This is a genomic window from Tissierella sp. P1 (genome assembly GCF_002266425.1).
Lineage (GTDB): Bacteria > Bacillota > Clostridia > Tissierellales > Tissierellaceae > Tissierella > Tissierella carlieri.
Genome location: NZ_NPMN01000022.1, coordinates 1 through 57,671, shown reverse-complemented (window position 1 = coordinate 57,671; position 57,671 = coordinate 1). Strand labels below are relative to the sequence as shown.

The following is a 57,671-nucleotide window of genomic DNA, read 5'->3' as shown; positions in this document are numbered from 1 at the left end:
GATCCTTGCAAATGTGGTGCATCTAATATTCCAATTCTCACCGCTTCTGTTAAAGTTTCTGGATCTGTTAATGGATTTTCTAAGTTTAAATTTAATGATTTAATGCTCTCTATTATTATCTTTGCATCTTCTATTAAAGCATTTTTTCTTTCAACTACATTTTTATCCTTTGTCATATCCACTGAACCTAAGAATTCATTTTTGAGTATTCCTCTTACTATCATAGCCGACTCTATTATATCCTCCGATCTAGCTGCATGATGAGCTTCGCAAAATCCAACAACATGATAAATATGAGGTTTAATTGACATGGCTAGATACGCTGATGCTGCTAATTGTCCTTTAGCTTGATATAGGTTTGCTGGGAAACTGGCAAGGCCTGCCCTTGCTTGACGATATACTTTGAAATTTTCATCTATAAGGCTTTCTACTAGTTCTATCTTTGCCAGCATCTTTCCCAAATCCATTTCAGGTGAAATCGATGCTGGTACATTAAACATATATTGAGCAATGTAATCTTTTACACCCATTTTTTTTGCATTATATGCAGCTATATATGCTACTGCAACACCTATAGCATCGTGAGCATCTCTTAATCCCCAATGATGTGGATCATTTACTTCCACAGGTATATTTCTTTCTCCATGCCATTTCATCACTAGCTGATTTTCTCTTATGGCATCTAATAGAGTTCTAGGTCCTCTCTTATCTAATTCACTATACCAAAATAGTGGAACTGCACACCAAGCATTATCTATGCTTTCCTTTAGCACTTCTGCAAATTGAACTATATTTTTGGTTCCGCTATAGGAACGTAATAGTGGGAAGTTACCTCTCTCTGCTGCTTTGTAAAGCTTCCTAAAATCTTCTTTAGACCTAAGTGGCACTCCTCCTGCACCATTTAATCTTTCATCCATATTTTCTTGATCAAAGAAAAATTCTTGGGCATTTTGATCTGGTGCAACTGATATTATATCTATTACTCTTGCTTCTGCCACCTTTTCTATAGCTTCTACAGTTTCCTCTATGGTAGGCAATCCTAAGTGATGTCTTAATATTGGATATGGATATTTAGACTTTATTCTGGATATCAGTTCTCTTGGATAGGACTCTTCTCCAGAATAATTTTTTCCTTTTAAATATGCTATAACTTCGTCGATATCTTCTGTACCATCAAATATTTTATCAAATATTCCCCATTCTTTTGCTACTAAGGCTGTTGGCTCTGTCCCTCCAAATAGCCAAATTATATTCTTAACACTATTCTTATTTATTTTATCCTTCAATTCCTCTAAAATTTTATGAAGTGGTTCAGGTGTTAATCTATAGGATAAAGCCACTATATTAGGCTTTTTTTCATTAATTAGCATTATTATTTCATCTACCGACTTCCCTATTCCAATAAAGTCAGTGCCATAGTTCTCTTTTTCAGCTAAATTTAGATAGTTCATTATTCCTGCTACATGAACACAATTACCTAAAGTACCTGCAATAATCTTTTTCACTAAGCAACACCTTCCTCATCTTTTTTATCTATTTTGCCTATTTGTGCAATTTTATGCATTTCATGTACTGATAAACCTTTAAGACCTAATCTTTCTATTGTTCTACCCTCCGCATAAAAATCTTTTCCAGTAATTAATTCTGAAATATTTATAATTGAGTTAATAGCTGGTGTTTTAATCCCTAGTTCTCTAGCTATGGAAGACATTGGTATTAAACTATATGGCACATCCTCATATATATATCTAATGGACAGACCCTTTGGTGCTTGAAGGCCTTTATATGCCGGATTATTCTGTACTGTTTCATATAGATTTTTTCCTCTTGCGCCATAGGATTCGTATAGCCAATCTTTAGCCGATAAGGTATTTATCTGAAGAGCTTTTCCTATTTCCATTCTCTCCTGATCCATCTTTTCTATAAAATCTCCTATAGATGGAGTTATTCCTTCTGTATAATATTCAAAAGGCGCCCCTCTTTCAATATGACCGCTATTCAATAGTGTTGGTGCTGGATGGAAAATTGCTCCGTAATTATTTATACTTGTTTCTAAAACATCTTTGGCTTGAATAAATTGTGGATAAGCAAATTTTAGTAGATTAATAACATGATTTGTCTTAGATGAAGGTATGGCAGCTATGGTCACTTCATTTTTTACTTGGAAAATATGTGCACTATTACTTGAGGTAGTTCTACAAGCATATATAAAAGTCTGAGCTTCTGCAACAATTACGTCTTTATCACATTTATGTTTTCTTATTGTCTCATATACTTCTAAAGCTCCTCCTGTACGCCCAGGGTTAAGTACTATTATTTGACCATCTTTCAAATATGGTGCCATCTCTACTGCCATCTGATAATGTCCTATGGCAGGAACTGTTACCATAATTATATCTGCTCCTTCTATGGCATCCTTCATTATATTTGTTACTCTATTTAATACCCCTGTTCCTTTTTTTTCACCTGTTAAAGATATCATTGGATTTTTTATTAGAGGTATTATGTTTTCTAAGGTTCTATTATATAGGTTCACCTTATATCCCATAATGGCTAAATAACCAGCCATAGCCATACCGCCATTTCCAGCACCAATAATACTAAAGTTCAATCCCATCATTATATCTCTCCTCTCATTTTTTATGTCAACCGATTTGGAGGGACAAAAAAAACTATGGGCAACCATAGTCTGAAATCAGTACAATTTCATGCCCCCTTTAATACGCTTACGAGGTTAGCTGTCGGGTTCGGGCTAAAGGGTTATGCCCGTCCTCTAAAGGATTCACCCCAAAATATTGGTTCCCCCGCTTCAAAAGCGAATTCAGCGATTATTCTTTTCGAAACTAGAAATATTATACCATATTATGATTATTTTTACAAAAATTATTTTATGACATTTTTTTTATGATTTTATTTTCTTTTTAATAAATATTATCACCTAATTAAATTTTAGGAATATATTGTAGTATGGACAGACATAAAAATATCACATCTAAATAATATTAAGGAGGAAACAAAGTATGTACAATGCAATAGGAAATACAAATATTAGTAATATACGAGTCTTTGATAGTAGCCATGGTCAATCAAAATGTAATAGCAAACCTTCAGTTCCTGAATGTAATACTAACTCAAAACATCAAAATTTTTGTGTTGATGTTAAAAGTAATGTTTTAGATAGCTGTGCTAATACTCCAGTTACCCCGACTGGAATAACAACCGGCGTTACTGCTAAAATTCCAGTAGTGTTAGCTGAATTAACTATACAATTCAATGTTAACGCATTGATTAAGCTGCCAGAACTAGCCCTTGAAATTAAGAATATAAAGAAAAAAGTAAAGATCACTCAATGTACTTTGCTGCAACCTACCAATGTTTTATTTATTAAAGGATTTGTTCGTAAAAACATTGACTATTCTACAGGAAAATGCGCAAATATGGAAGGAGTATGCGGAGAACTACACCATTGCACAATAGATGTTCCTTTTGAATGCTCTACACCTGTTACTTTCTCTACACCACCGGCAGAACTTGCGGTAAACTCTAGTGCAGAATTTGAATTCTTTAAAGTAAGTGATTTACCACATAAACACTTTGCTGAAAAAGATAAATTATTATCAGGAGACTTCTCCGAATTTAATCAAATTATAGTTGAGAATTTCAATGAACTTCCATTCTGTGAATTAATTAGTGCAAGAATTTTTGAATTTGACGAATTCATTGGTCGTCATCGTCCTTATGATTCCGAGTTTCCATTTGAGGAAAAATTCTTCCACAAAATAGAAGAAAAAATGGTTATAGAACTTACAGTTAAAATTTTACAAAATAGACAAGTGGAGATCCCTCCAACAACAGGAGGTACTTCTAGACCTCCTCATTGTTTCTCAACAGCAGAAGAAAAATAAATTTCATGTTATAATATAATATAGACCAGCTTTAAAGGCTGGTCTATATTATATTATAGCTTTCATTTGTTCTTTTGCTAATTCTGCCCCTTTTTCTAATGCTTCTTTGTTAATTGGCATTAAATGAGCTCTATTCTCTCCAAATACTGCTGTAAATGCTTTGTTAAGTACTGAATCCACTTCTACTGCTTTTGTAGCTTCAAGAAATGCTCCTAGCATTACCATATTAGCTACCCTTGAGTTTCCAAGTTCATTAGCTATTTCATTAGCTGGAATATAATACACTTCTATATCTTCTCTTGGACATTTTCTATCTATTAAAGATGTATTTATAAATAGCTTTCCTCCTGGTACTACTAGATTTTCAAATTTATCTAAAGACGGTCTATTCATTACAATAGCTGAAGTTGAATCTATAACAACTGGAGAACCTACTGCATCTGATGATATAATAACATTACAGTTTGCAGTTCCTCCTCTCATCTCTGGACCATAGGATGGTAACCAAGATACTTTTTTATCTTCTATCATACCTGAATATGTCAAAAGTTGACCTAATGCCATTACACCTTGTCCGCCAAAGCCAGCTATTACTATTCTTTCTTCCATTTTATTCAACCTCCTCTGGTCTTCTAAAATTTCCAAGAGGATAATAAGGTATCATATTTTCCTCTAACCATTTCATTGCTTCAGGAGCAGTTAATCCCCAGTTAGTAGGACATGTAGATAATACTTCTACTATTCCAAATCCTTTTCCATCAAGTTGTAACTGGAAGCATTCCTTTATTGCTTTTTTCGCTTTTCTTATATTTGCAGGCGTATTTACTGCCACCCTTTCTACAAATTTTGCACCGTGAATTGTAGCTAGCATCTCAGATATCTTTATAGGTCTACCACTATGTTCTTCAGTTCTTCCTAATGGAGCTGTTGTAGCCTTTTGTCCTATAAGAGTTGTAGGTGCCATTTGGCCACCTGTCATACCATATATAGCATTGTTAACAAATATTGTAGAGATTTTCTCTCCTCTATGGGCAGCATGAACTATTTCTGCTGTACCGATGGAAGCTAAGTCTCCATCTCCTTGATAAGTAAATACAAATTTCTCTGGATGAACTCTTTTTATCCCTGTAGCTACTGCTGGTGCTCTACCATGAGCTGCTTGTTGCATATCACAATTAAAATAATTATATGCAAATACTGAACAACCTACTGGTGCAACTCCTATAGCATTATCCAATACTCCTAATTCTACCAATGCTTCTCCTACTAATCTATGGATGATTCCATGGGTACATCCCGGACAATAGTGGGTTTGTACATCTGTTAAACCTTTAGTCTTTTCAAAAACTATAGTCATTATCTTTCACCTCCAGAGATTTTCTTAACGTGTTCAATTATTGCATCTGGCGTAGGAACCATTCCACCAGTTCTCCCATAGAAAGATACTGGGAATTTGCCCTCAACTGCTATTTTAACATCATCTACCATTTGTCCATTATTCATTTCAACTGTAAGTACACCTTTACAATTTGGATTTATTTTCTTAAATTCATCGTATGGATATGGCCATAAAGTAATAGGTCTAATAAGTCCAACCTTATATCCTTCTTTTTCTAGTTTTGCTATTGCTGTTTTTGCAATTCTTGCTGTAGTTCCATAAGCTGCTATAACTACATCTGCATCTTCTATTTTATATGATTCAACTCTTGCTTCATTTTCTTTTATTTTTTGATATTTAGCTTGAAGTTTAATATTATGAGCTTCAAGATCTTCTGGTGCTATATATAAAGAATTAATTATATTTGGCTTTCTATTACCACCTGTACCTACTGTAGCCCAATCTTTCTCTGGTAATTCTCTTTTTATTGGAGTTTTAAATTCAACTGGTTCCATCATTTGTCCAATCATACCATCACCAACAACCATAACTGGATTTCTATATTGGTCTGCTATATCAAATCCTTCTATTATTAAATCAACTAGTTCCTGAACATCTGATGGAGCAAATACAACCATTCTATAGTCTCCATTTCCACCACCTCTAGTTGCTTGAAAATAATCAGTTTGTGAAGGTTGAATACTTCCTAGACCTGGTCCACCTCTCATTATATTAACTAATAGACAAGGCAATTCTGCACCAGCAATATATGATATACCTTCCTGTTTTAATGACATTCCAGGCTTGATGAAGATGTCATAACTCTTGCACCTGCTCCTGCTGCACCATAAACCATATTTATAGCTGCTACCTCTGATTCTGCTTGTAAAAATACTCCGCCTACCTTTGGTAACTCTCTTGACATATATTCTGGTAATTCAGATTGGGGAGTTATAGGATAACCAAAAAAGTATTTACAACCTGCTGCAATAGCTGCTGCTCCTATAGCCTCATTCCCTTTCATGAGAACTTTTGCCATTTTAAAACCCTCCTTAAAATATATTAAACTCGTTCTACAGTAATAACTACATCTGGACAGATTGTGGCACAATTGGCACAACCAATGCATTTTTCTGGGTCTGTTGTTGTAGCTGGATGATAACCCTTAGCATTTATTTTAGTTTTGTCCATTGTAAGTATTTTTACAGGACAAACAGTGGTACATAGTGCACATCCTTTACAGATGTCTTCCTTAAATGTTACCTTTCCTTTAGCCATTCTTTTTACCCTCCTTTATTGTTATAGCATCCATTCATCCCTCATAAATAACTTTATGGGGAATATTTCGCCTTCTAAGTCTTTAGGAAGGCTTGGGATTATATCTTCTAATACAGATATATATCTTAGCTTTATACCGGTTTTTTCTTGAACCTCTAAAGCTAATTTTTGACCTCTTAGTACATCATCACGAGTTGTACTTTTTAATAAATGTGTATTGTTCACAATTCCTGTTATTTTAGCCCTTGATACATCTTGAATCTTTATCATATATTCTAGCACCTTTTCTACAGTTTGAGTTTCAGGGCGATTTGCATTTAAAACAAAAAACATATCATAATTCCCTTCTTGGAAATAGTCTACATATCTCCCTAGGGCCCTTGCTCCTACTTGATCTCCACCTACATCTAATATTAAATCATAGGATTCATCCTGTAATGGTGTATAGACTTCTGCAGATATTGATGGCACTTCTATGGCAGGTGCATTTATCTGGCTGCCAATTACTTTTATACCAACACCCTCCATCTCTAGTGCTTTCTCTCTAGATCTAAAATACATATTTACTATATCTAAATCGGCTAATGCAACTTTTCTACCTAGCTGTGCTAGTTTCACAGCATAATTCACACTAAATTCAGACTTTCCTGATCCATAGTGTCCTATTATAATTCTTATCCTCTTATCATTTAGCATAATCACCAAGTCCTATTTATAAACTTTTGCTTCCTCTTCTCCTCTTAAGACACGAAGTCCACCTTCAGCTAATGCCATAAGTTCATCTTCTCCCGGATATACGGTTACATCACAGATAAATTTAACTCTTTCCTCTATCCATGACGTGAACTCCTTATCATAGGCAATACCACCTGTAACGAGGATTCCATCAACCTTTCCTTTTAATACTGCTGCACAGGTTCCAATTTCCTTTGCTACCTGATAAGCCATAGCTTTGTATACTAGCTCCGCATATTCATCACCATCTTTTATTCTTTGTCCAACTTCTCTTGCATCATTAGTATTTAGATAAGATACTATTCCACCATTTCCTTTTATCATCTTCTTCATTTCATCTAAAGAATATTTTCCTGAATAGCAAAGTTTTACTAAATCTCCTACTGGAAGAGAACCTGATCTTTCCGGTGAAAATGGTCCTTCGCCATCTAATGCATTTGCTACATCTATTACCTTGCCTTTTTCATGAGCACCTACTGAAATCCCTCCGCCTAAATGAGCAACTATTAGGTTTAATTCTTCATATTTCTTTCCTAGTTTATTAGCATGTCTTCTTGCTACTGCTTTTTGATTTAATGCATGAAATATACTCTTTCTTTCTATTTCTTTCAATCCTGATACTCTGGCTACATCTTGCATTTCATCTACTACTACTGGGTCTACTATAAAGGACTTTTTATTTATTTCCTTAACTATTTCATAAGCTATGATTCCTCCCAGGTTTGAGGCATGTTCCCCTAAATATCCAACCTTTAAATCCTCCAACATGCTGTCATTTACTTCATAAGTACCCCCTTCTATAGGCTTGAGAAGTCCACCCCTACCTATTACTCCATCAAGAGATTCTATGGAAATATCATTCTTCTTCAATGCTTCCACTATAATATTCTTTCTGAATTCATATTGATCATAAATCTTGTTGAAAGCAGAAATTTCCTCTACTGAATGGCGAAGAGTTTCCTCAAATATACTTTTTTCATCGTCAAAAACTGCTATTTTTGTTGATGTAGAACCTGGATTTATAATTAATAATCTAGTCATTTTCCCCCTCCTATCTTGAAGCCATAAGCACTGCTAAAGCAATTGAATTTAATTTTGATTCTTCATTATCAGCTCTTGATGTAAGTACTATTGGTGCCTTTGTGCCCACAATAAGTCCTGCTGATTTTGCATTTGCTAAAAATGATAAACATTTATATAGTACATTACCAGCTTCAATATCCGGAGCAAGAAGTATGTCTGCATCTCCTGCAACTTCACTATCAATTCCTTTTAATATTGCTGATTCTTTTGACACAGCATTATCTAATGCAAAAGGTCCATCTACTAAGCATCCTAGGATTTCTCCATTTTTGTTCATATCAGCTAATTCCTTTGCATGAACAGTAGCTTCCATCTTAGGAGATACTTTTTCTTTTGCTGCCAAAACTGCTACTTTTGGTCTTTCTATATCTAAAGATTGTGCTAATACTACTGCATTTTCAATTATTTCTTTCTTTTGCTCAAGATTAGGAGCTATATTCATAGCTGCATCAGTTACAATAAAAACCTTATGATAAGTTGGAACATCAAAAACTGCCACATGGGATATTACATTGCCTGTCCTAAGTCCAATCTCACTATCTAATACCTGTTTCATTATTACAGAAGTATCTATAAGTCCCTTCATCAAAACATCAGCTTTCCCACTACTTACTAATTCTGTTGCTATCCTACAAGCCGTAGCACCATCTTCTTCATGGATTATTTCTATACCTGATAAATCAAAGTGGATTTCCTTCCCAATAGCCAATATTTTTTCTTTATCTCCCACTAATATAGGCTCGGCTATCTTTAATTCGGCTGCATTTTTTACTGCAGATAAAACATCCTTATCTTGTGCAACGGCTACTGATACTTTCTTTGGCCCTCTCTTTTGGGCCAATTCTAACAGATTTTCAAATGATTTAGCCACTTATACTCACCTCATCTTCATATATTTTTGCTCTTTCTTCTCCATTGATTACTCTTTGTGCACCTTTGTTTAGTGCTTCCATTTCATCTTCTCCAGGATATACTATGACTTCAGATATAAAGTCTATCATCTCTTTTATTCTATCAACTAAGTAGTTAGAATAGGATAATCCACCTGTCAATATAATATTATCTATATGTCCATAAAGCACTGTTGCATAGGAGCCTATTTCTTTCCCTATTTGATATGCCATTGCATCATAGATAAGCCTTGCATAATTATCGCCATTCTTTATCCTTTCTTCCACTTCTCGTCCATCCATAGTATCTAAATATGAGAAAAGTCCACCTTCTCCTTGCAGCATAGTCTTCATCTCATTTAATGTATATTTTCCTGAATAACATAATTTAACTAAATCTCCCACAGGTAGAGTACCTGCTCTATCCGGAGAAAATGGGCCCATTTCCTTTGCATTGTTAACATCTATAATCTTGCCCTTTTCAACTGCCGCAATAGATATTCCACCGCCTAAGTGAGCTACCACTAAATTTAAGTCTTCAAAATTCTTATTTAATTCTTTAGCCCTTCTGTGTGATACAGCCTTAATATTCAATGCATGAACTAGAGATTTCCTTGGAATTTCCTTTAGACCAGATATTCTAGCTATATCGTGAAATTCATCTACTGCCACTGGGTCTACTATATAAGATGGTATATTTTTTAAATCTGCTAGTCCCTTAGCTAACATACCACCAAGGTTAGAAGCATGTTCTCCCTGTATCCCAACTTTTAAATCTTCAATCATTGCGTCGGTTACAGAGTAGGTACCTCCGGGCATTGATCTTAATAGTCCACCCCTACCAACTATTGCTATAAGAGAATCAGTTGATATATTTTCTGCTTCTAGCCAATCTTTTATTAATCTTAACCTATATTCATATTGATCAGCTATTTTTTTATAATTCTCTAAATCCTCTTTTCTATGATCTATTTTGAAAGTTTTAATTTCCTGCTCTCTTTCAAATATAGATACCTTTGTAGAGGTGGATCCTGGATTAATTGCCAGAACGAAATTTCTTTCCATACTTTTCCCCCTTAGTGATTAATTATTTTTAATTCAATAGGTTGTGGTGATATTTCTTTAATTGTAATTCCTATTGGTGCCGTAAAATTTAAGTATACTTTATGAATTCCTTCATCAAGCATATTAAAATCTAGATATGGTATTAAGTCTTCTTTAGTTAAATTTTCAATTGCTTCTTTACTACCTTTTGCTAAAACCTGTACAGTCTTTGAATGATCGTCTTTATCAATAGTTAATTCACCATCTAAATTTCTAATATCCACTTCATCTAAGGTATATTCAAAGGACTTAGTAAAATTTTCTTCTATTTTTAAAGAAATTGTTACCTTCTCATTTGGATTTAATAGAGAAACATTTTCTGGAAGATCTAACTCAACTGGAACATCTGCATTTTCCATTAGATAATTTATATCCACCGGCTTAGTTTGAATAAATGTCAAGTTTGCTATATCATTTCCACCCTTGAGTGTTATCTTATTTGGATTTATTGTAATGCTAGTAATTTCATAGTTTTCTGGTGGCTCTGTTTGCAAATTAAGTTCAATAGGCACAGTTACTATCCTAAACACTGGGATACTCACATCCACTACACTTGGTTCATATTCTACTCCTCTAACATCATTTTTTTCATCATCTATTAATTTTATAGGCTCTGTAACATTAATATTTTCTTTTCTACCACTTATATCTACAACTGCTACTACATCCGCTACTTTATTTACCAAAGACCTAGGTCCCTTCAATAAAACAGATTGAGTTTTTGTTAATATATCCCCTAATACATAATTAGGATCAAGATTGCCCTTGGTCTTTACAGTTACAGATTGTGTCTTAGTTATTATCTTATCAAACGTAAATAGAACATTCTCTGGTTCACGTCCAACTATTTTTATATTACTTGATTGGTCTAAACTTATATTTATTGGTACTTTTACTTGACCTTCACTATATCCTGATAAATCTACCTCAGCTTTTATAAATTCTCGTGAAAATTTAGCCATATCAGATTTTTTACCTGTAACTTTCACAGAAACTGTTGCTTCCTCTGGTTCCATAATTACTAGGTCTTGTCTATCTAATGCGGTTTTATTGGTATAAGTTACCGGAATATTTCTATATTCCTTAGATATATCTGGATTAACTTCGCTTTCACTAGTAACATAGCTCCACAAAACAATAGCTATAATAACAGAAAAGATTTTTAGGGTTAAATCACTCTTCTCCTTGCTCATCTTTTCGCCTCCATTTAGTCATAAATGTTTGTGTTGAATCCTTTGGCTTATACATATCTGTTAATATTTGTTTTAATGTCTTAGAATCTAAATGTCTTGCTATAGTTCCATTTTCAGCTATAGAAATAGAACCCGTTTCTTCTGAAACTATTATAGCTAAACTATCAGATCTTTCCGATATACCTAGTGCAGCTCTATGCCTTGTACCTAATTCCTTACTTATATTCATATTGTCTGTAAGAGGTAAAAAACAAGCAGCTGCTTTAATCATATCTTCTTTTATAATCACTGCTCCATCATGTAATGGTGTATTTGGAATAAATATATTGATAAGTAGATTACTGGATACCATACCATTAATCTTAGTTCCGGTATCGGCAACCTCATTTAATCCTGTTTCTCTTTCTAAAACAATCAATGCTCCAATCTTTTGTCTAGATAAAGATGCACAAGCTTCAACTATTTCATCTACAGTCTTAGATAAGCTCTCTCCCTTTATTTCTAGTAGAGATTTTGTAAAAAATCTGGATCTACCAATATACTCCAATCCACGCCTAAGCTCAGGCTGAAAGACTATTAGAATAGCAAGAACTCCAACAGTCATGGCATTTTCTAATATCCAATTTATAGTATATAGCTGTAATAAACCACTAAGTTTAGCAAATACAAATAATGCAAAAATACCTTTAGTTAATTGTTCCGCCCTAGTCTCTCTAATTAATTTAAATATCTTATAAAAAACAGCTGCCACAATGATAATATCAATTATGTCCCTTATTCTAATGCCTGAAAATATTCTATTAATAAGTTCCAAGGTTTACCACGCCTTTTATCGTATTTTCACTTCTATTCCTATTATATAATAACTGTTCCATTAATTGAACTAATAAATTGAATATAATAAATTTAACTCAATTCTGAAAATCGTTAATTTTCAATCATCTTGCTCATAGTATCATCATATGACTTCTTGAGTCTTCCTTTTAAAGAATCTACTATACTCACATTCAACTCTCCATTAATATAATCATCAATGGGCAGAATTTCGAAAAACAATTTATTATTCTCTCTGTATTTATAGACCCAAGTCGGTATATACTGTATATTTTTAATTACTGTTTCTTGAGAAGAAAAATCTTTTTCTATCTCTAAATTTATCATTACTCCATCTTCAGTATAAGAATTATCCATAGTTTCTTTTCTCTGATTTGATAAAAAATTTCCCATAGAATAGATTATAAAATTGTCTTTTCCATCCCTATTAATTATTTGAGATCTTTGTATTACATGGGGATGGCTACCTAATATAATATTTGCACCCCATTCTACCATTTTTTCACCTAACTCTATCTGATAGCTGGAAGGCTCTCTTTGATATTCATTCCCCCAGTGAATAAATACTACTATTAAATCAATATCTGAAGATCTTGCCTTTTCAATATCTCTTTTTATTTTCTCTTCATCTATTCTATTTACCATATATGATAATTCTTCCCCTGTTAAAGTAGAATCCATACCATTTAAACCATAGGTATAGGAAAGGAATCCTATTCTTATATTCTCTATCTCCTCTATAAGAATATTATTATTTGGTTCTTTATATGTCCCTATATTTTTCATTCCATACTCATTTATATTATCTATAGTCCTAATTAATCCTGTCTTTCCATGATCTAAGCAATGATTATTGGCCGTAGCAAGTATATCAAAGCCTGTCTCCTTTAAGGCTAAAAGAGATTCCTTTGGTGTATTAAATCGAGGAAAGCCAGAAAAAGGAATTTCTTCCCCCGCAGTAACAGTTTCAAAATTTCCTAATGCTATATTGGCTTTCTCAACATATTTCTTTATATGTCTAAATGTAGAAGTAAAATCGTAGCTTAGAGTTTCTTTGTTGAAGGCTGCTTTATATTGTGGTGAGTGGAACATTATATCTCCAACAGCTAGAAGATTTATAGTAGATATCCTGGGCTCCTCAATAACCTCAGTAATATCATCTAAATTTTTAATTACAGATTTTTCCTCGTCTATTTCTTTGTCTGCTTCTATGTATTCACTTGTTATATTTGTTTCTGCAGATTTGAACTTCATATAAGCCGCTGCTCCCATAAATCCTAGTAAGCAAAATGCTAGAATCAAAAATATTATAATTATGTTATGTTTTTTTCTCACAGTATTCCCCCTAATATATCAATAGCTTGTCCTTTTGCTCTAAAGGTAGAGATATCTCTACCTTTATTTTATACTTTGTTAATATTTTATACAATATTATTATTCTTTTCTCTTTAAACCTATTACTCTAGACTTTGAATCATACATAAAATTTGCTAATTTTCTTTGATTTAATATCCACAAAAATATTACATATGGAACAAAAACCATTGTAAGCTGAGGTATTTCTGCCATCAGTATAAAGTCAAACATCCCATGCATAATAATAGGCATATACAAAGATTTTCTCATATTCATTCTTTTTCTATCTATATTCGTGTCAAATTTAGCTAAGGATAGATAATATCCCATAGTTATACCAAAAACAGCATGGGCTGGTACTGAAAATATTCCTCTATATAGCCCAATAAAAGGATTATTAGTATATCTATATGCAACATAAATTATATTTTCTACAGTAGCAAAACCCATAGTTGCAAATACACAATAAACTATACCGTCTAATTTCTCATTAAAAAACTTTGTTTTATAGGGATATTTTAATACTACTAGTCTTTTAAAAAATTCTTCTGTAAATCCTGCAACTAGGAAAGCATTATAAAAAGCACCTAATACGCCAGGAAATATATTAAATGCGATTAAAATCTCTTCAACTATAACTGAAGGAATTACTGTTAATGCTCCTAAAATATAGGTAAATAGTAAAACCCTTAGAGGCTCTCTATCATGTCTATCAGATAAATATATGCCTGCGATTATGATTATAGCAGGTATCACTGCTATAATTAAAAGTCTAAGTTCCAAAACATTACCTCCTTATGTCTTTTCTTATAGTTTCCCAAAAACATAAAAAAATAAACCCTAATGAAATTAGGGTCTATAAAATTCTATAGTTTTTCCTTGGGACTCATATTTCTTCCTCATATAAGATAATATTAATATTAAAAGTCCTAATGATATCAAAACATCCCCAATACTTATTATTTTAGGAAAAGGATATGGTTTTGGTATTGGTATTATATCTCCTAAAAAAGTTAACTTTGTAGCTTTATTAGCTAAAGTATGAGTCATTATTCTTCCCTCTTCTAATAGTGATAACTGAGTATATAATTTAGAAACCTTTAAAGCATTTATTGCAACAGGCATTCTCCCACTATTTAGTGAAAGAGGTAAAAAATTTAAAATAGATCCAAATAAAGTTATTCTAAGTCCATTCTCATGAAAATTCATTATTAGCCCAATGATTAGTAATAAGTAGATAAATATATGTATATAAAAGAAATTATTCTCTATAATATCACTTAAATTTCCACCGGTTTTAGAAACTATTAATAAGGATATGATTTCTACTGAAAAAGCTACAACAAATAAATACCATCCGTTTATATATAAATTACCGATATTTCTTATCTTTCCACCCATTAATTTCCCAAGTAGTAAAGATAGTGTAATAGTTTCGATTACCATAATAAAACAACCTCCTAAATAAATTCACAATGCGCACTCCGCAGTCTCAAAGCTCAAATTCATTTACTCGCTACGCTCATATGAATTTGGTTCTCGTTGCCTTTTTGTCCAATAAGCGTAGCGAATTGTAGACAAAACGGACAGCGTAGGTGCGTTTGACCTACATCAACTCACTAGCGTTCGCTGTGTTAGGTCATAAAAAGTAGAAAGCTAGACACAAAGTGTCTAGCATCATACTATGTTTATTAGTATGCTACAAATAGCTCTTTCTTCGCATTACAAAGTGGACATTTATCTTCTTCACCTGTTAGTGTAATATATCCGCAAACTGGACAAAGTTCCACAACTTTTGCTTCTAAGTCATTACCAGCATCTACCGCTTCTTTAGCTCTAGTGAAAAGCTCTGCATGAACTTTTTCTGCTTCAATAGCAAATCTCATTGCTGATATAGCTGTTTTTTCTCCTTGCATCTCTGCCACTGCTATGTAAGCTGGATACATTTGATTTACTTCATGCAGCTCTCCATTGATTGCTCCCTGAAGATTCTCTGAAGTAGTGCTAAGCCCAAATCCTGCTCCAGATGCTACTAAAAAATCACCTGAAATATCTTTTAACGCTTTGAAATGAAGTGTAGCATGAACTTCTTCTGCATCTGATGTAGCCATAAATAATCTAGCCACAGTTGGGAATCCATCTTTATTAGCCTTATCACTCCATATTCTATATCTCATATGTGCTTGAGATTCACCACCAAATGCTGATCTCAAATTTTCCGCTGTCATTGCGTTCATCAAAATTCCCCCTTTATAAATTTTATTATATACATTGCATACTATATTGTATACTATATTCTAAACAATGTCTAGAATATGCAACTCTCTTCATATATATTCCCATTTTGTATAGCCCTAATCATAAAAAAATGAGACTTTTTAGTCCCATTTTTATATAAACAAGCTCATATTAGAGTCATCTGCTGCATTGAGCATTGTGGCTACTCCACCAATTTCTATTCCATCGAGGAGTTCTTCTTTAATTACTCCCATTACATCCATTGACATCTGGCATGCTACCATTTTAATTCCAGATTTAATTCCTTGTTCTATTAATTCCTCTAATGAAGATATATTTTTATCCTTCATTACCATCCTTATCATCTTAGGTCCCATACCTGCCATATTCATCTTAGAGAGCCCAAGTTTTCTGGTATTCTTCGGCATCATCATTCCAAACATTTTACCCATAAAATCTTTGTTTGTCTTTATATAGGAGTCCTTTTTAATTATATTTAATCCCCAAAATGTAAAGAACATAGTAACTTCTTTGCCCATTGCTCTTGCACCATTTGCTATAATAAAAGATGCTATAGCTTTATCAAGATCTCCACTAAAGACTATAATATTTTTATCATCTTTTACTTGTGGTACACTTTTGCCAATTTGCCCCTTAATTTTACTCCCTTTTTCAATTAAAGCAACAAATTTCTTGTCTCCTTCTTCAGTTCTTATTAATATATTTCCTGTATTCTTATACCAAGCAGCGATATCATTGATAAACCCTGGATCTGTTGACATTACTTCTAATTTATCTCCCTCATCAATAGTTTTGATTTTTTCACTTACTTGCATAATAGGACCAGGGCAAGATAAACCACAAGCATTTAATTTAAAAAATTCACCTGTTTCAGCTACCTTGGCATCTATTTCTTCTAATCTTTTAGTTTTCTTCTCCACTTTCTGAACTCCAGAATCACTAAAGACTTCAGGCCCACTGCTGCTAATACCACAAGCATCATCTTTATTATTTTGACAAAACATAGTCTTATAGGTATTAAAACCCCCTGCTAAATTTTTAGCTATAAATCCGTTTTGAGCAAGAATTCTTGTACCTATATATCCTCTAAGGCCTACAGCACAATACAAGATATATGATTTATTTTTATCCAATTCTCCAAGTCTATTCCTTAGCTGTCCTAAAGGAATATTAATAGAGTTTTCAATATAGCCCATATTTATTTCCTCTTTTTCTCTTACATCTAAGATAATAATATTTTCTTTATCTAGCTCTTCTAATTCCTTCCAAAGAACAATGTCAACTTTTCCTAATAGCTGATTTTCCGCTGCAAATCCTACCATATTCACTGGATCCTTAGCTGAGGAATATGGTGGTGCATATGCGAGTTCTAGTTCTGTTAAATCAGAAACTTTTCCTCCAAATCTAATGGCAGTAGCTATTACATCTATTCTCTTATCTACACCCTCATATCCTACTATTTGTGAACCTAGAATTTTACCATCAAAGTCAAATATTAGTTTTATGGTCATTGGTAGAGCTCCAGGATAATATCCTGCATTGGAATTGGAATGAATAATTGCTATAAAATAATCCTTTTTGTATTCTTTTCCTAGCCTATTTAAAGTTTTTTCATTTGTACCTGTATTAGCTACTGTCAAATCAAAAACCTTAGCAATACTCGTTCCCTGAGTTCCTTTATATTCTTCCTCTGAACCTAAAATATTATTTGCAACTATTCTGCCTTGTTTATTAGCTGGACCTGCTAAAGGTACCATTGTCTGAACATTGTTTACATAGTCTTTAACTTCAATAACGTCTCCTATAGCATATATAAAGTCATCAGAAGTCTTTAAATATTTGTCTACAATGATTCCACCTCTTTGATTTACCTCTAGTCCTGCATCCTTAGCTAATTCTCCATTAGTCTAATGCCTATGGATAATATAACTATATCTCCTTTAATTTCAGCACCTGATTGTAAAGTAATAGTAGTCACTTCACTACTATATTCAAATTTGCTTACTCCATCTTTTAGTCTAAGGTCTACTCCCTTTGACTTCAAATGCTCATGAACTATTTGTGCCATCTCATAATCTATCGGTGCCATTACTTGATCTAGCATCTCCACTATGGAAACCTTTAATCCTAAATCATGTAAATTCTCAGCCATTTCAAGACCTATAAATCCACCACCTACTACTATAGCAGACTTTGGACTTTTTTCATCTACATAAGATTTTATGGTATCTGTATCTGGTATATTCCAAAGGCTAAAGATGTTAGGTGAGTTGATTCCTGGTATTGGTGGCTTTAAGGGCGTTGATCCTGTGGATAAAATAAGATAATCATAGTATTCCTCATATGTCTTATCATTTTTTAAATCTTTAACCAATACTTTTTTATCTTCCTTAAATATCTTCGTAACTTCTGATTTTATTCTTACATCTACGTTAAATCTTTCCATAATACTTTGTGGCGTTTGAACCAATAAGGAATCCCTATTTTCTATAGTTCCTCCTATATAATACGGCAAACCGCAGTTTGCGAAGGAAACATATTCTCCTCTTTCAAACAATACTATCTGAATATCTTCATCAAGTCTTCTAAGTCTGGCTAGAGCTGTTGCACCGCCAGCAACGCCACCAACGATAACTACTTTTTTACTCATTTTTAATTCCTCCTTGCCAATTTTAACATTAAACCTATACCCCGTATCTGTATATTTATATATTATGATATCGTACTATTTTTGTCAATAAAATTTTATGTAAAAAAGATTTATATGTAATACCTATGCCAAGTTCATATGAAAACGAATTAGCATTTTCCTATACATTATAAAGAGACTCATATCTTGTAGATATGAGTCTCTAGCTTTATCTTTCTATATTCAATATTTATATTCCTAAAGCTTCTTCGGGTGTTATATATGGTCTTTCCTGTTTTCTTCCAGTCTCTTTCAAAGTTAATTTCCCATTATAGAATGATAAACCTCTTCTAAGATATTTATTATCCTTTAATGCCTTTTCCACTCCTTTATCTGCTATTTCTAGTAAATATGGAAGAGTTGCATTACATAGAATTTGAGTTGCCGTCTGCGAAAATGCAGATGGTATATTATCTACACAATAATGTACTATTCCATTTACTTCATATATTGGGTCATCATGAGTTGTTGATTTACATGTCTCTATAGCTCCACCTTCATCACATGCTACATCTACTATTAATGCTCTATTTTTCATTATAGTTAACATATCTTTACTTACTAAATGATCTTTTCTCCATTTTGGCCAAAGGATACAATTCATTAATACATCTGTCCTCTTTAGACACATCTCTAGATTGTTTCTATTAGAATACAAAAATTCTACATTTGGTGGTAATACTTTTCTTGCTGCTTCTAGCTTATTTACATCTATATCTAATACCGTAACTTTGTTTCCAAATGCTGATGCTAATTCTGCTGCACCTACTCCTGAATTTCCCGCACCTATAACGGTTATTTCTGGAGTTCTTATGCCATCTATTTTCGACAATAATATTCCATTTCCTCCATAGATTTTCTGCATAAAATTTAATGCTGCTAGAAATCCTCCCTTTCCGGCTATAATACTCATTGGTTTTAATAAAGGAAATTCCCCATCTTTATCATCCACATCCTCATAGGCTATCCCAATAATTTTTTTGTCAATCATGGCATCTGTTTGTTCTCTATGAGCATTAGAATGAATATACGTAAATATTATTTGACCTTCTCTCATATATGCAAACTCTTCTGGAAAAATTTCTTTTACTTTATAAATTAAATCTGATTCTGCAAATATTTCTCTGGCTGTATCTATTATTTCCGCCCCTTGAACCTTATAATCTTCATCAGTAAATCCGCTACCTATTCCTGCATTTCTTTCAACTAATACTTTATGCCCTTTATTTACTATTTCTTTCACCCCATTAGGATCACATGCTACTCTGTATTCATATGGCTTTATTTCTTTTGGTATTCCTATTTTCATTATTCATTCCTCCAAAGCTCAATTTTGCTATAACATAATTCCTATTACTAAATAAAGTAATGCCGATATTCCTGCTACTGAAAGTGCATAGGGCACTTGTGTTTTTACGTGGTCAATATGATCCGAGCCAGCTGCAAGTGATGATAATATTGTTGTATCTGATAATGGCGAACAATGATCTCCGAAACATCCTCCCCCCATTACTGCAGCTATAGTTGCGTATACTAAGGTTGTTATATTTCCACCTGTCAAATTAAATGCTAATGGTACAACTATTGGAGTTAAAATAGCATATGTCCCCCAGCTGGTACCCGTGAAAAAGGATATAAAAGCTCCTATGAGGAATGTAAATACTAGCAATAATGCTGGCGTCATCCATGAACTAGCAATTGATATAACATAGTCTGCTGTTCCAAGTTCTTTACTTATTGCATTAAGTGAATATGCTAATGCTAAAATAATAACTGCAGATACTATACCTTTGATACCAGCTATAGCTGTCTCTACTAATTCAGGAATAGTTCCCATCTTTTGAATTAGCATTGTAATAAATTGAAATGCTACTGCGGCGACAAATCCCTCAAGTGTCTTTGCACTTCCGTTAATTATATATGTTCCTAAGGTAATTGAAATAATAATTAATGCTGGAGCAAAGAAGTTTAAAAAAAGATTTGGCTTTATACCTTCATTAGGCTTAATTTCTGAAAGCTCTTTTCCTAATAATGGTCTTGCATTATCATTCATAACCTTTCCTGTTTCTCTTGTTCTTTTCTCAGCTTTGCCCATAGGCCCAAAGTCAGGAATTATGCCTATTGCTATTACCCCTACCATAATTACGGATAAAATACCATAAAAATTGAACGGAACCATTCTAACAATTGCATTCATAGCTATATTTTTATCCGTAAATGCTCCAATTCCCACTAATAGCCCTGCTACATATACACCCCAAGAGGAAAAGGGAATAATTGTACAAACTGGTGCTGATGTAGAGTCACATATATATGCTAATTTTTCTCTTGATACTCTTGCTTTATCTGTTATATTTCTCATAACTGTACCTACATATAGAGGACTAAAATAATCACTAAAAAATATAAATATACCTAGTAGCCAAGCTAGTATTTGAGCACCTCTTGCTTTTACGTTCATTTTTTCGATAGATTTTGAAAAAATATCAATGGCACCTGATTTTTGAAAAAATGCTATCATAATACCTACAAAAACTTCTATACTTAGTACCCAGATAAAATCTGCATTTCCTAGTGCGGATTGAGCTAGACCTGTAAATCCAAATAATATATTTTGTCCTGTAACTAATATCCCAACTAGAACTCCAATTAATAATGAAAAAACTGCTTCCCTAGTAATAAATGCGAGGATTAATGCTGTGAATGCTGGTAATAATGATAAAATTCCAAAGTTTGTAACTGGATCCATGATATTACCTCCTTAATTTTTATAAATCCTATAAAATTTCAAGTAAATCTGACAAATTATACTTATTAAGACCTAATGTTTCTATTGTTCTTTTTTTCTCTCCTCGATAATCCCTATCCATAATAATTGATGCAAGTTTTATTACTGAATCCATTACGGGTGTCTCTACCCCAATTTCCTTGCCAAGCTCTGCCATAAATATTAATCCATAGCCAACATCTTCATTTAAGTATCTATGGTCTAAGGTTGATTGTGCTCCTATTCCCTTAAATCCCATAGCTTCTGAATATCCTTTATCATATGTTGCTTCCTGCATATAACCTTGTTTCATCCCTAGGACTGGATCTTCAATAATACTAAATCCAAGTCTATGACCTATTGCTATTCTCTCTTTATCTACTTCCTTCATTAATCTTCCTACAGCTGTGGTTACCCCATCTTCGTAAAAATAAAAATCACCTTTAGTTCTCTCTATTAACGCTGCATTTAGTAATGTTACAGATGGATGGATAACTGGATTGGCATTTTGCAATGTTGTTTGCAGTACATTATTTGCAGGAATTAACGCTGGATAAACTTCTTTTATTAATTCATGAACCTTAGAAGTATACTTACTAGGCAGAGCTGCGAGAAATACACCATCTTTTAACTTCAAAAATATATTAATACTTGCAGGTCCATTAATTCTTACAGCATAAGGCAAAGTGCTTGTTTCAGCTATTAAATAATCTTCATTATCTAGACTTAATCCTAATGCATTTTTAAATACAATACTACCGCCACAAGAACTAGGACATACTATAAAAGTTTGACCCTTTTCTAAATAAGGTTTTACAGCTTTTCCAAAAGGTTCTGTACTATAGGCTGGTCCTACAATAAATATTAGCTGTGCCCCTTTCAAAGCTTTCTCTAAATCATGACCTACATATGATAATTTTTGAAATCCTTCTAACATTCCCGAACTAGAAATACCACCTTTATCATTTATGGCATCAATATTAAAAGAAAATTGTTCAAAATCGTATAAGTATACTTCGTGTCCTGCTTTTGCCCAATCAAAGGCAACGGCACAACCACCATTTCCTGAACCAAGTACTGCAACTTTCATTTCTACTCCCCCTTAGAATTTTTCTTGCAATAGGTCTATAGCATGTTGCACTATTTTTTTTCTGATTTCCTTTTCCTTTTCTTCAGTTTCATTGGGATTACCTACTGGATAAGGTATTGCTACTGCTGGAACTATCCTTACTGCTCCGACTGTCTTTGAAATTGGCGTTACTGTACATATATGTGATGCCGGAATACCTATATTCTCTACTTCTTTTACTATGGTTGCACCGCAACGTGTACATGTACCTCAGGTTGATGTCATTATAACTCCATCTACCCCTACATCCAATAATTCCTGCGCTATTTCTTTTCCCATTTTTGTAGCATCTGCTACCGAGGTAGAATTTCCTGTAGTTACGAAGTAATGTTCATGTAAATTTCCTATTTCTCCATTCTTTTCCAATTGTTTAAATAAGTCCAGTGGTAACAACCTATTTGGGTTATGATTTGCATATACTGGATCAAATCCTGCGTGAACTGATTCAAATTCTCCTTCTTCAAATCTTTCTATACTATCTATTGGATATTTTTTATAAAATTTTGCAGTAGCGGCTGGCAAATGATCAGGATTTTTCATAGGCACTAATCCACTAGTTGTTAATAAGGCAATCTTTGCCTTCTTTATATCAAATATTGGCTCTGCTGGAGTAATTGTATTATATATTGGTATTGGAATTTCAGTTTTAAATTCTTCTCCCTTTAGCTTTTTAATTAACATATCAAGCGCTCTTTCTGCGCCATTTTTTTCTTTAAATACATTGATTCTAATTCCCTTCGGAATATATCCTTCTTCATTAGGTAATCCAATATCTTCATTTTTTAACAATTTATTAGCCAATTTTGCCATTTTGAAAATTGCCTTTCTCATTGTAGCAGCAGAATTACCAGTTTCTACAATATAGGTATTGCTCTTATATATCTCAACTGCTGGGTTTTCTATATACATTCCAGTTATAGTGTTGATTCCATATTTTTCATTAACAAAACTACATATATCTCCACAAGCTATACCAAATCTTCCTGCGTTAAATGCAGGGCCTGCTACAACTAAGTCAGGATTAAGCTCCTCTATATGTTTAGATATGAATTTTCTCGTTTCCTCCATATTTTCTGCATAATAATTGTCTCCACAAATTATTGTAGCAATAATTTCACCCTCTAAATCCTTGAACAAATTTGCTGAACCTATCATACTTCTTTCTATTTTGGGTAGTATACCTGCCTTCTCTTCTCCTCCAATTTGTCCAAAAAATTGATTAGTGTAGAATAATATTTTTTTCATCCTCTCACCTCCTAAATTGTCACTGCTGATAAGTGACTAAAACCTTGTAAATTATGACTACCTAATATACCGTGAACTTCTATGATTAGAGACCCATCCCCTTGCCTTGAACCTTGGAAACCTCCTGTAATATGTTCTAACGCATCGAAATCTCCTAATATCACATCCATCGGTGGTATTTTAATTGTTGCATTGCTATTTCCAGTTGAAACCATGGCATTAGCCTCTATAGTACCATCTGGTAAGGATTCAGATTTACCATCTACTCCAGCATCTTCATTGCTAATAAGGACTGTCTTTATTCCTTTGTTTTCAAGTCTCTTACATATCATCATTAAATCAGTTGTTGGATTACCAAAACCCTCTTGTGATTGAATAACTCCATCAGCTCCAAGCATTTCCACCATTCTAGACGTAATCACTGCATTTCTATATTTATCTGCTAGATATGTAGTCATAGGACTTAGGACTACACCTATGAAATTTATTTCTTTCCCATGCCTTTTAAAACATTCATTAATAATAGCATTATTTTGATGATGGTATGTTGTAGTTTTAGACCCTGCTGATACACAGTTACCGCTAACTAATGCACCATCAAATACCTCTAGGGGATTAACTGCTGTTGGAACCATAGTCTTAACATCTTTTCCATAAAAATAGGTGTCATGTAAAAGTCCTTGACCTACACATTGATAAACATATGCTACTTTTGGTAGTTCTGGGTACTCTTTTAGCTTAACTGATAAGCTATTCCAATTATAAATCTCTTCTTCATAATTCTTATACTCTAAGGCATGTCTTCCAATATAATGTGCTACTTTTACTCCACCTACTCTTACCGCCTCTTCATGTTCATGTTGACTTACTCCGATTTTCTTCTTTATATTAAGGACAAGATTATTTAACTGAGAAAATGGTGTATATTTAGTTAAGGGACCCTTCATATCAATTATTCCTTCCTGAAATCCCACTATAGGCCCCGTTGTGATTACAGCACAATTCTTTAATGCATAAGTAATCCCTCTGCCAACATCCTCTATTGCTCCATTTATCCCAGGAAAAACATCACCATTTAACTTTGCTCTAGGCTCTATAACATCCTTAACGGGAATTATTCTGATGGACTCCCCAGGTCTCGCTATATCTATTTGCACTTCTAATATTCTTTCATCTTCTAATAACAAGTCTTGGATTTCGTCCTTTGATATAGTTAATACTCCATTATCTATTTTGGTAGCCAGACCAAATACTATATCATTTACTTTAATCTTTCTTAGAATTAATTCCATATCTTAACCTCCTTTTTCTTACTCTCTTTACACCATCATGTTAATGCAAAAGCTATGCCAGTCATTAAAGTGCTATTTTAGTTGTTTAAGGATGATAAAATATAATAAAGGTGACAGAAATCTGTCACCCAGTGAAAATTTTTTTGCTATTTTTTTAACATCAATTAAAATCTATTCCATATTTATCAAGTTTATAGTGTAATCTTTGTCTAGTTATCTTTAATAATGAAGCAGCTCTAGTTATATTACCTCCTGTACTTTCTAAAGCTTTATTTATCATTTGTTTTTCTATTCCTTCAAGCATTTCATCTAAAGATGTGGTACAACTTATATCAAAATTATCCTCAATAAAATCATCATTCTCTTTATTAATCTTATCGTTTAAATATACTGGAAGATGATCTAATTTTATTTCTTCATTATTTCCTACAAAATGAATTGAGGATTCTATTACATGCTGAAGTTCTCTTACATTTCCGGGCCAATTGTAGTCAAGAAACAATTTCATTACTTCATTAGATATACCGATTATCCCCTTGCTATATTTCTCATTGTAAAGATTTATAAAATATTCAACATATACCATTATATCTTCTTTTCGTTCCCTGAGTGACAGTAGTTTTAAACTTATTCCACATAACCTGTAAAATAAGTCCTCCCTAATTTGTCCTAATTCCATAGCCTTGACTGGCTCTATATTCATTGCTGCAATTATTCTTACGTCTACTTCCTTTTCTTGACTACCTCCTACTCTACGAACCCTACCATCCTGTAATACCCTAAGTAATTTCGCTTGTAAATTTAGAGGCATGGAATTTACTTCATCTAAGAATAAAGTTCCTCCATGAGCTTCTTCAAATAAACCTGGCTTATCTATAGCACCAGTAAAGGCTCCTTTAACTGAACCAAATAATATAGATTCAAATAGATTTTCAGGAAGTGCGGCGCAGTTCTGTACTATGAATGGTTTATTTCTTCTACTGCTATAATTGTGAATTGATTGAACGTATAGCTCCTTACCTGTTCCTGTCTCTCCATAAACTATAACTGAGGATGTATTATCTGATATTATTTTTGCCTTTTCTATATTATGTAACATTTCTTTATTTGATGTAATTATATCTTCAAAAGTATATATAGGTCCTTGTATTCTTTTGTATTTAACGGAATCTGTTTTAAAGGAATAGACTTTACTTTTTATCTGCTCTTCAATCTTCGTTATATCTTTAGATAGTTCTATTGCACCAAGAATCTTTCCACTTTTTATTATTGGTATTGTAAGGTTTTGAGTATTTATAATCCTTCCCTTATAATCGCTAAATACCTGCTCTGATAAATAAATCGGCTTTCCTTCATTAATACATCTAATCATAGTACTATCTTTAGGGTTAATACCAGAATATACTTCCAAAAAATTTCTATTTAATATATTCTCAAGATCATCCTCACAACCACTACTATCAAATCTAGGATTATATCTCACAGAATATACAATTTTTCCATGTCTATCTACTATCATTATGGCATCTACATAATTCATGTTGGTTAGATAATTATCATCTTTCATTTTTCACCCTCCAGCTCGTCTATAGTCTTATTATATAATATAGATATAACTTATGGCAAATAACTAACGTATGATCTAAAATATCTTTTTCTCGTCAAAATCTTGTCACAAAAAGGCTCATATCTGCAATAGATATGAGCCTTTAACTTTTTCCTATATTAACTTAATAGTATTTTTTACTATCTATATATTCCTGTACTATTCTTAACGTTTCTCCAAATCTTTGGAAATGAACTACTTCTCTTTCCCTCAAAAATCTTAATGTATCGGTCACTCCTGGGTCATCACTGACTCTGATTAACCATTCATAGGTGGCTCTTGCCTTTTCTTCCGCTGCCATATCCTCATGTAAATCTGCTATCGGATCATCCTTTGACTGAATATATCCGGCTGTCCAAGCTTGACCTCCAGCATTATGAGGAAATGGACTTTTACCATGATTTACATAATGAGCTTCAAATGGTGTTCCTTTTATTTGATGTACTGGCGCATCCTTTACTAATTTCCATACTAAGGTTCCAATTATCTCCCAATGAGCCAGCTCTTCTGTACCCATAGGTTATATGTTATATAGATTAATCACTTGCATGGTAAGCAAGAGGTCATTTTTTTAACACTCTTGATACTCTAGAAAAAATCAAAAAAATAGGACCAATAAGATCCTATTCTATCATTATGCCTTTCTCTAACTCAATTGACAAAACAGCCATAACTCTTGATGCTACATAAGCTATATAATCTTTTTCATCTTCTGTAAATTCCATAATGTCTAAAGAACGTAATAAATCTCTAGCTATAAATAATAGGCTCTCTACCATTATTTATCACCCTTTACATTAGATTTTACTTATATAGTTCTATATTTGAATTAAAAGTCCTTCTTTTTTGGAAAAATTTTTTAAATAAAAAAATGTTGTTTTGAAATCTATTTTAGTATCAATTGTTATATTCTCCCTCATCTTTTATATCACATAATTTAATTGAATTAATACAATAGTATTAAGCACATATCTATATACCTATAGATATATATATCTATAAATGTGCCTTCCTTATCTATAAAGAGACCTTCCTAGGGTCTCTTTACTATTTAATCTAGAGTCAAAATAAGGTCTCAGAATAATTTGTACTTGTACCTAAATTGTAAACCTTTTATATTGTTTTTCATAATATATAATAGTGACAAATTGTTTTATAAATTGCCATAAAGTAAAGCACTAAATACTGTTTCTATTTTTACAGTTTTTTAGACACTTACACCTTATATTATAGTTTATATCAAAGTGTCCAAAAAATCGCTGGAATTGAAAATGTGGAAGGGAGATTTGATATGTCATATATGTCTTATAATAATTGGAATAAATCAAGATATGATCCTTGCATATGGGATCACGATCGTTGTAACTTTGAATGTGAGTGTATTATAAAATGTCCAACAGGATCTACTGGACCAACGGGACCCACTGGGCCTACAGCACCTACTGACCCCGTGATTTAAGGAAAACTGCAAAAACCCTTATTCTATGCGGGATAAGGAGATACCAAAATAAAATATGAGCTATCACATTACACAGGATACCGCCCAATTGGACAAGATAGGCGGTATTTTTGTATCTGGATAGCGGAACTTCGGGGCAAGTTGGCCCGAAGTCGAAAGGAGGGATTGCGAATATCCCGTTGGGGCTTGACCTAAAAATCAAGCCCCTTTTTTCATGCCATAAAACAGACAAGGAGGAAAAACGCATGGCAAAAAATGAGCCAAACAAGCCGGAGGAAGTAAAAACCGCTCCCGCACAGGAAGCAACAACAGAAGAAAAAAGCACTCCCAAACCCATGCCGGAGATTAGCGGCGAAGCTCCTGCCCCGGAAAAGACTGCCGAAGAAACAGCGGCACTTCCCCATGAGGACGGAGTCGCCCTACATGAATCTGATAAGGACAGGCCGGAAGTACCTACCCCATTGACATTCCCGCCCCCGGTGATGTGGTGGTTTCCTTTGACAAAATCAATGAGATTGTTTCCGGGAAACAGGCGGCGGTAAAGGAAGCGGAGCAGACCGCCCCCGAAAAAAAGGACGTGGAAAAATCAGCACATACCGAAAAAAAGGCAGAGCCAGAGAAACCTGGTATGGATAAGGGAAAGGAAAACGAGCCGAAAACGGCTGACAGCAAGCCCAAATCCCGCTCACAAAAAACCACTGAAAAAGCGGACAAAAAGCCTACTCGCCCTACCAAACAGGAAAAAGCCCCAAAGGCTGTAAAACCGGATAAACCGAAACAAGCCGCAGAAATTGGCGGCGGGGCTTCTGATTCCCCGCAAGCTACGGAACAGGCACAGCAAGAAACGCCGCCCCCTGCCCCGGAACTGCCACCCGAACCGAGGGAAGCACCCCGCCCCGGCGAACAGGAACAGATTGTTTATCTCAATCTTTCCGAGCTTTTTGCTTTCAAAGACCACCCGTTTCAGGTTCGTAATGATGAAGAAATGGCGGCTATGGTGGAAAGCGTTAAGGACAAGGGCGTTACCCAGCCTGCCATTGTGCGCCCCCGCGAAGATGGCGGCTATGAAATCGTATCCGGCCACCGCCGCCAGAAAGCCAGCGAATTAGCCGGATTTACGGATATGCCCTGTATTATCCGCAACATGACGGACGAGCAGGCCATCACGCAGATGGTAGAGGACAACACCAATCAGCGTGAAAATATCCTACCCAGCGAACGGGCCAAAGCCCTGCAAATGCAGTTGGAAGCCATCAAGCGGCAGGGTGCGCGAACCGGCAACGGACAGCGTTCCAATGAGGTCGTAGCCGAGCGCAACAAAATGACGGTCAAGCAGGTTCAGCGGTATATCAAGCTCAATGAGCTGGTTCCCGACCTAATGAAAATGGTGGACGAAAAGAAAATCGCGTTCACTCCCGCGGTGGAGCTTGCGTTTATCAAGCCAAAAAATCAGCGGTATATTGCTATCGCTATTGAGGGCCAGCAGTCGGCTCCCTCGCTCTCACAGGCACAGCGTATGCGTGACCTTGACCAAAAGAAGCTGTTAAACCCCGATGTGATTGACGGAATCATGTTAGAAGAAAAAAAGGAGGCAGACAAAGTGATTATTTCAAGTCAAGAACTTTCCCAGTATTTCGGCAAGGAGAAAACACCCCGCGAAATGAAGGATACCATTATGAAGCTGCTTGAGGAAAACAAGGCAAAACTGAAAGAGGTTTCGGCTCCTCAAAAGAAAGCCGAACAGGAAAAATAAGCACTTCGGGTCAAGTTGGCCCGAAGTCAGTGTATGCGGGGCTTTGCCCCGCACCCCAAAGCTCTAAGGATATAATATATTCCCCGTCGCCATATATCAGGTAGCATAACCGGGAAAATCGGTCAAGAGCCTGCCGCCGTAGGCGGTGCTTCGCACTCTTGACGGATTTCTCCCGGTTATGCTTTAAGGCAGTCAAGCGACGGGGATATATATTCCTTTGAGCTGCTCCCTTTCCAAGCGTGGAAAGGGCGGGGGGATAGGTTGACACATTCAGCGCAACAAGAACGGAGGTGCTTAAACAATGAAACGACCTTTAGCATACATTACTGCCGCGTGGTGCGGCAATCACGATACGGACACCAAACAGGCGACGCAATATTGCCGGGCAGTCTATGAAGCCGGTTTTTCCCCGGTTTGCCCGACCCTGTATCTCCCGCTTTTTCTCAATGACGCAATCCCGGAGGAACATAAAAGCGGCATTGATATGAGCCGGGATCTCCTGCGCCGCGCCCATGTACTTGTCGTATGCGGAAGCGATATTGACGAGGACGTAAAGAACGATATTGCCGTTGCCGGACGGCTGAACATTACGGCAACCACGCTGGACGGGATTCTGACCGTGAAAACGCAGGGGCAGGAAAAAGACCATGCTTGAAGCCTTTGTTACCAATCTTGGACGGTATAACGAGGGATATTTGGACGGGGAGCCTTTAAAGCTCCCCGCCACCACCGAGGAAGTGCAGGCTCTTTTGAAGCGTATCCATGTGGACGGTGTGCGGTATGAGGAAATTTTCATTACCAATTATGAAACCGACGTACTCGGCCTGCGTGATTGCTTGGGCGAATATGAAAGCATTGACGAGCTAAACTATCTGGCTTCCCTGCTGGACGATATGCCGGAATGGGAAGCGGAAAAGTTTGCCGCCGCCGTGGACTTCGGGGAATACAATAGTGCAAAAGACCTAATTAACCTCACTCAAAATCTGGATTGCTTTGAGTTTTATGCCGGAATTGAGGACGAGGAAGATTTGGGCCGCTTCTATATCGAAGAAATGTGTACGCTGGAAATCCCGGAGCATTTGGAAAATTACATTGATTATGAAGCCTATGGGCGGGACATGAACTTGGACGAGGACGGACGATTTACCGAGGGCGGCTATGTGGTGCGGACAGGTGACAGCTTTACCGAGCTTTACAGCGGCAGGGATGATTTGCCGGAGGAACACCGGATTTTCGCTTATCCCGAACCGGAAAAGCTCTCGATTCGTGACACCCTCAAACAGTATCAGCAGATGATTGACAATGCACCCGTTCCTCAAAAAGGCCGCACTGCTCCGGCCTGTGAGGAACGGTAAAGCCACTTCGGGCCAACTTGTCCCGAAGTGAGAAAGGAGGTTAAAAAAACTATGGCAAAAACGAAAACCACTACCGAACCGATTCTGGAAAACGAACACGTTAAAGAGCTTTTGGCGATATTAAAGGAAAACAATTCCCCGTCCACAAAGGATTTTCTTTCGGTTCTGAATCAGGTTGGCGCAATGGAAAAACAGCTTGACGCCGCTGTAAAGGAGCTTGCTGCCATGCGGCAGGAATTGAAAACGGCGCAGGAACAAAACCACCCGGTTAAGACCGCTTTGCAAAAGGCGGTCATTGTTATGCAGGGGCAGATATTGGATTTGCGGGAAAAATTAGCGGAGCTAAAGCAAAACGTCATAGACGGTTGCAGGAACGCCGTTGCCGCTTTTAAGGAAACCGGCATTTCCGCACTGGATAACGTGGCCCGTTTCTTTCAGATGCGCCCTACCTTAGAAGCCATGCGGGATATGCTTACAAAGGATATCCAGTATGATGATAAGGCCATTGCTAAAATTGAAGCTATCAGCACCGAATACCATCAGGCCGGGCGGCATTTGAAAAACATGGGCCGGGCCATGCTTGGCAGAGAAGCCGTACAGGAAGTAACACAGCCCGGCAGGCTGGCGGCGGTCATATCCGCTCCATTCCGTGCGGAGCGTTCCCATTTTTCCAGTATAAAAGGCCATGTAGAAAAATCTTTGAATACGCTGGCACGGTTGGAGGAACGGGCGGCAGAGAAAAAGCCCTCTATCCGGGAAGCTCTTGCGACCCACAATGAAAAAATCGCGCAGGCGCAAAAGGACGCTCCCGCCGCAGAACGCCCCCGCCCTGTCAATGCGGAGAGGTAACACACTTCGGGCCAACTTGGCCCGAAGTCCTCCTGCCTATACGATTGTCCTATCTGGCAGGAAAGGAGGAATTTCATGCAGGAAGATATTGAACGCCGGACGATTGCTCTATCCGTCAATGCCACAAAGCTGACGGGCCGGACGCTGGCAAAGGTGTTGGCGGCAGCACTCCGGCAGATACAAAAGAGCCATCAGAAACGGCAGACCCCGCAGGGCAGACAGAGCGTAAAAAAGCTGATGAACCACGGCGTTTCGACCAACAGCCTTGATTTGTCCGGGGATACGAAGCTGTTTGACCGTGTGGCCCGGAAATACAATGTAGATTATGCTTTTCACAAAACCGGGCCGGACAAATATTTGTTATTCTTCAAAGCCGGGCAGGCAGACGCGATAACCGCCTGTTTTGGCGAATACACAAAGCTGGTGATGAACCGGAGCAAGAGTCGCCGCCCCTCTATTCTGAAACAACTGAAAAACTTTGCCGACAGGGAGCGTACCAAACCGCGCCAAAAGGAACGAAAACGGGAGGTGACGCGGAATGAACGATAAAATCCGTAAATATGTGATTCCCAATATTCCCTATCTGTTCGTGCTGTGGTTCTTTCTAAAGCTCGGCACAGCCTACCGCCTTGCGGCAGGTACAGACTTCGGAAATAAGCTGGTTGGCATGATAAAAACCATAAGCCCGGCATTTGCTTCCTTTGCGCCGGGCTTTGTGCTGTCCGACTGGCTCATTGGCCTTGCCGGTGCTGTCATACTCCGGCTGGTGGTATGGTATAAGGTAAAAAACGCAAAAAAGTTTCGGAGGGATGTGGAATATGGCTCGGCTCGGTGGGGAACAGCAAAGGACATCAAGCCCTTTATCGACCCAAAATTCAGCAACAACGTAATACTTACCGGGACAGAGCTTCTTACCATGAACACCCGACCAGCAAATCCCGCCAACGCCCGAAACCTTAACTGTTGTATCATAGGCTCCAGCGGAAGCGGAAAAACAAGGTTTTGGCTGACCCCACAGCTTTTGCAGGCTCATTCGTCCTATGTGGTGGTTGACCCAAAGGGCGGCATTTTAGAGCAGGTCGGCTCTTTTCTGAAAAAGCAGGGCTACAAAATCAAGGTATTTAACAGCATAGATTTTTCAAAATCCATGCACTATAACCCGCTGGCCTACTTAAAGACGGAAAGCGATATTTTGAAGTTTGTAAACGCTCTGATTGAGAACACAAAGGGCGACGGTAAAGAGGGCGATCCATTCTGGACGAAAGCAGAAACCTTGCTTTATTGTGCTTTAATCGGCTATATTGTCTTTGAGGGGCCGGAGGAAGAACGGCATATCAATACCCTAGTGGATATGCTGAACAGCATGGAAACACGGAAGATGATGAAAATTTCAAAAATGCCGTGGACTATATGTTCCTTGGCTTGGAGAAGCGCAACCCCAATCATTTTGCGGTACGCCAGTACAAGAAATTCAAGCTCGCCAGCGGGAAAACGTCGAAAAGTATCCTGATTTCCTGCGGAGCCAGACTTGCTCCCTTTGATATTGGACAGCTCCGGGAGATTATGAGCTATGACGAAATGGAACTTGACCGCATGGGCGATAAGAAAACCGCCACTTTTTTCATCATCAGTGACACCAATACGACCTATAACTTTATTGTTGCCCTTGCTTTTTCGCAGATGTTCAACCTTTTATGCGAACGGGCCGACAGCAAGTATGGCGGCAGGCTCCCCCATCATGTAAGGGTATTATGGGACGAAGCCGCCAATACGGGACAGGTTCCGCAACTGGAAAAGCTGGTTGCCGTTATCCGTTCCCGCGAAATATCCTTATGCCTGTTTTTGCAGGCGCAAAGCCAACTCAAAGCCTTATACAAAGACCACGCTGAAACCATTATGGGAAATATGGACAGCGTGATTTTTCTTGGTGGTCGGGAACATTCCACCATCAAGGAACTTTCGGAGGTTTTGGGGAAAGAAACCATTTCCATGCAGACGGAAAGCCGGACGCGGGGCCAGTCGGAAAGCTACGGACAGAACTTGCAACGGCTTGGCAAGGAGCTTATGACAATGGACGAATTGACCACTATGCCGGGCAACAAGTGTATTTTACAGCTTCGCGGCCTGCGTCCATTCCTTTCCCCCAAATACGATTTAAAACAGCACCCCAATTACAGGTATACCGCCGAAGCTGATAAACGCAACGCTTTTGACGCTTCAAAGCTGGTAAACCGCTGCATGAAAAAGCTCAATCCCAATGAGCAGTATACCGTTTATGAAGTAAGTGCCGACGGGGAAGCCGCCGCCATAGACGAGAACGAGGACATTCTCAACTATGATGATGTGGACGACCCGGAAGCATTTGCATAACTTCGGGCCAACTTGACCCGAAGTGGCAGCCGCCGAAAATGGCGGTTTTTTTGTACCCAAAAACAATATGAAAACATGGAGGTAAATAGATTATGGGATTTTTTACGAGTGCAGTTAGTACCTTACAGACCCTTGTTGTAGCTCTTGGCGCTGGCCTTGCCGTATGGGGCGTTATCAACCTTTTGGAAGGGTATGGCTCCGATAATCCGGGCGCGAAATCGCAAGGCATTAAACAGCTTATGGCCGGGGGCGGCGTTATCCTGCTGGGAACAACGCTTGTACCTATGCTTTCCAGCTTGTTTTAAGGTAGGCCGGTATGGATTTTCTCACCGACTGGATTAACGAATGGATAAAAGGCCTGCTAGTTGATGGTATCATGGGCAATTTAAGCGGCCTTTTCGAGAACGTGAACGACCAGATCGGAGAGATTGCAACACAGGTGGGAACCACGCCGGGGAACTGGAACCCCGGCGTGTTCTCCCTTATACGGCAGCTTTCCGAAACGGTTGTTTTGCCGATTGCCGGACTGGTGCTTACCTTTGTCATGTGCTATGAGCTGATTCAAATGCTCATTGACCGGAACAACCTGCACGACATTGACACATGGATTTTTTTCAAGTGGATATTTAAAACCTTTGTCGCGGTACTGCTTCTTTCCAACACGTTCAATATCGTGATGGCGGTATTTGATGTATCGCAGAGCGTCATTAACAGTGCAGGGGGCGTGATTGCAGGAAATACAGGGGTAAGCCCCGATATGCTGGACAGATTGGAAGCCCAGCTCATGACAATGGAAATCGGCCCTCTGCTTGGCCTGTGGATGCAATCTTTTCTAATAAAGATTATTGTCGTAGCAATCAACATTGTCGTATTTGTCATTGTGTACGGCAGAATGATTGAAATTTATTTACTCACCAGTTTAGCCCCTGTGCCAATGGCAACCTTGGTCAACCGGGAAATCGGAGGCATGGGCCAGAACTATTTGAAATCCCTGTGCGCCGTGGGCTTTCAAGGCTTGCTGATTTTGGTATGTGTGGGAATCTACGCAAAGCTGGTGCAGAGTATCGCCGTAGGCGGCGCCCCCATTGGAGCCATATGGACAGTAATCGGCTATACGGTTCTATTGTGCTTCACCATGTTCAAGACGGGAAGCCTTGCGAAATCCATTTTTGGAGCGCACTGACAACTTCGGGCCAATTTGTCCCGAAGTGAGAAAGGAGAATTTTTTTATTATGAGCAATGAAAAAACAACGGTTCCGCAGGAAGCGGAACAGCAACCCGGACAGGCGGCTCTGCCGCTGAAGCTGGACGTTACCGCCCGGCTCACCCCGCCAAAGGGCAACCTTGTAGGCTTTGCCAGTTTGAAGCTGAATGACTGCTTTGTAATTGACGATTTTAAGATTTTGCAGAATGACAAGGGCATTTTTGTAGGTATGCCGAGCAAGCCGGATAAGACCAGCAAAACCGGCTACCGGGATACGTCCCGCCCTATCACAAAGGAGTTTCGCGCCGAGCTGACCGAAGCCGTAACAGCGGCTTATCATGCGGAGCTTGAAAAGTTGCAGACCCGCGCCGCTACCATTGCTTCCCCCGAAAAGCAGTCTATCCCGAAACAGCTTGCGGAGGGCGCGAAACAGGCGGCACAGGAAAACGCCGCCCGGCCTGCTCCGGCAAAGTCCGGTAAGGCCAAAAATGCAGAAAGGTAACTTCGGGCCAACTTGGCCCGAAGTGCCGGAAAGGAGGATTCTATGCTTTACCAACAGCCGGAACAATCGCCGTGGGGCAAGGTGCAGACCTGTGATGTTCTCTGCCCCGGCGTATTTCTTGTGAGTACCGCCAGTCATGGCGGAACAATGGTTGCAAAGGATATGGCGGCGGTGCTTTCTCCTGCCGCTATCAAGTGCGGCTTTCGTCACAGTGGTTTTCTCTGTTTTGAGGAAGATACGCAGGAAGATGTTGCCCTGCGGGAGCTTTTGGATAAAAAATTGTGGACGGTTCCAGACCGTATAAAAGACAAGGCTGCTTTTGAGGAAAACATCAATAAGTCACTTCGAGAACACAACCCGGACTATTGGCGGGTACGGCAGGCCGGACTGGAAAAGACCCCGGCACGGCAGACGGTTCCTATCCACAATGCAGAACGATAATCAACTTCGGGTCAACTTGGCCCGAAGTCAGAAAGGAGGATTTTTCATTGGCCTATGTAAGCGTACCAAATGATTTATCAAAAATAAAAACCAAAGTGGCTTTCAATCTCACCAAACGCCAGCTTTTATGTTTCGGAGCGGCGGCGGTAGTCGGTATTCCGGCTTATCTTTTTACCCGTACCGCCATTGGCAATACCGGGGCTATGCTCTTAATGATTGCCCTTATGCTCCCTTGCTTTCTCATTGCCATGTATGAGCGTGACGGACAGCCGCTGGAAAAGGTGGTGCGTAATATTGTCCGCTCCAAATTCCTATGGCCCCGCACACGCCCCTATAAGACACAGAATTTCTATTCCTACCTAAGCAACCCCGGAAAGGAGGTTTCACCCAATGGCACAAAAAACAAAACGCCCGCCCGTTCCCGCAAAAAGCGGAAAGCCTAAAAAGCGCGGGCCGCAGTCGGCACAGCAGACCATTCCCTACAAGGAAATGCTGAAAGACGGTATCTGCAAGGTGCGGGAGGGCTACTATACAAAGACCCTTTCCTACGAGGATATTAACTACGCTGTGGCTTCCAGTGACGACCAAAGCACCATTTTTGATGGATACTGCGGCTTTCTCAATTATTTTGACAGTGCCTTGCCCTTTCAGCTTTCCTTTATCAACCACCGCTCCCGCCCGGAGAACCGTTACAGCGTAAACATTTCCCCGCAGGACGACGATTTCAACAGTATCCGGGGCGAATTTACCGCCATGCTGGAAAACCAGATTGCCAAAAGCAACAACGGCATTGTCCGCTCCAAATACATCACGTTCGGGATCGGGGCAGACGGGATTGCGGCGGCCCGGCCCCGCTTGGAGCGTATCGAAGCGGATATTGTGGGGAACTTCAAGAAGCTGGGCGTACAGTCGGTAACCCTTTCCGGGCGGGAACGCTTGGAGGTGCTACACAGCCAACTACACCCCGGAGGAAAGGAAAAATTTATTTTCGGTTGGGATATGATACCCCAAACAGGCATGGGAACAAAGGATTTTATCGCTCCTACGTCCTTTGATTTTCGCCAAAGCCGCGCCTTTCGTGTAGGGACTACATGGGGCGCGGCTTTGTATATGCAGATTATGGCTTCCGAGCTTTCCGACAAGCTGTTAGCGGAGCTTTTAGAGGTGGACGCGGAAATGACCATCACCCTGCATATCCAGACCGTAGACCAGACAAAAGCGGTGAAAACAGTCAAGGCAAAGCTGACCGACATAGACCGTATGAAGATGGACGAGCAGAAAAAAGCCGCCCGGGCCGGATATGACATTGATATTCTTCCCCCGGATTTGCTCACTTACAGCAAGGACGCGGCGGCACTCTTGGCAGATTTACAGAGCCGCAACGAGCGAATGTTTCTTCTCACATTCCTTGTGGTGAATACGGCCCCCACCCGCCAGCAGTTGGAAAACGATATTTTCACGGTATCGGGCATTACGCAGAAATACAACTGCTTTCTCAAACGGCTGGACTTTCAGCAGGAACAGGGCTTTATGAGCAGTCTGCCCCTTGGCTGGAATGGCATTGAAATACAGAGGGGCATGACAACAAGCTCAACGGCAATATTTGTTCCCTTTATGACGCAGGAGCTTCGCATGGGCGGTCAGGCATTGTATTATGGCATGAACGCCCTTTCCCATAACGTCATTATGGCAGACCGCAAAAAGCTGAAATCCGCCAATGGTTTGTATCTTGGCTCCACCGGCTCCGGCAAGAGCTTCGCCGCAAAGCGTGAGCTAATCAACGTATTCCTTGCTACCAAAGACCGCATTATCGTGGTAGACCCAATGGGCGAATACGCCCCGTTAGTCCGGCGGCTTGGCGGGGAGGTCATAGAAATATCGCCAAACAGCCCCCATCACATCAACCCAATGGATTTAAAACTGAACTTAACCGGAGAGGACAGCCCGCTTTCAATGAAAGCGGATTTTTTATTGTCCTTATGTGAGCTGATTATCGGTGGCAAGGAGGGGTTACAGCCCATTGAAAAAACGGTCATTGACCGTTGTGTGCGGCTGGTGTACCGGGAGCTTGCCCTTGGTATCGGGGACGGAAAAATGCCGCTTCTGCAAGATTTGTATGAAACCCTGTGCCAGCAGCCGGAACCGGAAGCCAGACGGATTGCAACCGCCTTGGAGCTTTACTGCACCGGCTCCCTTAATATGTTCAACCACCCTACCAACGTGCAGACCGATAATCGCATTACCTGTATCGTACTGAAAAGCATGGGCGAAAACCTAAGAAAAATTGCCATGCACATCACAAACGAGCTGGTGACACAGGCGGTAGACGAGAACTTTTTAAGAAGCCTTGCGACCTGGTGTTACTATGACGAATTTCATATTTTGTTGCAGGACGCACTTTCTGCCAGCTACTTTGTCCGTGTGTGGAAAATGCTTCGTAAAAAGGGCTGTGTGCCGAGTGCACTTACACAGAATGTGAAAGACCTTTTAGCCAGCCGCGAAATCGAAAATATCTTGGAAAACAGCGACTTTATGATACTGCTGTCACAGGCGCAGGGCGACCGGGCGATTCTCGCCAAACAGCTTGGCATATCAGAACATCAGCTTTCGTATATCGCCCACAGCAATTCCGGGGAGGGTCTTTTGTTCTTCGGCAATACCACCATTCCCTTTGTAGATCGTTTTCCCCGTGGCGAAATCTACAATCTGCTAACGACCCGCCCGGAGGATATAAGGGAGGCCCAAAATGCGTGATATGGGCAGGTCGGGCCGATTGCGGTTTATGCCAAAAGGGCAGGCGGGAACTTCGGGCCAACTTGGCTCGAAGTCAAAAAAGCGGGCGACTCCCAAAAAGGAAACTTCCGGGATAACACCGCCGCAAACCTCCGACCCGTCGGGAGCTTCACCGCCTGTGGGTAATCGTTCTGACCCTGCCACTTCGGGCCAACTTGGCCCGAAGTCGGGAAAGCTCCGGCAGGACAGCAAGAAGCCCCGCCCCTCGGAACGTCTACGGCGTGACGGAGAGCCGCCGCCCGGTAATGAAAAAACGGACACCTCGCCCGGCGGTGAAACTGCTGGAGCTGATTCAAATTCTGGCTCTACGGACAAAAAGGCGGCGCAGAACGGTAAGCGCATGGAGAAATCAAAGCTCCGTATGGAAAAGAGCGGCGAAAAGCTGAATACCGCCCATGAGAAATTAGCGAATCAGAAACCGCAGAAAAAGCCCGGCCCGATTAAAAAAGTCAGCCATGCCGCCGGGTATCAGTCATGGCGGTATGTGCATGGGAAAATTCATCAGGTGGAGCGTGAAAACGTGGGAACGGAAGCCGCCCACAAAACCGAGCTTGCCGGGGAACACCTCGTCTGGGGCGGTACACGCTTTATCAAGCACCGTATCCGCACCCGGCCTGCCCGGCAGGTTCGCAAGTGGGAAAACAGACATATCAGCGCAAGAGCCGATTACGCCTACCGCCAGCTTGTGCAGGACAATCCGGGCTTGCAAAGCAATCCGGTTTCCCGGTTCTGGCAAAAGCAACAGCTAAAAAAGCAGTACCGAAAACAGGCGAAGGAAGCGGCAAAGCAGGGCAAAAAAGCGGTGCGGTTCACAGAAAAAGTAGCCCGAACGGTTGCGGCCTTTGTAAAGCGCAATCCAAAGATTTTACTGCTTGGTCTGGTGCCGTTCCTGCTGATCGTGGTTCTACAATCCTGCATGGCGGGAATCACCATCATTGGCAACGGCCTGATTAGCGTTGTGGGCGGCACTTCCTACGGTTCGTCGGACAGCGATATTGAAGCCGTGGAAGAAAGCTATACCGCACTGGAAAAGGATTTGCGCGAACGGCTCTCCAGGATAGAAAGCGATTATCCAAACTATGACGAATACTGCTATTCCGCGGACGAAATCGGGCATGACCCCTTTGAGCTGGCTTCCTACCTGACTGCCAAATACGGCGGCTACACCCCGGCACAGGTACAGGCAGAACTGCAAGCCCTGTTCGAACAGCAATATATCCTGACCATCACGGAAACGGTGGAGGTACGCTACCGCACTGAAACCGACACTTGGACGGACGAGAACAGCGAAACCCATACCGACACCTACGAGGTTCCCTATGATTACTATATCCTCAATGTGTCTTTGAAGAATAAGTCATTGGGAGCCGTGGCTCTTTCCAATCTCGACCCGGAGCAGACGGAACGCTATACCATTTACCAAAAGACCAAAGGCAACCGCCCTTATCTGTTCGAGGGCAATATTTACGCCCATGCCGGGGAATACACCGATTACGACATACCGCCACAAGCTCTGGCCGACCCGGAATTTGCGGCTATGATTGCGGAAGCGGAGAAATATTTAGGCTACCCCTATGTTTGGGGCGGTTCTTCTCCCTCCACTTCATTTGATTGTTCGGGCTTTGTGTGCTGGGTCATCAATCAGTCGGGTGTGGGAAGCGTGGGGCGAACCACCGCAACAGGGCTTTACAATTCCTGTTCCCATATCCCACCGGACGAAGCACAGCCCGGCGACCTGATTTTCTTTCAAGGCACCTACGACACTTCCGGCGCAAGCCATGTGGGAATTTACGTTGGAAACGGTATGATGATCCATTGCGGTTCCCCCATACAGTACACTTCTATCAATACAAGCTACTGGCAAAATCATTTTTTAGGCTATGGGCGTTTGCCATAACGAAAAGGAGGTAACTTTTGAACGTAAAAATTGAACGTGTCAGCAAGGACATACAGAAAACTAAGGATAAAATCAATGAGTTTCAAACAAAGCTGCGGGAGCTGGAAAAGCAGAAAACCGAGCTTGAAAATCTGGAAATCGTGGACGCGGTGCGCGGCATGGATATTTCTCTGACCGACCTTGCCGACCTGCTGAAAGCGGCTAAGGCAGGCGGTGCCACTTCGGGCCAACTTGGCCCGAAGTCCACAGTAGCCGCCCAAACTGAAAAGGAGGAAATCGAAGAATGAAGAAAATTCGTATGACGGCGGTGCTGTGCGCCGTTTTTTTAATGGCTTTTTCCTTTAGCACCGTGGCCTATGCCAGCGGCGGTGAGGAAACCCCAGAGGTAACAGAAGCTCCGGAGACTTCTGAAACAACCAGCGACCCCAATCCCTTTACCCCCGCCGGAACAGGAACCGTAGTCAATACCGCCACGGACGAGGACGGAAAGCAGTTTTACGCCATTACCACCCCGGACGAAAATGTATTCTATCTTGTCATTGACCTTCAGCGGGAAACGGACAATGTATATTTTCTGAACGCTGTAACCGAAAAAGACCTGCTGGCTCTTGCGGAGAAATCCGAGGATACCGAGGAAAATGAAACCGCCACCGTTACCACTCCCGAACCGGAAAGCGATTCTGAAACGGATATAAGCTCTGAAATTTCTTTAGAAACCTCTACGGAGCCGGAGCAAAAAAGCAATACTACAATGCTCCTGCTGGTGCTGGCGGTTGTTTTGATTGGCGGCGGGGCCGGATATTACTTTAAGATTTACCGCCCGAAGCAGGAACAGGCCGCTTTGGCAGAGGACGAATTTGACGAATACGAAGCCGACCCCTACGACGAGCAGGAGGACGATACCCCGCCGTGGGAAGTAGATGGGGAGAATTCAGATACCGGAGAGGACGAGGAAGTATGAATTTTACAGGCAGCCCATACGAAAAAATGATGAAAGAAAAGCCCCGCCCCTGCCGTCCGGCTCCGGTACGCAAGCCGCCAAAAGACTCTCCCTGCCGGGATTGCAGCTATTGGAACGGCTCTGTCTGCTTGGGCGTTTGCTACCGGGATCTGATTGTGCCGCAAAGGGAGGGAACTTCGGGCCAACTTGGCCCGAAGTCAGACCTATGAGTGCCGAACTCCGGGAACTGACCCGCCGGGAACGCGCCGCAATCCGCAGGCTGGTAACAGGGATATGTGCCAACTATGACCCGGAATACGGCTGTCTGCCCCTTGATTACGGCGGCTGCTATATGCTGGATAAATGCTGGGCGGGCACATACTGCAAATATTTTCAAAAGGCCGTGCTTCCGCTTGAACCAGTGCTGGAAGCTGATTTAGACGGTTCCCCAGCGGTGCTCTCCCGTAAGACCTGCCCGGTCTGCGGGGCGGCCTATCTTCCTGTTACCAGTCAGACCTATTGTTCCGAAACCTGCCGCCGGAAAGGAAAACGCGAAGCAGACCGCCGCCGCCAGCAGCGGCACAGGCGCAGAAACAAGGGGTAAGGTGTCACGAAGTTCGCCTAAAAAAGCCTTGATTTCCGGGGCTTTCCGGCCCCGGTTTCAAGGAAAAGGTATCTACGCTTCCTGCCCCCGCTTTTTGAGGGTAACAGCGTGACATTTCCATGTATGAAAACGGAGGGAAAAATGAGCGATAAGGTAAAAGGATATGAAATCAAACGAGCCATTGCCTTTGAGAATGACCGTGGCTTTGCCCTTGGAGAAAACCCACAGGCGATACAGCCCTTTGCCACATGGCAGTTTACCGAGGACGCAAGCGGCAGGCGCGATTACTATTGGGGACACTATGCCACAGATAAAGCCGCTGCCACATGGGATTATGAGAACCGTGTGACCGAATATCAGCAGGATTACGGCGTATCTGAAAAATCAGCTTACCGATATTATTCTACTCAACGACCTGTGGATATTGGTACATTACCCAAAACAGAGAACGGCCCGTTATATCTTGTGAGTTTTGATAAGCGGGAAAGTGTGGAACAGGGTCGTTTTCTGGCATGGGGTTATCTTGTCTATGACGTGCCCCTGACAGAAAAACAGATGGCCGACTATGAGCTTCGAGCGGTTCCCGGCAATCCCGATAGAAAAGCCCCCCTGCGGGAACCGGGAGAAAGTAAATCCATTGCCGCTCGGCTGGCAGAGGGAGCAAAACAGGCGGCACAGGACAACGCCGCCCGTCCTGCTCCCGAAAAAGGCACAGAGAAAGAACGGTAATCACTTCGGGCAACTTGGCCCGAAGTCACAAAAAGGAGGTTTTTTAGAATGGGAAAGGACAACTATTTAAAAAATGCAGAGCTTTCCACGGAACAGAATTACAACATGATTGATGGGATTCCGAACAATGCCCCTCTGCCTGTTGTGCAGGCCATGCCGGAGGAAAAACCGAAAGACCGGGTAAAGGAGCCGCCAGCAAAACGCAGGAGCAGGGAAAGGGAAGAACGGTGAATCGCCCCAAACGCAGGCGGGGCGTTCCCCTTTATGTTTGGGTGAGTGAGGAAGAATACGCCGCCATTGGGGAACGTATGGCGCAGGCCGGAACGCAGAATTTAAGCGCCTATATTCGTAAAATGGCACTCAACGGCTATGTGCTGAATGTTGACCTTGCACCTGTTCGGGAGTTGGTTTCCCTGCAACGCAGATGTGCCAACAATCTGAATCAGGTTGCCATTCATGCCAATACCTACGGTGTGTATCCGTCCGAAATTGCCGCCCTGCAAAAAGATTATACCGAGTTATGGGGGCGGGTTTTAGAGGTACTCAAACAGCTTACTGCGATAATGGAGCTATAAGGAAAGCGGGGAGCGTTGGCACAATGCCGCCGCTCCCCGCTTTTACTTTAGCAGGTAATTAGCCTTGCCAAGTGTCAACAATAGGTTTCCAATCCAGAGAACGTTCTTCGGCATATGTCCAAACTTTCCAAAAATCTGGAGTGTCCGATTTAGGCCGGTTTTGTGAAGGGATATCTTTAATATCTACCACAGTAGGAATTGAAACGGCAGAACCTAAAATAATGGCTTTTTTGGTTGGTAAAGCGGGAAGTTCTGATAAAATATTTCCCATATTATCTGGAACCATTCTCCTGACCATATCTTGATCACGATCATTTACAATTCTATGCAAGATAAAAGAATTACACTGTGATAAAACTGTCGGGGATAATTCGGAAGGACGTTGCGAGGAAACAACAAGTCCCAAACCAAATTTTCTACCTTCACGCGCTATCTTCTCAAATACTTGTGTACATAGTTTTTCTGACGAATTATCATTATTGTCAGAATACTTTTTTATAAAGTTATGAGCCTCTTCCATAATTAATAGTGTTGGAAGTTCCTTTTCATAGTGTTTTCGGTATCTCTGTAATGCTTCAAAAATTAGCCTTGCAATGACCGAAACCATTAAATGAACTATGTTTGATGGTAATAGGGATAAATCAATAATACAAATTTTTGCCTTCTTTTCTTTTGATTCACCCAAGAATAAATTTACCCAGTCTAACAAAGTGATTTGTGGATTGTTTCCAATGACAGGCGACAGTACAGAATTACGAAGAATACTCTTAATTCTTATAGTCATAAAATCAATATATTGTGCCACTTGGGTATCATTTGCAAGTGCAGCGATATAGGGGGCAAGGTTGTCAATGGGGAATTCTATAGGATCATCTTCATTACATGTTAAGTTTTCGCTTACTTTTCCAAAAGCACCAGAGATACTTATAGTATTACTAAGAATAGTTTGAACATCTTGCGCTGGGAAAATATTATAGTACAGATTTCCGTTATATGTACCTTGATATTGTTGAATTGTAGCATCAGTAGTGTCACAGAAATTTACTAAATCTGTTTTATAATCGTTCGTTTCATCAAGCTTTAGAATTTCGAGCCTAAGTGCTTCAACTCTAGCCTTAAGTTCTTTACCGAATTTTGTTCTTTCATTAGATAAATGAGATTGAGAAACGATGGATTCACGCAGAAAACATTCCAATTTATAAATAAAAATTTTAATACGATCTCCAGTTACAGTTTCTTTGCTGAATTTAGTACAATCTTGGTTTGCTGCTTTTAAATCTCTAAGAGCTTCACGCAATAAAGGCTTTTGTGTTTTATCACTTGCTTGAAATACACTAGCCCATTCAGAACTTGTCCACATCCATGCAGGAATCCGTAGTTGAGAAGAACTGGATTTATCCAAATCCTTTACAGAACAATGTGTTACATCAACATTTAAATTATCAAATGAATGTTTATATTCTCCATTAGGGTCAAGGATAATAAATCGAGCATTTGGAGATTTTTGACCAGTTTTTTCACTTGATTCTATTGACCACCTTATTAATCCAGAAACCGTACAGGATTTCCCACTTCCTGTATTTCCGAGCACAGCAAGATGTCTCCCAAAAAGTTCATTAACAGAAATACGAACATCCCTATTACCAGCTAATGGTGACGTTCCAATTGTGATGGATTCTGCATCATGGTTTTCAATGATAGTATCCAGTTGCTCCGGGTCAGGAAGAAGAATAGGGTCACCTACAGTAGGTAAGGTAAATGCTCCTCGTTCAAATTCAAGGCCATTTAATGTAGCTGTGATATGACCAAGTATATTTAACGAAATAATTCTTGCCCCCCGGGGAAGATTGACCTCACTATTTACATTTAAATGATTATATCCTATCCACGAAATCATACCAACTAAGCACCCCGTCTCATTAGGGATGGTTAAAAAACTATTTATTCTTGGGAATAAAGATATATTACCCTCAGTAATGGAAACATTTGTTGGTGCAGTATCCAATAAGAAACCTTTGATTTCAGAAGGAGAAACCGAATCTACTATTCCGATACATTTATCTGAATAATTATTAAAGTTCATTTTCCACCTCCGCACTAACCTCCGTTCTGTCTAAATATCCTTTACGAGCATCAACGAGTTTACTTGCCGATTCAGTTATTGTGTCAATAGCTGCTTTCGGTAAATAAAATTGTACCAAATTTTCAATACTACCAAACTCGCTACCACAGAGTAATGTTATTTGAGCAAGATTAATTTGTCTTAAAAATCCAACAAGACGTTCGTCTATTCCATAAGAAATAATGATTAAATGCGTAGAGGGAGTACTAAGCATTTCTTTGATGATTTTATTTATATGGGTATCACCAAATCCGTATCCATATGTCACCAATGTTGAATTTGGCCGACATATGGCACTGCTAAAATCACGAAAGAGTTCTGAATATGGATATAAGGCTGTTTCAACTGATTTCATGGAATTGGGATAAATCATTAAATGGTCACGATAAGTTTTATCTTTGGGTAATTCAACTTTTTCAGCTCCGAATCGAAGGCAATCCTTATAAATTGTATTATTTTTATTAACCCAATCTACAGAACCATGAATTTTACTATAACGAACAACACCTTCTGCATAGCGAAATTCATTTTTGGCATCTGGTGTCCGATAATAATAATCAATTGTAGCTGGACTTTCTTGAAAACGGGGAACAATTTTTCCCCAAAAGCGATCCAAAATTTTAATACCTGAATAATCACAAGCAAGTTCTATAAAACGATCATAATTGGTTGTAAAAATATGCGTTCGCTCTCTGGTCGCAGTCCTACTACTGAAAGATGTAATAAATGACTTAAGTAAAAATAGTGCGAATTCTGATTTAGCTGATTGAGTAGTATCTGAAGATTCTAGTGCTGTCATAAACCTTTTTTCTGCTTCTAAAATACTATTACTAAAATCAGTAAGAACAATATCAATTTCAGCACCAAGCTTCTTTGCTGCTTTATCATTATTATCTATTTCGTAGCCATGAAGCAAGGATAAAGCGGTTCGTATCTGATCTTCAATATTATAATTACCTCTTCCCATTTGCTTTGCGGCATTTTCAGCATAAGAGTTTATTTTAGAAGAAAAGTCATCACCAAACTCTGCCTTTGCCATAGAAGATGACTTGACATTAGCAGAAGAACAGATGGCTATCGTAAGTCCAGTCCCGATTAACATTGATAAATGTTCAGTTTGTAGCGCCGCACTAAGCCACGGTTCAATTCTCTTTCGATATTGTTCACGCGTAGACTGTAAGTCTTTTTCCCCATTAAAATTATCAAATACAGGGAATTCAATCTTACTGCTAATTTTTAAACAATTTTGGTTTTCGAGCATCGACTGATACAATGTTCCATCAATATTCATAATTGTTTTTCTCCTTCACTATTTATCCGTCCTTTTCATCGCAAAAGCAGCAATATGCACCAAATTTTCAAAAGTGGTAAAATTTATTTATATTTAATTATACAGCATTTTCCTTACGTAAACAAGCTGACTTCGGGCCAACTTGTCCCGAAGTCCCGGGACAAGATCGGTGCGGCCTCGACAACATTGTTGCGCCCTGCTCAAAATGGTAAAATATAGGTAGGATACAACAAGAAAGCCACTCAATGAAAGGAGAATTTTTATGAAGTTTATCAAGCTAATATTTAAGATTATCGCCGCGCCGTTTGTGGTTCTGCTGACGATAGTAACACCCATGATTGAATTTGTGTTCTGCTATGCCGCCGCTTTCTTACAGGTAGTTTCCGGGATAGGCGTTCTTATCAGTATCGCCCTGCTGATAAGCGGTGAAAAACTGGGCTTCGGTGTGTTCCTGTTACTGTCGTTTTTAGTTTCTCCCCTTGGGATTCCCGCCATTGCGGAATACCTCATTGACGGACTGCACAGCCTGAACAATTCGCTTCGCTTTTTCATCGTAAGCTAACAGCAGCATAACAGAACTGCCGGGCAACTTCGGGTCAACTTGGCCCGAAGTTGTTTTTTTGAGGAAAGGAGGAAACGCACATGGCAACCACCCGCCTTATGACCCGTCACACGGGAAGCGGCATGACCATTATGGAAACCTTAAAAGACGGTTTTGACTACGGAAAAAATCCAGATAAGACCCGAAACGGCGATTTAATTCTTTCCTATGAATGTGACCCGGCCACGGCTGACGCGGAATTTTTACTCTCCAAAGCAAAGTACAAAGCTATCACCGGGCGGGAGCAAAAACGGGAAAATGATGTGCTGTATTACCAAATCCGGCAGTCGTTCCTGCCCGGCGAAACCGACCCGGAAACCGCTCTTAAAATCAGCTATGACCTTGCCATGCGTTGGACGAAAGGCCGACACGCCTTTTTCGTGGTTTCCCATGCTGACCGTCCCCACCCTCATTGCCATATTTACTACAATTCTACTTCGCTGGACTGCACCCGGAAGTTCCGGGATTTTATCGGTTCAGCCCGTGCGGTGCGGCGGCTCTCTGACCGGATATGTCTTGAAAACGGACTGTCTGTTATCACCAATCCCAAACGCCACAGCAAGGGTAAATTCAAACACTACGGGGAATGGGTGGGCGGTCACAAGCAGCCCACCTTTCAAGAGAAATTAAAGGTGCAGATTGATATTTGCCTTGCAATGAAGCCGCCGGATATGGACACCTTTTTACAGGCAATGGCGGCGGCTGGCTATGAAATCAAACACGGGCGCGGCGGCACAATCAGCTTTCGGGCAGAGGGGCAGGAACGTTTTACCCGGCTCCATGCTTCTACGCTTGGCAAGGGCTACGGGCAGGAGGATATACAAGCGGCGATTGATGGAAAAGCCGCTCCGCAGGAGAAACGCAAGGTCAATCTGATTGTGGATATTCAATCCCGTATGAAAGCCGGAAAAGCCTGGCCTACGAACGCTGGGCAAAGGTATTCAACCTCAAGCAGATGGCGGCGGCGTTACAGTATTTGCAGGAAAACAGCCTGATGGAATATGCGGATTTAGAGCAAAAGGCCGCAGAGCTTACCGACCGTTTCCATACGCTTTCAGACAGCATAAAAACCACCGAAGCATCTCTGCGTATCAATGCAGAATTAAAGGCGGCTGTGGTAGATTATGCGAAAGCCCGGCCTGTGTTTGAGAGGTACAAGGCGGCGAAGTACAGCAAAAAATATCTTGCAGAGCATGAAGCGGATATTGCCGTCTATCGGGCGGCACAGGACACATTCCGGCGTTTGCTGTCCGGGGCGAAGCTTCCCAAAATGGATACGCTGAAAGCGGAGTTTCAGCGGTTATCGGCTGACAAGAAAAAGGCTTACCGGGAGTACCGGGAAACCAAAAAGGCTATGCAGGAAATTGTAACTGTGAAAAGCAATATAGACCATCTGCTCGGCCTGACGGACGCGCAGAAAAATAAGGAAATGGAGAGATAGCGAACATGACGCAACATGAGGTGCAACGCACCGACTTCGGGCCAAGTTGGCCCGAAGTCGCAGGGTTTGGGGAAGGCACTCCCCAACAAGCAATTTTTGAGTTTTCCCGTCAGGGAAAATTTCAAAAATGTGCAAGTGTCAATACACTTGCCCTGCTTGCCGGTTAGCATAACCTCCGTTAATGAGAGTTACACAAGAACTGCTTAACCAGTTTTGTTAAGCTTGTTAGGCCAACTCCTTGACATTTTGTGTGGTTTTGATATAATAGAAACAGATGTTGCGCAACATCTGTTTCTATTAATATTCATTATTAAAAAGCAATTTTTTCAATGATAAATATTCATTTAGGAGGACTTTATATGCCGCCAAAGCCATTAACTAATAAGGAAGCAATTTTGAGGGCTGCTATTTCTATAGTACGCGAACAGGGCATGGAGGGGATAAACGCAAGAAGTATTGCTTCCGCATTGAACTGCTCAACCAAACCTTTATTCCGCGTTTATGAAAATATGGAAGCACTAAAACAAGATGTCATTACTCAACTCAATATATATTATAACACTTTCATGGAAGCCCGAATGAGTAATGATAACCGCCTCCTAATGCAAGGAATTGCTTACATTGAATTTGCCAGACAAGAAAAGAATATATTTAATACCCTTTTTATGAACAAAGCTTGTGCGGGGAAAAGTATTAAAGATATTCTTGATGCTGATTGGAACCAACTTTCAATTCTAAATGCAAAGGAAATAACGGGCCTTAGTCTGGAAAACGCACGAAATTTATTTAGGGATGTGTGGCTTTATTCACATGGTATTGCAACTCAAATTGTATCAGACGATATTGACTTGCCATATGAGGAAGTAATTACGCTTATTAAAAATGCTTTTCACCGATTTGCTTTAGTAATAGAGGACAAAGAACATAAGTGATACTCCTATTATCTAACCCAACGCAAATCAAATAATCAATTCATTATTAACAGCTTTTATGAAAGGACAAAATCGTTATGCTAAAAAGTAAAATCCGAACTCAAGAGGAAACCAAAAAATATTTAAGCGAATTAAAAGATTGGCTTGATGGGGTAAAGAATGTTCCTGTGGAAGAAATGGCGAATTTTTTCGCTAATAGGATTAGTGAATATAATAATGTTCATTTAAAAAACTGGGGCGAGGAATACGCTCATATTGCAGATTTCTTTGATGATGGTTTGAAAACATTACTTGATATTGGTTGTGGCACAGGTTTGGAGCTTGAATCAATGTATAAGAGATTTCCCGAAGTCAGGGTTACAGGTATTGATTTGTCTGAATCTATGCTTGACAAGTTACGAGAAAACTATGGTGATAAAAACATTGAAATAATCAATGCGGACTATTTTGAATACCCGTTTGAGGAAAATAAGTTTGACGCTGCTATGTCTTTTGAAACACTTCATCATTTTAAATATGAAAAAAAGCAACTGATTTATAATAAACTTTATCAGACGATAAAAGCTGGTGGATATTATATAGAATGTGACTATATTGCCTGTTGCGATGAAGAGGAAGCGCTTTGTCTTGAGGGATACGAATATAGGCGCAAGCAAAATAATATACCCGAAGATATGTTTATACATATTGATATTCCACTGACATTGGAACATCAATTTGAGCTTATGAAAAATGCCGGTTTTAAACCTGTTGAGGTTTTGTATCAAAATTGTGGAACGGTAATTATTAGAGCAGAAAAATAGTAACTGATGAAATGATGTAGGGGGTGATAATGATTGAAGTTCAATGGTTACTATGTCCTATATGTGGTAATAAAACAAGACTGAAAATTAGAGAAGATACGAAACTCGAAAACTTCCCCCTATACTGTCCCAAATGCAAACAAGAATCCCTAATCAATGTGCGACAACTGAATATGTCAGTTATCAAAGAGCCAGACGCAAAGACGCAGAGCCGATAATCAATGAGTACACATCTCTTGATTATCGGCTCTTTTCATATACCAATTTTCTGCTATACGATTGCTGGTAAATTTAACAGACATACAAAGCCGTCATTTTCCGTTTTAAATACCGGAAAGAGTATATCTGTAATTCTTCTTAATCTGGCGGCTTTGGGATAAGGAGGTTTTTATGTGCCCCAAAGCGTTTTTTTCTCTGAGAGAAACGCCGCCATATTGTGACGGTTTAATATAGGAGAAAAATTTCATTTACATAGTTTAAAAATATTATATCAACTTGTGGGCTGCTATTGCGCCCATTTTTTGTTCGACACCTTTCGCCCTAATTTGCGTAAAGGTGTTTTTTTGTACCCTTTTTTCACTGACAACGTATGGGACAAGCTTTGTCACTTCGGGCCAACTTGGCCCGAAGTCCGACCCCGCTGTCGTTCCCCTCCCGCTCCGTTTCGATTCACTATTCCCTAAAAAATCGAAATGGAGGAACGCCCTATGCTAAAATCAATCTGCGGGATTTTTACCCGTTTTATAATTCCGACTTCTTTGTTGAAATACCCGATGTAATCAAGGACGCTTTGTTGGAAGCGGAACGTTTGGAGAAAAACTACATTCGCCGCCGCTTCTATAACAAGGCCCACTATTCGCTGGACGCTGACGACGGGATTGAAAAGGATATTCTTTTTGTATCCCTTTCTCCTTGCGAGATTTACGAGCGTAAAATTACTGCCGAACAACTGCACTCTGCAATCGCTTCCTTGCCGGACAAGCAGGGAAAACGAATTTATGCCCATTACATACTCGGCATGAGTAAATCCGATATTGCACGAGCAGAGGGTGTAAATGAAAAAGCAGTCAGAGTTGCTATTGAGAAAGGATTGAAAAGCATGGAGGAATTTTTAAAAAAGTCTTGATTTCCAGTTCCGAATTTGAGCTTCAAATCACATGGCTATTAGAAGGAGTTTTTCTCCGTCTGCCGTTCTTTGACAACTGAATACCGATAACCCGGATACGTTCAATCAAAAAGGGAGCCAAGCCGCAGGGTACGCCAAGACCGCCCGTTGAAAGGGGGAAAGACCAAACGGAGCGTAAGCGATTCCTACCAACTGTGACAGAGCAGATATGGCAATCTGCCCGGCGATAATCTTTTGATTGGTACAATGATACTTACGGTTTGAACGCGTCACAGTATTGACCGTCGCGCCATCAGCATGGGGCGGGGTGAAATTCCCATGAGGGCGGTTGCCGCCGCCCGTCCGGGTTATCGTCTTTTATATATAGGGAGTGCCGTGTCGCTTCTTTCTGTCTTATGACAAGCCGACCTATAACGGCGCGGCATACTCCCGATTGATAAATGGAGTTTTACTATGGATAAGGAATTACAGTCATTGCTATATCAGCAATGGAGCAACGGCGCTTGCCGTGGCTATGTCATTCGGGCTATGGAAAACTGTGATTTCAGCCCGGACGATATAAAGCGTGTGGTTTCAGAGCTTCACTATGTTTTCGATACTTGCGGCATAGAGGAAGCGGAAACCCACTATCAGAACAGCCCTTATTGACTTCGGGCCAACTTGGCCCGAAGTATGAGGAAAGATTAACAGCCATCACTTTTGCTGATAAAAATGGTGGCTGTTTGTGTTTTCTCATAGGACAATCAGAGCATTTCATATACATGGAAAGGAGGGGGCGATTGTGATTGAAGAAACGTATTCCAATTTCAGAGTTGGCAAACGTAGACATAGAAGCGGTGAACAAAGAGGATTTAGTTGATGTTAGCGGCTTCACCTTTGATACGACTGTGCCGCAGGAACAACGTGCGGCGAAAGTCATTGCGGCAGTTAAAAATCCCTATTGTTTTCGTGTGGGCGATATGGGTGTAAAACTGGAATTTCCAGAGAACGCTCCCCCATTGCAAGATGTGTTTGCCGACTTCCTTAAACGCAAGAAAAGCGGCCTGTAAAGCCAGTTTACAGGCCGCGACAACATTGTTCGCATTACGCTGAAATGGTATAATATAAGTGTAATGTGATAGGAAGGAGGACACATGGCACGAACAAAAAACAGGGGCTTTGAGGAAAAAACATCCGCACCTCAAATTATCCGCTGGAAACTCGCTCAATATATCCGCTTATCCAAAGAGGACATAAACCGTGGAAAGGATGACAGCAACAGCGTTACCAACCAAAAAGCATTGCTTGATGATTACTACCAACAGCACATAGACGAGTTTGAAAGTACCCAACCGCCGTATGTAGATGATGGGTACACCGGAACAGACACCAACCGGGACAGCTTTCAAAGATTACTTTCTGACATATACGCAAAAAAAGTAAACTGTGTTATCGTCAAAGACCTCTCTCGCCTCTCCCGTAACTATACGGACGCAGGGAGCTTGATTGAAAATCTGTTTGTACAGATGAATGTACGGTTTATCAGCTTGACAGAGGGTATTGACAGTTACTTGAACCCGGACAGTATTTCCAATCTCATTGTGCCGATTACCAATGTTATCAACGACAACTTCTGCTATCAGACTTCAAAGAAGATACGGCAGGTTTTTGATATGAAGCGGCGCAATGGTGAGTTTATCGGTGGGTTTGCCGCTTATGGTTACAAGAAAAACCCAAAGGACAAAAACGCCTTAATAGTTGATGAAGAAGCCGCCGAGATTGTAAAAAACATTTATGAGTGGTTTCTGGACGGTATGAGCAAAAATGCTATTGTACACAATCTCAATGACCGTGGCATTTTGTGTCCGTCCGAGTATAAGAAAAGCAAGGGCTTAAACTATCAAAATCCGAGCGGTTCCGAAAGGCCGTTATGGAGTTCAAAGACTGTAAGCGACATTTTGAAAAACCGCCTTTATGTAGGGGACATGGTACAAGGCCGCCAGCGTGTGAAAAGCTATAAGATACATACGCAGGAACAGGTTCCCGAAAATGAATGGTACATTGTGGAGAATACCCATGAGCCAATCATAGAACGGCCTATCTTTGAAAAAGTGCAGGAGTTGCTAAAGCGTGACACCCGCACCGCTCCGCAGAAAAAGAAACTCTATCTGTTCAGTGGCTTTCTCCGTTGTGCCGATTGCGGTAAGGCTATGAGCCGCAGTCAAGTAAAAGGCACGGTGTACTATTTCTGCCGCACCTACAAAGACCAGTCAAAAACAGCCTGCACCAAACATTCCGTGAAGCATAACCGGCTGGAAGCGGCTGTCCTGTATGCCATTCAGCAACAGGTATATCTTGCAGTACACTATGCAAATACTTTGGAATATATCAGCACGGCTCCGCTTCAAAAAAGCCAGTCCATACGGATTGAAGCATTGATAGACGCAAAAGAAAAGGAACGCTCCAAAATCATGCGTTATAAGCAATCCATTTATCAGGATTGGAAAGACGGAGAAATCACCCATAGCGATTACCGCCATATGAGCGAAGATTACGAACGGCAAATAGCCGCTTTAGGCGAAGTTTTGAAAAACCTCCATGCAGAGCGTGAGGAATTACAAAACGGCATTACCGCTGAAAGCCCTTGCTTAGTAGTTTTCAAGAAGTTTGAAAATATCGACAAACTGACAAGAGAGGTTTTAGTTGAGCTTGTAGACCATATCAAGGTACATGAGAACGGTAACATCAGTGTGAAGTTTAAATTCGCTGACGAACTACGCCGGATAATGGAATACATAGAAATCAACACTCAATCCGAAGCGGTTTAACATACCGCTAATAAAAAGGCAGTTTGTTTTCCTAATATTACCGGGGCAACTGGTCCTACTGGACCAACAGGACCTACTGGAACCACTGGACCTACTGGAGCTACTGGACCTACTAGTCCTACTGGAGCCACTGGACCTACTGGGCCTACTGGATCAATTGGAGCCACTGGACTTACTGGACCTACTGGGCCAACAGGACCAACGGGAGTCACTGGTCCAACTGGTGCAACAGGTTCAACTGGAGAAGTTGTTTTGGCTTTTGGATCTTTAAGAGGAGCTAGTGTAGAAGTACCTGGGGCAACATTCACACCAGTACCATTCAGTGTGGTTGGACCTTTATCAAATATCACGGTTAGCCTATCAGGCAATGAATTAGTGGTGGGAGAAAGCGGAATTTTTCAAATAACAATATCTATTAATGCTGAAGCCACTGTTGATCCGGATCCAGATCAACCATATCTAAATGCTATTATTACTGTCAATGGCACACCTATTTTTGGTGATACCACTACTTTTTTTAAGATATCAAACAGAAGCAGTTCATCGTTTATCGTTCAAGCTTCCTTAACAGCAGGAGATGAAGTGGGAGCAAGTATTAGTACGACTTTTCCTATTCTAGGTTATATGAATCGTTCTTTGACTGTTGTTCAATTAAGTTAATTAAAGAATTTTCAATATTAATAATGTAGAGTTAGTAATAATGTTTCTGTAATTGATGAATCTACTAGCTACTGTACCTGTAGGAACTACGCCTCTTGGAGCTGACATATCGTGTTCATAAACAAAGCAATAACTTAAATATATAATAACTCAAAAATGCAAAATCTGTTTTCTTCTGCAGCTCACTTGCAAAATTAGCTTTCGTTCTGAAATATTTATTTAACACAATTTAATTAATTGAATATAATAGTATTAGGCATTAGACATGCCTTATTAAATGCTTATCACTTCACTCCTTTTTAGAAAAAGCACGTTCTAATATATAAAGAGACCTTTTCATAGGGTCTCTTTACTATTTTAAATCTATAATAAATTCTTCAATAAAAAGACCAGAAAATTAATCCTGGTCTAATCGTTCTATAGGTGTAATTATTTATTATATTAAATGATAGTACATAAAGGCACTCTAACTAGAACTAGGCGATCAGTTGCATTTTCAACATTAAACACTAGGAATGCATTTTGACCTACTACAAATACACAAATAAGATTTACTTCCTGTCCTGGACCTGGAGTAGGAATTGTATTAACTATTTGACAACGCATAACTCCTGCTGCTATTAGTGCTGCTGCTTGTGCTGCTGTTATTTGAAATATGATTACTTCTTCTCTTTCAAAACCCATAACCTCTATTTCTATTTCTATAAGCAAGAAAAATCTTCCATCTATTTGGGCTACGCATGTTGCACCTATCATAATTGGACCGTTACATGTTGGTTTTCTGCTAGCCATTTGTTCGTAATCCATTGCTTTCGCCTTCCTTATTTTGTATTGGAAAAATTTCTTTTCCAATATTAGTATATTGTGGACTAGCAAAAGTGTTACTACAAAATAAAAAAGACCCTAGATTTTACTCTAGAGTCTCAATAACTATTTTTCAAATGCATTCTTAGTACCACTATATAATCCTACAGCACTAAGCCCTATGAATATACCTTGCACTAACCCTGCTTTTGTGTCTCCGTTTCCAAATAGTCCAATTCCTATGACTATTCCTAATGACACCGAGATTGCAGGTACATATTTTTCTTTTAATCCTACTTTCTTTAATACCTCTAATATTCCTATTAATAGGGGTATTATCGCTATTCCTGCATATTCCATTATTTGTTCTCTCCTTTATTTTTATAGTTTTTTTATAGTTTCTAAAAAGGCTAAGGTTTCCCCTAGCCTTCTTGTTAAGCTGTTACTATCATTGCGCCATATCCTTTAGCTTTAAGTTCATTCGCTAAGGCTTCAGCATTTGATCTAATACTAAATGCTCCTACTTGTACTTTATATAATCCTCCTACTGTAACTACGATTGGATTATATCCTTTTCCCCTAAGTTCATTTGCCAAATTATCTGCATTTGCTTTTACTGAGAATGCTCCTACTTGTACTCTGTAAATTGTTGAACCACCGCCTTGATATGGTATTCCAAGGTAATTTAATATTCCCTTAGATACTGCTACTGCTAAATCATTTTGTCTGCCTATTAGTATAGCAGCATCTTGGTTATTAGTTATAAATGCCAACTCTACTAATGCTGCTGGCATATTAGTTAATCTTAATACTGCAAAATCTGCCGTCTTAGTTCCTCTGTTTACTGTATATGCTCCACTTGCTATTATA

Annotated in this window: 63 protein-coding genes, 2 pseudogenes and 1 riboswitch (1 of these 66 running past the window's edge); of the genes and pseudogenes, 33 read left to right on the top strand and 32 right to left on the bottom strand. The window is 39.6% G+C overall.

Annotation, left to right across the window (positions count from 1 at the left end):
* Positions 1-1,505: the 5' portion of a cobalamin B12-binding domain-containing protein gene (locus CIW83_RS15385; RefSeq protein ID WP_143598572.1), read on the bottom strand. It extends 139 nt beyond the left edge of the window; only the first 1,505 of its 1,644 coding nucleotides appear in the window; it begins with the start codon at positions 1,503-1,505; its stop codon lies off the left edge, out of view.
* Positions 1,505-2,620, bottom strand: a complete 1,116-nt coding sequence (locus CIW83_RS15380) for an NAD/NADP octopine/nopaline dehydrogenase family protein (RefSeq protein ID WP_094902797.1) — start codon at positions 2,618-2,620, stop codon at positions 1,505-1,507. Before CIW83_RS15380 ends, CIW83_RS15385 begins: the two co-directional genes overlap by 1 nt.
* 88 nt (positions 2,621-2,708) lie before the next feature.
* Positions 2,709-2,837: riboswitch (cyclic di-AMP (ydaO/yuaA leader) on the bottom strand.
* Between the two features lie 183 nt (positions 2,838-3,020).
* Between CIW83_RS15380 and CIW83_RS15370 the strand changes: the two genes are divergently transcribed.
* Positions 3,021-3,905: a CsxC family protein gene (locus CIW83_RS15370; RefSeq protein WP_201259925.1), complete on the top strand. Its 885-nt coding sequence runs from the start codon at positions 3,021-3,023 to the stop codon at positions 3,903-3,905.
* 48 nt (positions 3,906-3,953) lie between these two features.
* On the opposite strand, the gene CIW83_RS15365 is transcribed toward CIW83_RS15370, so the two are convergent.
* The 24 genes and pseudogenes from CIW83_RS15365 to CIW83_RS22330 form a co-directional block, all read right to left on the bottom strand.
* Positions 3,954-4,514, bottom strand: a complete 561-nt coding sequence (locus tag CIW83_RS15365; RefSeq protein ID WP_094902793.1) for a 2-oxoacid:acceptor oxidoreductase family protein — start codon at positions 4,512-4,514, stop codon at positions 3,954-3,956.
* 1 nt (position 4,515) lies between these two features.
* Positions 4,516-5,262, bottom strand: coding sequence for a thiamine pyrophosphate-dependent enzyme (locus CIW83_RS15360; protein WP_094902791.1), 747 nt, complete (start codon positions 5,260-5,262; stop codon positions 4,516-4,518).
* Positions 5,262-6,307, bottom strand: a pseudogene (locus CIW83_RS15355) (3-methyl-2-oxobutanoate dehydrogenase subunit VorB). The gene CIW83_RS15360 and the pseudogene CIW83_RS15355 overlap by 1 nt, the downstream one beginning before the upstream one ends.
* Positions 6,308-6,345: 38 nt before the next feature.
* Positions 6,346-6,561 carry a 4Fe-4S binding protein gene (locus tag CIW83_RS15350; protein WP_094902789.1) on the bottom strand — a complete coding sequence of 72 codons (216 nt, stop codon included), beginning with the start codon at positions 6,559-6,561 and terminating at the stop codon, positions 6,346-6,348.
* Positions 6,562-6,582: 21 nt separating this feature from the next.
* On the bottom strand, positions 6,583-7,257 hold the full coding sequence (locus CIW83_RS15345) for an ATP-binding protein (RefSeq protein ID WP_094902835.1): 675 nt from the start codon (positions 7,255-7,257) through the stop codon (positions 6,583-6,585).
* Positions 7,258-7,269: 12 nt separating this feature from the next.
* Entirely contained in the window at positions 7,270-8,337 is a 1,068-nt protein-coding gene (gene buk, locus CIW83_RS15340) for a butyrate kinase (protein WP_094902787.1), read from the bottom strand.
* A 10-nt stretch (positions 8,338-8,347) separates the two neighbouring features.
* Complete coding sequence (locus tag CIW83_RS15335) at positions 8,348-9,250, bottom strand: phosphate butyryltransferase (protein ID WP_094902785.1); 903 nt, start codon at positions 9,248-9,250, stop codon at positions 8,348-8,350.
* Positions 9,243-10,334 (bottom strand): butyrate kinase, encoded by a 1,092-nt coding sequence (gene buk, locus CIW83_RS15330; protein WP_094902783.1) that lies wholly within the window; start codon positions 10,332-10,334, stop codon positions 9,243-9,245. Before buk (CIW83_RS15330) ends, CIW83_RS15335 begins: the two co-directional genes overlap by 8 nt.
* Positions 10,335-10,345: 11 nt before the next feature.
* A complete protein-coding gene (locus CIW83_RS15325; protein ID WP_094902781.1) occupies positions 10,346-11,566 on the bottom strand; it encodes a YbbR-like domain-containing protein in 1,221 nt (406 codons plus the stop codon).
* Entirely contained in the window at positions 11,547-12,380 is an 834-nt protein-coding gene (cdaA, locus tag CIW83_RS15320) for a diadenylate cyclase CdaA (protein WP_094902779.1), read from the bottom strand. Before cdaA ends, CIW83_RS15325 begins: the two co-directional genes overlap by 20 nt.
* Before the next feature lie 113 nt (positions 12,381-12,493).
* Positions 12,494-13,735, bottom strand: a complete 1,242-nt coding sequence (locus CIW83_RS15315) for a CapA family protein (protein WP_094902777.1) — start codon at positions 13,733-13,735, stop codon at positions 12,494-12,496.
* 99 nt (positions 13,736-13,834) lie between these two features.
* Positions 13,835-14,539, bottom strand: a complete 705-nt coding sequence (locus CIW83_RS15310) for a PrsW family intramembrane metalloprotease (RefSeq protein WP_094902775.1) — start codon at positions 14,537-14,539, stop codon at positions 13,835-13,837.
* A gap of 66 nt (positions 14,540-14,605) precedes the next feature.
* On the bottom strand, positions 14,606-15,202 hold the full coding sequence (locus CIW83_RS15305) for a DUF5317 domain-containing protein (protein ID WP_094902773.1): 597 nt from the start codon (positions 15,200-15,202) through the stop codon (positions 14,606-14,608).
* Between the two features lie 245 nt (positions 15,203-15,447).
* On the bottom strand, positions 15,448-15,993 hold the full coding sequence (locus CIW83_RS15300; RefSeq protein ID WP_094902771.1) for a rubrerythrin family protein: 546 nt from the start codon (positions 15,991-15,993) through the stop codon (positions 15,448-15,450).
* A 153-nt stretch (positions 15,994-16,146) separates the two neighbouring features.
* Complete coding sequence (locus CIW83_RS23865) at positions 16,147-17,772, bottom strand: DsrE/DsrF/DrsH-like family protein (RefSeq protein WP_235601365.1); 1,626 nt, start codon at positions 17,770-17,772, stop codon at positions 16,147-16,149.
* Between the two features lie 134 nt (positions 17,773-17,906).
* Positions 17,907-18,665 carry an FAD/NAD(P)-binding oxidoreductase gene (locus tag CIW83_RS23860; RefSeq protein WP_255374473.1) on the bottom strand — a complete coding sequence of 253 codons (759 nt, stop codon included), beginning with the start codon at positions 18,663-18,665 and terminating at the stop codon, positions 17,907-17,909.
* A 229-nt stretch (positions 18,666-18,894) separates the two neighbouring features.
* Positions 18,895-20,013 carry an alanine dehydrogenase gene (locus CIW83_RS15290; protein ID WP_094902769.1) on the bottom strand — a complete coding sequence of 373 codons (1,119 nt, stop codon included), beginning with the start codon at positions 20,011-20,013 and terminating at the stop codon, positions 18,895-18,897.
* A 27-nt stretch (positions 20,014-20,040) separates the two neighbouring features.
* Positions 20,041-21,453 (bottom strand): Na+/H+ antiporter NhaC family protein, encoded by a 1,413-nt coding sequence (locus CIW83_RS15285; RefSeq protein WP_094902767.1) that lies wholly within the window; start codon positions 21,451-21,453, stop codon positions 20,041-20,043.
* Between the two features lie 28 nt (positions 21,454-21,481).
* Entirely contained in the window at positions 21,482-22,561 is a 1,080-nt protein-coding gene (locus tag CIW83_RS15280) for an NAD/NADP-dependent octopine/nopaline dehydrogenase family protein (RefSeq protein WP_094902765.1), read from the bottom strand.
* A 12-nt stretch (positions 22,562-22,573) separates the two neighbouring features.
* Positions 22,574-23,845 carry a glycine/betaine/sarcosine/D-proline family reductase selenoprotein B gene (locus CIW83_RS15275; protein ID WP_094902763.1) on the bottom strand — a complete coding sequence of 424 codons (1,272 nt, stop codon included), beginning with the start codon at positions 23,843-23,845 and terminating at the stop codon, positions 22,574-22,576.
* A gap of 11 nt (positions 23,846-23,856) precedes the next feature.
* Positions 23,857-25,137, bottom strand: coding sequence for a glycine/sarcosine/betaine reductase component B subunit (locus CIW83_RS15270; RefSeq protein ID WP_094902761.1), 1,281 nt, complete (start codon positions 25,135-25,137; stop codon positions 23,857-23,859).
* A 160-nt stretch (positions 25,138-25,297) separates the two neighbouring features.
* Positions 25,298-26,704, bottom strand: coding sequence for a sigma-54-dependent Fis family transcriptional regulator (locus CIW83_RS15265; protein ID WP_094902759.1), 1,407 nt, complete (start codon positions 26,702-26,704; stop codon positions 25,298-25,300).
* A 163-nt stretch (positions 26,705-26,867) separates the two neighbouring features.
* Positions 26,868-27,260 (bottom strand): manganese catalase family protein, encoded by a 393-nt coding sequence (locus CIW83_RS15260; protein WP_094902757.1) that lies wholly within the window; start codon positions 27,258-27,260, stop codon positions 26,868-26,870.
* 106 nt (positions 27,261-27,366) lie between these two features.
* Positions 27,367-27,522 carry a hypothetical protein gene (locus CIW83_RS22330; RefSeq protein WP_158220144.1) on the bottom strand — a complete coding sequence of 52 codons (156 nt, stop codon included), beginning with the start codon at positions 27,520-27,522 and terminating at the stop codon, positions 27,367-27,369.
* A 512-nt stretch (positions 27,523-28,034) separates the two neighbouring features.
* Here CIW83_RS22330 and CIW83_RS22325 point away from each other — a divergent pair.
* From CIW83_RS22325 to mobC, 21 genes and pseudogenes are all read left to right on the top strand, one after another.
* Positions 28,035-28,202, top strand: a complete 168-nt coding sequence (locus tag CIW83_RS22325) for a hypothetical protein (RefSeq protein ID WP_158220143.1) — start codon at positions 28,035-28,037, stop codon at positions 28,200-28,202.
* Positions 28,203-28,312: 110 nt separating this feature from the next.
* Positions 28,313-28,744: a hypothetical protein gene (locus CIW83_RS23105; protein WP_201259923.1), complete on the top strand. Its 432-nt coding sequence runs from the start codon at positions 28,313-28,315 to the stop codon at positions 28,742-28,744.
* A complete protein-coding gene (locus CIW83_RS15255; RefSeq protein WP_201259922.1) occupies positions 28,687-29,955 on the top strand; it encodes a ParB/RepB/Spo0J family partition protein in 1,269 nt (422 codons plus the stop codon). The genes CIW83_RS23105 and CIW83_RS15255 overlap by 58 nt, the downstream gene beginning before the upstream one ends.
* Before the next feature lie 301 nt (positions 29,956-30,256).
* Positions 30,257-30,610 carry a hypothetical protein gene (locus CIW83_RS15250; RefSeq protein ID WP_094902755.1) on the top strand — a complete coding sequence of 118 codons (354 nt, stop codon included), beginning with the start codon at positions 30,257-30,259 and terminating at the stop codon, positions 30,608-30,610.
* Entirely contained in the window at positions 30,603-31,310 is a 708-nt protein-coding gene (locus CIW83_RS15245; RefSeq protein WP_094902753.1) for an antirestriction protein ArdA, read from the top strand. The genes CIW83_RS15250 and CIW83_RS15245 overlap by 8 nt, the downstream gene beginning before the upstream one ends.
* A 51-nt stretch (positions 31,311-31,361) precedes the next feature.
* A complete protein-coding gene (locus CIW83_RS15240; protein ID WP_094902751.1) occupies positions 31,362-32,159 on the top strand; it encodes a DUF6674 family protein in 798 nt (265 codons plus the stop codon).
* Positions 32,160-32,234: 75 nt separating this feature from the next.
* A complete protein-coding gene (locus CIW83_RS15235; RefSeq protein WP_094902749.1) occupies positions 32,235-32,708 on the top strand; it encodes a PcfB family protein in 474 nt (157 codons plus the stop codon).
* Positions 32,698-34,529, top strand: a pseudogene (locus tag CIW83_RS15230) (VirD4-like conjugal transfer protein, CD1115 family). The gene CIW83_RS15235 and the pseudogene CIW83_RS15230 overlap by 11 nt, the downstream one beginning before the upstream one ends.
* A gap of 92 nt (positions 34,530-34,621) precedes the next feature.
* Positions 34,622-34,834, top strand: a complete 213-nt coding sequence (locus tag CIW83_RS15225; RefSeq protein ID WP_011988858.1) for a Maff2 family mobile element protein — start codon at positions 34,622-34,624, stop codon at positions 34,832-34,834.
* Positions 34,835-34,845: 11 nt separating this feature from the next.
* Positions 34,846-35,712: a VirB6/TrbL-like conjugal transfer protein, CD1112 family gene (locus CIW83_RS15220; protein ID WP_094902747.1), complete on the top strand. Its 867-nt coding sequence runs from the start codon at positions 34,846-34,848 to the stop codon at positions 35,710-35,712.
* 49 nt (positions 35,713-35,761) lie between these two features.
* Complete coding sequence (locus CIW83_RS15215) at positions 35,762-36,235, top strand: SpoVG family protein (protein WP_094902745.1); 474 nt, start codon at positions 35,762-35,764, stop codon at positions 36,233-36,235.
* A gap of 42 nt (positions 36,236-36,277) precedes the next feature.
* The gene (locus CIW83_RS15210) at positions 36,278-36,676 is read left to right on the top strand and encodes a hypothetical protein (RefSeq protein ID WP_094902743.1); all 399 of its coding nucleotides are present in this window, start codon (positions 36,278-36,280) and stop codon (positions 36,674-36,676) included.
* A gap of 47 nt (positions 36,677-36,723) precedes the next feature.
* Positions 36,724-37,119, top strand: a complete 396-nt coding sequence (locus tag CIW83_RS15205) for a PrgI family protein (RefSeq protein ID WP_094902741.1) — start codon at positions 36,724-36,726, stop codon at positions 37,117-37,119.
* Positions 37,067-39,430, top strand: a complete 2,364-nt coding sequence (locus tag CIW83_RS15200) for a VirB4-like conjugal transfer ATPase, CD1110 family (protein ID WP_235601363.1) — start codon at positions 37,067-37,069, stop codon at positions 39,428-39,430. The genes CIW83_RS15205 and CIW83_RS15200 overlap by 53 nt, the downstream gene beginning before the upstream one ends.
* Positions 39,423-41,366, top strand: coding sequence for a C40 family peptidase (locus CIW83_RS15195; protein ID WP_094902739.1), 1,944 nt, complete (start codon positions 39,423-39,425; stop codon positions 41,364-41,366). Before CIW83_RS15200 ends, CIW83_RS15195 begins: the two co-directional genes overlap by 8 nt.
* Positions 41,367-41,383: 17 nt before the next feature.
* Complete coding sequence (locus tag CIW83_RS15190; protein WP_094902737.1) at positions 41,384-41,653, top strand: DUF4315 family protein; 270 nt, start codon at positions 41,384-41,386, stop codon at positions 41,651-41,653.
* Positions 41,650-42,327 carry a DUF4366 domain-containing protein gene (locus CIW83_RS15185; protein WP_094902735.1) on the top strand — a complete coding sequence of 226 codons (678 nt, stop codon included), beginning with the start codon at positions 41,650-41,652 and terminating at the stop codon, positions 42,325-42,327. The genes CIW83_RS15190 and CIW83_RS15185 overlap by 4 nt, the downstream gene beginning before the upstream one ends.
* Positions 42,328-42,532: 205 nt before the next feature.
* Complete coding sequence (locus CIW83_RS15175) at positions 42,533-42,910, top strand: cysteine-rich VLP protein (protein WP_094902731.1); 378 nt, start codon at positions 42,533-42,535, stop codon at positions 42,908-42,910.
* 141 nt (positions 42,911-43,051) lie between these two features.
* The gene (locus tag CIW83_RS15170) at positions 43,052-43,639 is read left to right on the top strand and encodes a hypothetical protein (RefSeq protein WP_094902729.1); all 588 of its coding nucleotides are present in this window, start codon (positions 43,052-43,054) and stop codon (positions 43,637-43,639) included.
* Positions 43,640-43,687: 48 nt separating this feature from the next.
* Entirely contained in the window at positions 43,688-43,870 is a 183-nt protein-coding gene (locus CIW83_RS15165; protein ID WP_094902727.1) for a DUF4316 domain-containing protein, read from the top strand.
* The gene (gene mobC, locus CIW83_RS15160; RefSeq protein ID WP_094902725.1) at positions 43,867-44,214 is read left to right on the top strand and encodes a plasmid mobilization relaxosome protein MobC; all 348 of its coding nucleotides are present in this window, start codon (positions 43,867-43,869) and stop codon (positions 44,212-44,214) included. Before CIW83_RS15165 ends, mobC begins: the two co-directional genes overlap by 4 nt.
* A gap of 58 nt (positions 44,215-44,272) precedes the next feature.
* On the opposite strand, the gene CIW83_RS15155 is transcribed toward mobC, so the two are convergent.
* Positions 44,273-46,297 carry an ATP-binding protein gene (locus CIW83_RS15155; RefSeq protein ID WP_094902723.1) on the bottom strand — a complete coding sequence of 675 codons (2,025 nt, stop codon included), beginning with the start codon at positions 46,295-46,297 and terminating at the stop codon, positions 44,273-44,275.
* A complete protein-coding gene (locus tag CIW83_RS15150) occupies positions 46,287-47,627 on the bottom strand; it encodes an SIR2 family protein (RefSeq protein ID WP_094902720.1) in 1,341 nt (446 codons plus the stop codon). Before CIW83_RS15150 ends, CIW83_RS15155 begins: the two co-directional genes overlap by 11 nt.
* A 262-nt stretch (positions 47,628-47,889) precedes the next feature.
* Here CIW83_RS15150 and CIW83_RS15145 point away from each other — a divergent pair, with 262 nt between their 5' ends.
* From CIW83_RS15145 to CIW83_RS15105, 10 genes are all read left to right on the top strand, one after another.
* Positions 47,890-48,189, top strand: a complete 300-nt coding sequence (locus CIW83_RS15145; protein WP_094902718.1) for a CD1845 family protein — start codon at positions 47,890-47,892, stop codon at positions 48,187-48,189.
* A gap of 80 nt (positions 48,190-48,269) precedes the next feature.
* Positions 48,270-49,223, top strand: coding sequence for a relaxase/mobilization nuclease domain-containing protein (locus tag CIW83_RS15140; protein WP_235601362.1), 954 nt, complete (start codon positions 48,270-48,272; stop codon positions 49,221-49,223).
* On the top strand, positions 49,205-49,669 hold the full coding sequence (locus CIW83_RS23855) for a hypothetical protein (protein ID WP_235601361.1): 465 nt from the start codon (positions 49,205-49,207) through the stop codon (positions 49,667-49,669). The genes CIW83_RS15140 and CIW83_RS23855 overlap by 19 nt, the downstream gene beginning before the upstream one ends.
* 359 nt (positions 49,670-50,028) lie before the next feature.
* A complete protein-coding gene (locus CIW83_RS15135; protein WP_094902716.1) occupies positions 50,029-50,601 on the top strand; it encodes a TetR/AcrR family transcriptional regulator in 573 nt (190 codons plus the stop codon).
* 77 nt (positions 50,602-50,678) lie between these two features.
* On the top strand, positions 50,679-51,404 hold the full coding sequence (locus CIW83_RS15130) for a class I SAM-dependent methyltransferase (RefSeq protein ID WP_094902714.1): 726 nt from the start codon (positions 50,679-50,681) through the stop codon (positions 51,402-51,404).
* Positions 51,405-51,433: 29 nt separating this feature from the next.
* On the top strand, positions 51,434-51,622 hold the full coding sequence (locus tag CIW83_RS15125; protein ID WP_013271013.1) for a cysteine-rich KTR domain-containing protein: 189 nt from the start codon (positions 51,434-51,436) through the stop codon (positions 51,620-51,622).
* Positions 51,623-52,071: 449 nt separating this feature from the next.
* Entirely contained in the window at positions 52,072-52,530 is a 459-nt protein-coding gene (locus CIW83_RS15120) for an RNA polymerase sigma factor (protein WP_094902831.1), read from the top strand.
* A 453-nt stretch (positions 52,531-52,983) separates the two neighbouring features.
* Positions 52,984-53,178, top strand: a complete 195-nt coding sequence (locus CIW83_RS15115) for a hypothetical protein (RefSeq protein WP_013271011.1) — start codon at positions 52,984-52,986, stop codon at positions 53,176-53,178.
* Between the two features lie 137 nt (positions 53,179-53,315).
* Complete coding sequence (locus CIW83_RS15110) at positions 53,316-53,579, top strand: DUF6870 family protein (protein WP_094902712.1); 264 nt, start codon at positions 53,316-53,318, stop codon at positions 53,577-53,579.
* A gap of 84 nt (positions 53,580-53,663) precedes the next feature.
* Positions 53,664-55,337 (top strand): recombinase family protein, encoded by a 1,674-nt coding sequence (locus CIW83_RS15105; RefSeq protein ID WP_094902710.1) that lies wholly within the window; start codon positions 53,664-53,666, stop codon positions 55,335-55,337.
* Here the strand turns inward: CIW83_RS15105 and CIW83_RS23850 are convergent.
* Complete coding sequence (locus CIW83_RS23850; RefSeq protein WP_235601359.1) at positions 55,334-55,687, bottom strand: hypothetical protein; 354 nt, start codon at positions 55,685-55,687, stop codon at positions 55,334-55,336. The two genes, CIW83_RS15105 and CIW83_RS23850, sit on opposite strands and share 4 nt — an antisense overlap.
* 28 nt (positions 55,688-55,715) lie before the next feature.
* Here CIW83_RS23850 and CIW83_RS23845 point away from each other — a divergent pair, with 28 nt between their 5' ends.
* Positions 55,716-55,997 carry a hypothetical protein gene (locus CIW83_RS23845; RefSeq protein ID WP_235601358.1) on the top strand — a complete coding sequence of 94 codons (282 nt, stop codon included), beginning with the start codon at positions 55,716-55,718 and terminating at the stop codon, positions 55,995-55,997.
* A gap of 441 nt (positions 55,998-56,438) precedes the next feature.
* Here the strand turns inward: CIW83_RS23845 and CIW83_RS15090 are convergent, their stop codons facing one another.
* From CIW83_RS15090 to CIW83_RS15080, 3 genes are all read right to left on the bottom strand, one after another.
* Entirely contained in the window at positions 56,439-56,804 is a 366-nt protein-coding gene (locus tag CIW83_RS15090) for a hypothetical protein (protein WP_094902706.1), read from the bottom strand.
* Positions 56,805-56,927: 123 nt separating this feature from the next.
* Complete coding sequence (locus CIW83_RS15085) at positions 56,928-57,161, bottom strand: phage holin family protein (RefSeq protein WP_094902704.1); 234 nt, start codon at positions 57,159-57,161, stop codon at positions 56,928-56,930.
* 74 nt (positions 57,162-57,235) lie between these two features.
* Positions 57,236-57,671: N-acetylmuramoyl-L-alanine amidase (locus CIW83_RS15080; protein WP_143598571.1), on the bottom strand; the 436-nt coding region annotated here is incomplete at its 5' end.

What these genes read in the sequence shown, in the direction of transcription:
- CIW83_RS15305 (WP_094902773.1), bottom strand. Translation starts at nt 15,202, where the DNA reads ATGGTAATCGAAACTATTACACTATCTTTACTACTTGGGAAATTAATG.
- CIW83_RS15260 (WP_094902757.1), bottom strand. Translation starts at nt 27,260, where the DNA reads ATGGGTACAGAAGAGCTGGCTCATTGGGAGATAATTGGAACCTTAGTA.
- CIW83_RS15240 (WP_094902751.1), top strand. Translation starts at nt 31,362, where the DNA reads ATGGCAAAAACGAAAACCACTACCGAACCGATTCTGGAAAACGAACAC.
- CIW83_RS15380 (WP_094902797.1), bottom strand. Translation starts at nt 2,620, where the DNA reads ATGATGGGATTGAACTTTAGTATTATTGGTGCTGGAAATGGCGGTATG.
- CIW83_RS15115 (WP_013271011.1), top strand. Translation starts at nt 52,984, where the DNA reads ATGGATAAGGAATTACAGTCATTGCTATATCAGCAATGGAGCAACGGC.
- CIW83_RS15195 (WP_094902739.1), top strand. Translation starts at nt 39,423, where the DNA reads ATGCGTGATATGGGCAGGTCGGGCCGATTGCGGTTTATGCCAAAAGGG.
- CIW83_RS15220 (WP_094902747.1), top strand. Translation starts at nt 34,846, where the DNA reads ATGGATTTTCTCACCGACTGGATTAACGAATGGATAAAAGGCCTGCTA.
- CIW83_RS15150 (WP_094902720.1), bottom strand. Translation starts at nt 47,627, where the DNA reads ATGAATATTGATGGAACATTGTATCAGTCGATGCTCGAAAACCAAAAT.
- CIW83_RS15235 (WP_094902749.1), top strand. Translation starts at nt 32,235, where the DNA reads ATGCAGGAAGATATTGAACGCCGGACGATTGCTCTATCCGTCAATGCC.
- CIW83_RS15370 (WP_201259925.1), top strand. Translation starts at nt 3,021, where the DNA reads ATGTACAATGCAATAGGAAATACAAATATTAGTAATATACGAGTCTTT.
- CIW83_RS15175 (WP_094902731.1), top strand. Translation starts at nt 42,533, where the DNA reads ATGAGTGCCGAACTCCGGGAACTGACCCGCCGGGAACGCGCCGCAATC.
- CIW83_RS15135 (WP_094902716.1), top strand. Translation starts at nt 50,029, where the DNA reads ATGCCGCCAAAGCCATTAACTAATAAGGAAGCAATTTTGAGGGCTGCT.
- CIW83_RS15105 (WP_094902710.1), top strand. Translation starts at nt 53,664, where the DNA reads ATGGCACGAACAAAAAACAGGGGCTTTGAGGAAAAAACATCCGCACCT.
- CIW83_RS15145 (WP_094902718.1), top strand. Translation starts at nt 47,890, where the DNA reads ATGAAGTTTATCAAGCTAATATTTAAGATTATCGCCGCGCCGTTTGTG.
- CIW83_RS15270 (WP_094902761.1), bottom strand. Translation starts at nt 25,137, where the DNA reads ATGGAATTAATTCTAAGAAAGATTAAAGTAAATGATATAGTATTTGGT.
- CIW83_RS23865 (WP_235601365.1), bottom strand. Translation starts at nt 17,772, where the DNA reads ATGGTACCTTTAGCAGGTCCAGCTAATAAACAAGGCAGAATAGTTGCA.
- CIW83_RS15365 (WP_094902793.1), bottom strand. Translation starts at nt 4,514, where the DNA reads ATGGAAGAAAGAATAGTAATAGCTGGCTTTGGCGGACAAGGTGTAATG.
- CIW83_RS15325 (WP_094902781.1), bottom strand. Translation starts at nt 11,566, where the DNA reads ATGAGCAAGGAGAAGAGTGATTTAACCCTAAAAATCTTTTCTGTTATT.
- CIW83_RS15300 (WP_094902771.1), bottom strand. Translation starts at nt 15,993, where the DNA reads ATGAACGCAATGACAGCGGAAAATTTGAGATCAGCATTTGGTGGTGAA.
- CIW83_RS15130 (WP_094902714.1), top strand. Translation starts at nt 50,679, where the DNA reads ATGCTAAAAAGTAAAATCCGAACTCAAGAGGAAACCAAAAAATATTTA.
- CIW83_RS15265 (WP_094902759.1), bottom strand. Translation starts at nt 26,704, where the DNA reads ATGAAAGATGATAATTATCTAACCAACATGAATTATGTAGATGCCATA.
- CIW83_RS15245 (WP_094902753.1), top strand. Translation starts at nt 30,603, where the DNA reads ATGCTTGAAGCCTTTGTTACCAATCTTGGACGGTATAACGAGGGATAT.
- CIW83_RS15280 (WP_094902765.1), bottom strand. Translation starts at nt 22,561, where the DNA reads ATGAAAGTTGCAGTACTTGGTTCAGGAAATGGTGGTTGTGCCGTTGCC.
- CIW83_RS22330 (WP_158220144.1), bottom strand. Translation starts at nt 27,522, where the DNA reads ATGGTAGAGAGCCTATTATTTATAGCTAGAGATTTATTACGTTCTTTA.
- CIW83_RS15250 (WP_094902755.1), top strand. Translation starts at nt 30,257, where the DNA reads ATGAAACGACCTTTAGCATACATTACTGCCGCGTGGTGCGGCAATCAC.
- CIW83_RS15090 (WP_094902706.1), bottom strand. Translation starts at nt 56,804, where the DNA reads ATGGATTACGAACAAATGGCTAGCAGAAAACCAACATGTAACGGTCCA.
- CIW83_RS15350 (WP_094902789.1), bottom strand. Translation starts at nt 6,561, where the DNA reads ATGGCTAAAGGAAAGGTAACATTTAAGGAAGACATCTGTAAAGGATGT.
- CIW83_RS15210 (WP_094902743.1), top strand. Translation starts at nt 36,278, where the DNA reads ATGCTTTACCAACAGCCGGAACAATCGCCGTGGGGCAAGGTGCAGACC.
- CIW83_RS15165 (WP_094902727.1), top strand. Translation starts at nt 43,688, where the DNA reads ATGGGAAAGGACAACTATTTAAAAAATGCAGAGCTTTCCACGGAACAG.
- CIW83_RS15345 (WP_094902835.1), bottom strand. Translation starts at nt 7,257, where the DNA reads ATGCTAAATGATAAGAGGATAAGAATTATAATAGGACACTATGGATCA.
- buk (WP_094902787.1), bottom strand. Translation starts at nt 8,337, where the DNA reads ATGACTAGATTATTAATTATAAATCCAGGTTCTACATCAACAAAAATA.
- CIW83_RS15200 (WP_235601363.1), top strand. Translation starts at nt 37,067, where the DNA reads ATGGCACAAAAAACAAAACGCCCGCCCGTTCCCGCAAAAAGCGGAAAG.
- CIW83_RS15225 (WP_011988858.1), top strand. Translation starts at nt 34,622, where the DNA reads ATGGGATTTTTTACGAGTGCAGTTAGTACCTTACAGACCCTTGTTGTA.
- CIW83_RS15185 (WP_094902735.1), top strand. Translation starts at nt 41,650, where the DNA reads ATGAAGAAAATTCGTATGACGGCGGTGCTGTGCGCCGTTTTTTTAATG.
- CIW83_RS22325 (WP_158220143.1), top strand. Translation starts at nt 28,035, where the DNA reads ATGTCATATATGTCTTATAATAATTGGAATAAATCAAGATATGATCCT.
- CIW83_RS15290 (WP_094902769.1), bottom strand. Translation starts at nt 20,013, where the DNA reads ATGAAAATAGGAATACCAAAAGAAATAAAGCCATATGAATACAGAGTA.
- CIW83_RS15140 (WP_235601362.1), top strand. Translation starts at nt 48,270, where the DNA reads ATGGCAACCACCCGCCTTATGACCCGTCACACGGGAAGCGGCATGACC.
- CIW83_RS15155 (WP_094902723.1), bottom strand. Translation starts at nt 46,297, where the DNA reads ATGAACTTTAATAATTATTCAGATAAATGTATCGGAATAGTAGATTCG.
- CIW83_RS15215 (WP_094902745.1), top strand. Translation starts at nt 35,762, where the DNA reads ATGAGCAATGAAAAAACAACGGTTCCGCAGGAAGCGGAACAGCAACCC.
- CIW83_RS15085 (WP_094902704.1), bottom strand. Translation starts at nt 57,161, where the DNA reads ATGGAATATGCAGGAATAGCGATAATACCCCTATTAATAGGAATATTA.
- CIW83_RS23860 (WP_255374473.1), bottom strand. Translation starts at nt 18,665, where the DNA reads ATGAGTAAAAAAGTAGTTATCGTTGGTGGCGTTGCTGGCGGTGCAACA.
- CIW83_RS15360 (WP_094902791.1), bottom strand. Translation starts at nt 5,262, where the DNA reads ATGACTATAGTTTTTGAAAAGACTAAAGGTTTAACAGATGTACAAACC.
- buk (WP_094902783.1), bottom strand. Translation starts at nt 10,334, where the DNA reads ATGGAAAGAAATTTCGTTCTGGCAATTAATCCAGGATCCACCTCTACA.
- CIW83_RS15170 (WP_094902729.1), top strand. Translation starts at nt 43,052, where the DNA reads ATGAGCGATAAGGTAAAAGGATATGAAATCAAACGAGCCATTGCCTTT.
- CIW83_RS15125 (WP_013271013.1), top strand. Translation starts at nt 51,434, where the DNA reads ATGATTGAAGTTCAATGGTTACTATGTCCTATATGTGGTAATAAAACA.
- CIW83_RS15285 (WP_094902767.1), bottom strand. Translation starts at nt 21,453, where the DNA reads ATGGATCCAGTTACAAACTTTGGAATTTTATCATTATTACCAGCATTC.